At 34.5% G+C, this 50,794-nt stretch carries 66 protein-coding genes, 2 tRNA genes, 1 riboswitch and 1 other annotated feature; of the genes, 67 read left to right on the top strand and 1 reads right to left on the bottom strand.

The window, feature by feature from the left end; all coding sequences use genetic code 11:
* The first annotated feature begins 68 nt into the window (after window positions 1-68).
* From J5G60_RS01315 to J5G60_RS00985, 67 genes are all read left to right on the top strand, one after another.
* Window positions 69-1,172, top strand: a complete 1,104-nt coding sequence (locus J5G60_RS01315; protein WP_150358928.1) for a PIN/TRAM domain-containing protein — start codon at window positions 69-71, stop codon at window positions 1,170-1,172.
* A gap of 3 nt (window positions 1,173-1,175) precedes the next feature.
* The gene (gene ispD, locus J5G60_RS01310) at window positions 1,176-1,874 is read left to right on the top strand and encodes a 2-C-methyl-D-erythritol 4-phosphate cytidylyltransferase (RefSeq protein WP_150358927.1); all 699 of its coding nucleotides are present in this window, start codon (window positions 1,176-1,178) and stop codon (window positions 1,872-1,874) included.
* Window positions 1,875-1,981: 107 nt separating this feature from the next.
* Window positions 1,982-2,407 (top strand): Mini-ribonuclease 3, encoded by a 426-nt coding sequence (locus tag J5G60_RS01305; protein ID WP_150358926.1) that lies wholly within the window; start codon window positions 1,982-1,984, stop codon window positions 2,405-2,407.
* 70 nt (window positions 2,408-2,477) lie between these two features.
* Window positions 2,478-3,305 (top strand): 23S rRNA (guanosine(2251)-2'-O)-methyltransferase RlmB, encoded by an 828-nt coding sequence (gene rlmB / locus J5G60_RS01300; protein ID WP_179978369.1) that lies wholly within the window; start codon window positions 2,478-2,480, stop codon window positions 3,303-3,305.
* On the top strand, window positions 3,302-3,814 hold the full coding sequence (locus J5G60_RS01295) for an NYN domain-containing protein (RefSeq protein ID WP_150358924.1): 513 nt from the start codon (window positions 3,302-3,304) through the stop codon (window positions 3,812-3,814). The genes rlmB and J5G60_RS01295 overlap by 4 nt, the downstream gene beginning before the upstream one ends.
* Before the next feature lie 75 nt (window positions 3,815-3,889).
* Window positions 3,890-4,531 carry an RNA polymerase sporulation sigma factor SigH gene (gene sigH, locus J5G60_RS01290; RefSeq protein WP_150358923.1) on the top strand — a complete coding sequence of 214 codons (642 nt, stop codon included), beginning with the start codon at window positions 3,890-3,892 and terminating at the stop codon, window positions 4,529-4,531.
* An 84-nt stretch (window positions 4,532-4,615) separates the two neighbouring features.
* Window positions 4,616-4,690, top strand: a tRNA-Gly gene (locus J5G60_RS01285).
* Between the two features lie 9 nt (window positions 4,691-4,699).
* Window positions 4,700-4,775 (top strand) — tRNA-Thr (locus tag J5G60_RS01280).
* A 77-nt stretch (window positions 4,776-4,852) separates the two neighbouring features.
* On the top strand, window positions 4,853-6,046 hold the full coding sequence (gene tuf / locus J5G60_RS01275; RefSeq protein ID WP_150355427.1) for an elongation factor Tu: 1,194 nt from the start codon (window positions 4,853-4,855) through the stop codon (window positions 6,044-6,046).
* Between the two features lie 214 nt (window positions 6,047-6,260).
* Window positions 6,261-6,410, top strand: a complete 150-nt coding sequence (gene rpmG, locus J5G60_RS01270) for a 50S ribosomal protein L33 (protein WP_150355438.1) — start codon at window positions 6,261-6,263, stop codon at window positions 6,408-6,410.
* Window positions 6,411-6,451: 41 nt separating this feature from the next.
* Window positions 6,452-6,682 carry a preprotein translocase subunit SecE gene (secE, locus tag J5G60_RS01265; protein WP_150355440.1) on the top strand — a complete coding sequence of 77 codons (231 nt, stop codon included), beginning with the start codon at window positions 6,452-6,454 and terminating at the stop codon, window positions 6,680-6,682.
* Window positions 6,683-6,725: 43 nt separating this feature from the next.
* Entirely contained in the window at window positions 6,726-7,247 is a 522-nt protein-coding gene (nusG, locus tag J5G60_RS01260; RefSeq protein ID WP_179978371.1) for a transcription termination/antitermination protein NusG, read from the top strand.
* Between the two features lie 72 nt (window positions 7,248-7,319).
* Entirely contained in the window at window positions 7,320-7,745 is a 426-nt protein-coding gene (gene rplK, locus J5G60_RS01255) for a 50S ribosomal protein L11 (RefSeq protein WP_150355436.1), read from the top strand.
* Between the two features lie 58 nt (window positions 7,746-7,803).
* A complete protein-coding gene (rplA, locus tag J5G60_RS01250) occupies window positions 7,804-8,493 on the top strand; it encodes a 50S ribosomal protein L1 (protein WP_150355435.1) in 690 nt (229 codons plus the stop codon).
* Window positions 8,494-8,534: 41 nt separating this feature from the next.
* Window positions 8,535-8,661, top strand: a sequence feature (ribosomal protein L10 leader region).
* 34 nt (window positions 8,662-8,695) lie between these two features.
* Window positions 8,696-9,196 carry a 50S ribosomal protein L10 gene (rplJ, locus tag J5G60_RS01245; protein ID WP_150355434.1) on the top strand — a complete coding sequence of 167 codons (501 nt, stop codon included), beginning with the start codon at window positions 8,696-8,698 and terminating at the stop codon, window positions 9,194-9,196.
* Window positions 9,197-9,224: 28 nt separating this feature from the next.
* On the top strand, window positions 9,225-9,599 hold the full coding sequence (gene rplL / locus J5G60_RS01240; protein WP_150355433.1) for a 50S ribosomal protein L7/L12: 375 nt from the start codon (window positions 9,225-9,227) through the stop codon (window positions 9,597-9,599).
* A gap of 301 nt (window positions 9,600-9,900) precedes the next feature.
* Window positions 9,901-13,665 carry a DNA-directed RNA polymerase subunit beta gene (gene rpoB, locus J5G60_RS01235; protein WP_150355432.1) on the top strand — a complete coding sequence of 1,255 codons (3,765 nt, stop codon included), beginning with the start codon at window positions 9,901-9,903 and terminating at the stop codon, window positions 13,663-13,665.
* Between the two features lie 17 nt (window positions 13,666-13,682).
* Window positions 13,683-17,219 (top strand): DNA-directed RNA polymerase subunit beta', encoded by a 3,537-nt coding sequence (rpoC, locus tag J5G60_RS01230; RefSeq protein ID WP_150355431.1) that lies wholly within the window; start codon window positions 13,683-13,685, stop codon window positions 17,217-17,219.
* Window positions 17,220-17,331: 112 nt separating this feature from the next.
* A complete protein-coding gene (locus J5G60_RS01225) occupies window positions 17,332-17,574 on the top strand; it encodes a ribosomal L7Ae/L30e/S12e/Gadd45 family protein (RefSeq protein ID WP_150355439.1) in 243 nt (80 codons plus the stop codon).
* Between the two features lie 88 nt (window positions 17,575-17,662).
* Entirely contained in the window at window positions 17,663-18,040 is a 378-nt protein-coding gene (gene rpsL, locus J5G60_RS01220; protein ID WP_150355430.1) for a 30S ribosomal protein S12, read from the top strand.
* 149 nt (window positions 18,041-18,189) lie between these two features.
* Window positions 18,190-18,660, top strand: a complete 471-nt coding sequence (gene rpsG, locus J5G60_RS01215; RefSeq protein WP_150355429.1) for a 30S ribosomal protein S7 — start codon at window positions 18,190-18,192, stop codon at window positions 18,658-18,660.
* A 78-nt stretch (window positions 18,661-18,738) separates the two neighbouring features.
* Window positions 18,739-20,808, top strand: coding sequence for an elongation factor G (fusA, locus tag J5G60_RS01210; RefSeq protein WP_150355428.1), 2,070 nt, complete (start codon window positions 18,739-18,741; stop codon window positions 20,806-20,808).
* 35 nt (window positions 20,809-20,843) lie between these two features.
* Window positions 20,844-22,037, top strand: coding sequence for an elongation factor Tu (tuf, locus tag J5G60_RS01205; protein ID WP_150355427.1), 1,194 nt, complete (start codon window positions 20,844-20,846; stop codon window positions 22,035-22,037).
* A 326-nt stretch (window positions 22,038-22,363) separates the two neighbouring features.
* The gene (gene rpsJ, locus J5G60_RS01200) at window positions 22,364-22,675 is read left to right on the top strand and encodes a 30S ribosomal protein S10 (RefSeq protein WP_434735232.1); all 312 of its coding nucleotides are present in this window, start codon (window positions 22,364-22,366) and stop codon (window positions 22,673-22,675) included.
* A gap of 69 nt (window positions 22,676-22,744) precedes the next feature.
* Entirely contained in the window at window positions 22,745-23,374 is a 630-nt protein-coding gene (rplC, locus tag J5G60_RS01195) for a 50S ribosomal protein L3 (RefSeq protein ID WP_150355426.1), read from the top strand.
* Window positions 23,375-23,398: 24 nt separating this feature from the next.
* Complete coding sequence (gene rplD, locus J5G60_RS01190) at window positions 23,399-24,019, top strand: 50S ribosomal protein L4 (RefSeq protein ID WP_150355425.1); 621 nt, start codon at window positions 23,399-23,401, stop codon at window positions 24,017-24,019.
* The gene (gene rplW / locus J5G60_RS01185; RefSeq protein WP_150355424.1) at window positions 24,019-24,318 is read left to right on the top strand and encodes a 50S ribosomal protein L23; all 300 of its coding nucleotides are present in this window, start codon (window positions 24,019-24,021) and stop codon (window positions 24,316-24,318) included. The genes rplD and rplW overlap by 1 nt, the downstream gene beginning before the upstream one ends.
* Window positions 24,319-24,385: 67 nt before the next feature.
* Window positions 24,386-25,219, top strand: a complete 834-nt coding sequence (rplB, locus tag J5G60_RS01180; RefSeq protein ID WP_150355423.1) for a 50S ribosomal protein L2 — start codon at window positions 24,386-24,388, stop codon at window positions 25,217-25,219.
* 104 nt (window positions 25,220-25,323) lie between these two features.
* Window positions 25,324-25,626: a 30S ribosomal protein S19 gene (gene rpsS, locus J5G60_RS01175; RefSeq protein ID WP_150355422.1), complete on the top strand. Its 303-nt coding sequence runs from the start codon at window positions 25,324-25,326 to the stop codon at window positions 25,624-25,626.
* A 26-nt stretch (window positions 25,627-25,652) separates the two neighbouring features.
* Window positions 25,653-25,988 carry a 50S ribosomal protein L22 gene (rplV, locus tag J5G60_RS01170; RefSeq protein ID WP_150355421.1) on the top strand — a complete coding sequence of 112 codons (336 nt, stop codon included), beginning with the start codon at window positions 25,653-25,655 and terminating at the stop codon, window positions 25,986-25,988.
* Between the two features lie 15 nt (window positions 25,989-26,003).
* The gene (rpsC, locus tag J5G60_RS01165) at window positions 26,004-26,675 is read left to right on the top strand and encodes a 30S ribosomal protein S3 (protein WP_150355420.1); all 672 of its coding nucleotides are present in this window, start codon (window positions 26,004-26,006) and stop codon (window positions 26,673-26,675) included.
* A 17-nt stretch (window positions 26,676-26,692) separates the two neighbouring features.
* Window positions 26,693-27,136, top strand: coding sequence for a 50S ribosomal protein L16 (gene rplP, locus J5G60_RS01160; RefSeq protein WP_150355419.1), 444 nt, complete (start codon window positions 26,693-26,695; stop codon window positions 27,134-27,136).
* Window positions 27,126-27,338, top strand: a complete 213-nt coding sequence (rpmC, locus tag J5G60_RS01155; protein ID WP_150355418.1) for a 50S ribosomal protein L29 — start codon at window positions 27,126-27,128, stop codon at window positions 27,336-27,338. The genes rplP and rpmC overlap by 11 nt, the downstream gene beginning before the upstream one ends.
* A 20-nt stretch (window positions 27,339-27,358) precedes the next feature.
* Window positions 27,359-27,613, top strand: a complete 255-nt coding sequence (gene rpsQ / locus J5G60_RS01150; protein ID WP_150355417.1) for a 30S ribosomal protein S17 — start codon at window positions 27,359-27,361, stop codon at window positions 27,611-27,613.
* 26 nt (window positions 27,614-27,639) lie between these two features.
* Entirely contained in the window at window positions 27,640-28,008 is a 369-nt protein-coding gene (gene rplN, locus J5G60_RS01145; RefSeq protein WP_150355416.1) for a 50S ribosomal protein L14, read from the top strand.
* A gap of 17 nt (window positions 28,009-28,025) precedes the next feature.
* Window positions 28,026-28,343 carry a 50S ribosomal protein L24 gene (gene rplX / locus J5G60_RS01140; RefSeq protein ID WP_150355415.1) on the top strand — a complete coding sequence of 106 codons (318 nt, stop codon included), beginning with the start codon at window positions 28,026-28,028 and terminating at the stop codon, window positions 28,341-28,343.
* Window positions 28,344-28,365: 22 nt separating this feature from the next.
* Complete coding sequence (gene rplE, locus J5G60_RS01135) at window positions 28,366-28,911, top strand: 50S ribosomal protein L5 (protein ID WP_150355414.1); 546 nt, start codon at window positions 28,366-28,368, stop codon at window positions 28,909-28,911.
* 12 nt (window positions 28,912-28,923) lie between these two features.
* A complete protein-coding gene (locus J5G60_RS01130; protein WP_150355413.1) occupies window positions 28,924-29,109 on the top strand; it encodes a type Z 30S ribosomal protein S14 in 186 nt (61 codons plus the stop codon).
* 33 nt (window positions 29,110-29,142) lie between these two features.
* Window positions 29,143-29,541 carry a 30S ribosomal protein S8 gene (rpsH, locus tag J5G60_RS01125; protein ID WP_150355412.1) on the top strand — a complete coding sequence of 133 codons (399 nt, stop codon included), beginning with the start codon at window positions 29,143-29,145 and terminating at the stop codon, window positions 29,539-29,541.
* Window positions 29,542-29,641: 100 nt separating this feature from the next.
* Window positions 29,642-30,184, top strand: a complete 543-nt coding sequence (rplF, locus tag J5G60_RS01120) for a 50S ribosomal protein L6 (RefSeq protein ID WP_150355411.1) — start codon at window positions 29,642-29,644, stop codon at window positions 30,182-30,184.
* 18 nt (window positions 30,185-30,202) lie between these two features.
* Window positions 30,203-30,562, top strand: coding sequence for a 50S ribosomal protein L18 (gene rplR, locus J5G60_RS01115; protein WP_150355410.1), 360 nt, complete (start codon window positions 30,203-30,205; stop codon window positions 30,560-30,562).
* Between the two features lie 16 nt (window positions 30,563-30,578).
* Window positions 30,579-31,076 carry a 30S ribosomal protein S5 gene (rpsE, locus tag J5G60_RS01110; protein WP_150355409.1) on the top strand — a complete coding sequence of 166 codons (498 nt, stop codon included), beginning with the start codon at window positions 30,579-30,581 and terminating at the stop codon, window positions 31,074-31,076.
* A gap of 12 nt (window positions 31,077-31,088) precedes the next feature.
* Window positions 31,089-31,268 (top strand): 50S ribosomal protein L30, encoded by a 180-nt coding sequence (gene rpmD / locus J5G60_RS01105; RefSeq protein ID WP_150355408.1) that lies wholly within the window; start codon window positions 31,089-31,091, stop codon window positions 31,266-31,268.
* A gap of 22 nt (window positions 31,269-31,290) precedes the next feature.
* A complete protein-coding gene (gene rplO / locus J5G60_RS01100) occupies window positions 31,291-31,731 on the top strand; it encodes a 50S ribosomal protein L15 (protein ID WP_150355407.1) in 441 nt (146 codons plus the stop codon).
* A 1-nt stretch (window position 31,732) separates the two neighbouring features.
* Window positions 31,733-33,013, top strand: a complete 1,281-nt coding sequence (secY, locus tag J5G60_RS01095) for a preprotein translocase subunit SecY (RefSeq protein WP_150355406.1) — start codon at window positions 31,733-31,735, stop codon at window positions 33,011-33,013.
* Window positions 33,014-33,038: 25 nt separating this feature from the next.
* Window positions 33,039-33,692, top strand: coding sequence for an adenylate kinase (locus J5G60_RS01090; protein ID WP_150355405.1), 654 nt, complete (start codon window positions 33,039-33,041; stop codon window positions 33,690-33,692).
* Between the two features lie 300 nt (window positions 33,693-33,992).
* Entirely contained in the window at window positions 33,993-34,211 is a 219-nt protein-coding gene (gene infA / locus J5G60_RS01085) for a translation initiation factor IF-1 (protein WP_011988826.1), read from the top strand.
* An 18-nt stretch (window positions 34,212-34,229) separates the two neighbouring features.
* Entirely contained in the window at window positions 34,230-34,343 is a 114-nt protein-coding gene (gene rpmJ / locus J5G60_RS01080; protein ID WP_007062395.1) for a 50S ribosomal protein L36, read from the top strand.
* 214 nt (window positions 34,344-34,557) lie between these two features.
* Window positions 34,558-34,932: a 30S ribosomal protein S13 gene (rpsM, locus tag J5G60_RS01075; RefSeq protein WP_150355404.1), complete on the top strand. Its 375-nt coding sequence runs from the start codon at window positions 34,558-34,560 to the stop codon at window positions 34,930-34,932.
* Window positions 34,933-34,951: 19 nt separating this feature from the next.
* On the top strand, window positions 34,952-35,350 hold the full coding sequence (rpsK, locus tag J5G60_RS01070) for a 30S ribosomal protein S11 (RefSeq protein ID WP_150355403.1): 399 nt from the start codon (window positions 34,952-34,954) through the stop codon (window positions 35,348-35,350).
* 21 nt (window positions 35,351-35,371) lie between these two features.
* Window positions 35,372-35,992 (top strand): 30S ribosomal protein S4, encoded by a 621-nt coding sequence (gene rpsD / locus J5G60_RS01065; protein ID WP_150355402.1) that lies wholly within the window; start codon window positions 35,372-35,374, stop codon window positions 35,990-35,992.
* 63 nt (window positions 35,993-36,055) lie between these two features.
* Window positions 36,056-37,003 (top strand): DNA-directed RNA polymerase subunit alpha, encoded by a 948-nt coding sequence (locus J5G60_RS01060; RefSeq protein ID WP_150355401.1) that lies wholly within the window; start codon window positions 36,056-36,058, stop codon window positions 37,001-37,003.
* A gap of 61 nt (window positions 37,004-37,064) precedes the next feature.
* On the top strand, window positions 37,065-37,406 hold the full coding sequence (gene rplQ, locus J5G60_RS01055) for a 50S ribosomal protein L17 (protein ID WP_150355400.1): 342 nt from the start codon (window positions 37,065-37,067) through the stop codon (window positions 37,404-37,406).
* 94 nt (window positions 37,407-37,500) lie between these two features.
* Window positions 37,501-38,346 carry an energy-coupling factor transporter ATPase gene (locus J5G60_RS01050; protein WP_150355399.1) on the top strand — a complete coding sequence of 282 codons (846 nt, stop codon included), beginning with the start codon at window positions 37,501-37,503 and terminating at the stop codon, window positions 38,344-38,346.
* Window positions 38,331-39,185: an energy-coupling factor transporter ATPase gene (locus J5G60_RS01045; RefSeq protein WP_150355398.1), complete on the top strand. Its 855-nt coding sequence runs from the start codon at window positions 38,331-38,333 to the stop codon at window positions 39,183-39,185. Before J5G60_RS01050 ends, J5G60_RS01045 begins: the two co-directional genes overlap by 16 nt.
* 12 nt (window positions 39,186-39,197) lie before the next feature.
* Window positions 39,198-40,007, top strand: coding sequence for an energy-coupling factor transporter transmembrane component T family protein (locus tag J5G60_RS01040; RefSeq protein WP_150355397.1), 810 nt, complete (start codon window positions 39,198-39,200; stop codon window positions 40,005-40,007).
* Entirely contained in the window at window positions 40,007-40,741 is a 735-nt protein-coding gene (gene truA, locus J5G60_RS01035; RefSeq protein ID WP_150355396.1) for a tRNA pseudouridine(38-40) synthase TruA, read from the top strand. The genes J5G60_RS01040 and truA overlap by 1 nt, the downstream gene beginning before the upstream one ends.
* Before the next feature lie 167 nt (window positions 40,742-40,908).
* The gene (rplM, locus tag J5G60_RS01030; protein ID WP_150355395.1) at window positions 40,909-41,343 is read left to right on the top strand and encodes a 50S ribosomal protein L13; all 435 of its coding nucleotides are present in this window, start codon (window positions 40,909-40,911) and stop codon (window positions 41,341-41,343) included.
* Between the two features lie 25 nt (window positions 41,344-41,368).
* The gene (gene rpsI, locus J5G60_RS01025; protein ID WP_150355394.1) at window positions 41,369-41,761 is read left to right on the top strand and encodes a 30S ribosomal protein S9; all 393 of its coding nucleotides are present in this window, start codon (window positions 41,369-41,371) and stop codon (window positions 41,759-41,761) included.
* Between the two features lie 157 nt (window positions 41,762-41,918).
* Window positions 41,919-42,626 (top strand): N-acetylmuramoyl-L-alanine amidase CwlD, encoded by a 708-nt coding sequence (cwlD, locus tag J5G60_RS01020; RefSeq protein WP_150355393.1) that lies wholly within the window; start codon window positions 41,919-41,921, stop codon window positions 42,624-42,626.
* Between the two features lie 216 nt (window positions 42,627-42,842).
* Window positions 42,843-43,817, top strand: a complete 975-nt coding sequence (locus J5G60_RS01015) for a GntR family transcriptional regulator (RefSeq protein ID WP_150355392.1) — start codon at window positions 42,843-42,845, stop codon at window positions 43,815-43,817.
* Between the two features lie 161 nt (window positions 43,818-43,978).
* Complete coding sequence (locus J5G60_RS01010; protein WP_150355391.1) at window positions 43,979-44,707, top strand: tetratricopeptide repeat protein; 729 nt, start codon at window positions 43,979-43,981, stop codon at window positions 44,705-44,707.
* A gap of 39 nt (window positions 44,708-44,746) precedes the next feature.
* Window positions 44,747-46,363 carry a phosphoenolpyruvate--protein phosphotransferase gene (gene ptsP / locus J5G60_RS01005; protein ID WP_150355390.1) on the top strand — a complete coding sequence of 539 codons (1,617 nt, stop codon included), beginning with the start codon at window positions 44,747-44,749 and terminating at the stop codon, window positions 46,361-46,363.
* 154 nt (window positions 46,364-46,517) lie between these two features.
* Window positions 46,518-47,285, top strand: a complete 768-nt coding sequence (locus J5G60_RS01000) for a DUF4652 domain-containing protein (protein ID WP_150355389.1) — start codon at window positions 46,518-46,520, stop codon at window positions 47,283-47,285.
* Window positions 47,278-48,489, top strand: coding sequence for a tetratricopeptide repeat protein (locus J5G60_RS00995; protein WP_150355388.1), 1,212 nt, complete (start codon window positions 47,278-47,280; stop codon window positions 48,487-48,489). The genes J5G60_RS01000 and J5G60_RS00995 overlap by 8 nt, the downstream gene beginning before the upstream one ends.
* A gap of 168 nt (window positions 48,490-48,657) precedes the next feature.
* On the top strand, window positions 48,658-48,975 hold the full coding sequence (gene trxA / locus J5G60_RS00990; RefSeq protein WP_150355387.1) for a thioredoxin: 318 nt from the start codon (window positions 48,658-48,660) through the stop codon (window positions 48,973-48,975).
* 103 nt (window positions 48,976-49,078) lie between these two features.
* Entirely contained in the window at window positions 49,079-49,945 is an 867-nt protein-coding gene (locus tag J5G60_RS00985) for an NAD(P)/FAD-dependent oxidoreductase (RefSeq protein ID WP_150355386.1), read from the top strand.
* A 99-nt stretch (window positions 49,946-50,044) separates the two neighbouring features.
* Here the strand turns inward: J5G60_RS00985 and J5G60_RS00980 are convergent, their stop codons facing one another.
* Complete coding sequence (locus J5G60_RS00980; protein WP_150355385.1) at window positions 50,045-50,569, bottom strand: cell wall hydrolase; 525 nt, start codon at window positions 50,567-50,569, stop codon at window positions 50,045-50,047.
* A gap of 3 nt (window positions 50,570-50,572) precedes the next feature.
* Window positions 50,573-50,702, bottom strand: a riboswitch (cyclic di-AMP (ydaO/yuaA leader).
* Window positions 50,703-50,794 lie beyond the last annotated feature (92 nt).

Raw genomic sequence — 50,794 nt, 5'->3', positions numbered from 1 at the left:
ATATATTAATTGTTAAAAGGATTGTTAAAAGAAAATATAATTTAATTAGTATAGAGGAGGTGAGTCTATTGTTAAAAAAAATACTTAGAGGACTTTTTACAATAATAGGCTTAATATTAGGATATCTTGTGGGAAAAAGTGCCATAGATTCCACTTATTTTTCCACAATAAATTATTTATATGACGGTCCTGTAAAAAAAATTTTGTTTTTAATTATATTGACGGCAATTTTTGGAATCATAATGTTTTTAATATCGCCATGGATTAATTCTGTTATTATGAAGGTAATGGACTATGTTGAGAAAAGTCTTCAAAAAATTCCTGCAACTGAGATACTATTTGGGGTTGTAGGGGCATTAATAGGACTTCTTGTGTCAGTGGTGTTTCTGGATCTGCTGTCTAAGGTTCCAATTGTAGGTGCTATATTGGCGGTAGTAGTAGCTATACTTATGGCTGCATTGGGTGCCAATATTGCCATACGAAAGAGAGAAGAATTTATGTCTTTGATTTCTAATATAAGTTCTCGAAGGTTTCAAAGTGGTAAAGAGAAGAAGAATAGAAATGAACATAAGGGATATCCTAAGGTTTTAGATACATCTGTCATAATAGATGGAAGAATATTTGATATATGTCAGACTGGGTTTGTAGAAGGACCCCTTGTCATACCTAATTTTGTATTGGCAGAACTGAGACATATAGCTGATTCTTCAGATGGATTAAAGAGAACTCGTGGTAGAAGGGGATTGGACATATTAAATAAAATTCAAAAGGAATTAAATATTGATGTAATAATATATGAAAAAGATTTCCCCGAGATAGAAGAAGTGGATAGTAAGCTTTTAAAGCTTTCTCAAGTTTTGAATGGAAAAGTTGTTACCAATGACTATAATTTAAATAAAGTTGCAGAATTCCAGGGCGTTCCAGTTCTTAATGTAAATGAATTGGCAAATGCAGTGAAGCCAGTGGTTCTTCCAGGAGAGGAAATGAAAGTGCAGATAATTAAAGATGGTAAAGAATCAGGACAGGGTATAGCTTATTTGGATGATGGGACAATGATAGTCATAGAGGGAGGTAAAAAATCAATAGGAGAAACAAAGGATGTGGTAGTTACATCTGTTTTACAGACAGCAGCGGGAAGGATGATATTTGCAAAGCAAAAAGGAGATATATGATCTATGAGCAAAAACTGTGCTGTTATTGTAGCAGCTGGCAGGGGAAAAAGAATGAAAGGTAATGTCAATAAACAGTTTATTTATATTAAAGGTAAGCCGCTGTTGTATTATTCTATAAATGCTTTCAATAAGAATTCTTTCATAGATAATATTGTAGTGGTTTGCGCAAAAAATGAAATTGAATACTGCAGAAAGAATGTAGTTGAAAAATATAATTTGAATAAAGTTAAAAAGATAGTTGAGGGGGGAAGAGAACGTCAAAATTCAGTGTTTAATGGATTAAAGGCTTTGGAGAATTGCGATATTGTTTTAATCCATGATGGAGCAAGACCTTTTGTAACTGAAAAGATTATTAAAGATGGAATAAGATATGCCAATATGTATGGAGCATGTGCCTGTGGAATGAAACCCAAGGATACGATAAAGAGTAAAGGCAAAAATGGATTTTCCAAAGGTACTTTGAGTAGAGAAGGACTTTTTTTAGTTCAAACCCCTCAATGTTTTAAATATGATTTGATTTATGATTGCCATAAAACAGTTATTGAAGAAAAAATTCAGGCTACTGATGATACCATGGTGGTGGAGTATTGTAGGAATAAGGTTTATTTATATGAAGGAAGCTATGATAATATAAAGATAACTACACCTGAGGATTTAAATGTGGCAGAGAGTATGTTGGAGAATATAGAAGAAGGTCATTAATGTGAATTGAGATATATAATTGTTTATGTAAAGGCTATTATCTATTATAGGGAAAGACTCCACCTAAACATAACAGATACTTGATAACTTGGAAATAGGAGATTGAAATGGAAGATAATTTATTTGATGTGAAATGGGATAGCAGCAGTGTAAAGCAAATAAGCCCTCTGACACTTGCTTTTGTGGGAGATGCAGTATATGAAACATTTGTGAGAATATATTTGGTGTATAAGTATAGAGATATGCAAGTGCATAATCTTCACGTGAAAGCCGTAAAATTTGTAAAAGCTCATTCTCAAAGTGAGATTATAAAGAAATTGGAAACACAGTTATCTGAAGAGGAGATGTATTTCTTTAAGAGAGGGAGAAATGCTAAGTCGGGAACGGTTCCTAAAAATGCAGATGTACAGGAATATAGATTTGCTACTGGATTTGAAACTCTAGTGGGTTTTTTATATTTAACAGGAAGATTGGGTAGATTGAATTTTTTATTTAGATCTATAATTATGTTAGAAAGCGAAGGGAAATTTTAAACGGCTTTGTTTACTGGGAAATGTTATCAGGAGGATAAAAGCTCAAAATAAAAATAGAAAAGGTATGGTTATGAAAAATAAATTTAATGTTAAAAAATACAAAGATATTAGTAAAAAGGCAAATTTAAATGATAAAAGTAATTTTAGAGAAGATTTAATAGAGGGAAGAAATGCAGTTATTGAGGCTTTGAAATCTGATAATGGCAAAACTATAGAACAAATATTTATTGCAGAGGGAAGTATATCAGGATCTTCAAAAGTCATAATTGCCATGGCAAAGGAAAAAAATATAGTAGTAAAGAGAGTGGATAGAAGAAAATTAGATAAGATTTCGGAAACGGGAGCTCACCAGGGGGTAATTGCTCAAGTAACCCCATATAAGTATTGTGAAGCTGAGGATATATTAGAATATGCTAAAAAAAAGGGAGAGCCTCCTTTTATAATTGTATTAGATGAAATAGAAGATCCTCATAATTTTGGTTCTATAATAAGAACTGCAGAAATATGTGGTGTACATGGAATTATAGTTTCCAAAAGAAGAAATGTGGGTATTACACCTGCTGTGTATAAGTCTTCTGCAGGAGCAGTAGAGTATATGAAAATATGCAAGGTTACAAATTTAAATAATATAATAGAAAAACTTAAAAAAAGAAATATATGGGTATATGGTGCGGATATGAATGGGCAGAGCTATTGTTTTGATGTTGATTTTAATGGAGCTGTTGCTTTGGTTATAGGAAGCGAGGGAAGGGGAATATCAAAATCAATCAAAGAAAAATGTGATATGTTAGTAAAAATACCTATGTATGGCAATATAGCTTCATTGAATGCTTCTGTGGCAGGTGGTATACTTATGTATGAGATATTAAAACAAAGAGTAAAAAGTGATAAAAATTGAGAAATATTTTCGTAGATGGATATAATGTAATAAATAGCTGGCCCCAATTAAATCATATAAAAAAGTATAGTTTTGAATCTGCAAGACATGAACTTATAGAAATGTTGAGCAATTATGCAGTTTACAAAGGATATAAGATTTTTATAGTTTTTGATGCCCATATGGTTATAGGAAGCTTGGGGAAAAAAGAAAAAATAAATAAGAATGTTATAGTAGTGTTCACCAAGGAAAGTGAAACTGCAGATTCTTTTATAGAAAAAACAGTGAATAATATAGGACGTAAAAATGAAGTTTTTGTAGTTACTTCTGATTCTTTAGAACAGCAAGTTACTTTTCAAAGGGGTGCGGTGAGAATGTCTTCTATTGAATTTTATCATGAAGTTAAGAATATAGAATCAAAAATAAAAAATAAAATTCAAAATAAATATTCGGAGAAAAAACATACTCTAGAAGACAGGATAGAAAAGGATATGCTGGAAAAACTTGAAAAGATTCGTAAAAGTCACTAAAAATCTATTGACTGTAAATTTATTTCTAATGTATAATTAAAATGTGTGGTTTATATTTGTTTTGGAGGGGATATCTTGGAGAGTGCAGGTCTTAATAGTAAACAAATTTCCCCCTTTGCAGAAAAATTAGATGAAGAAGTAATTGTTGAAGCTAAAAAAGGGGACGTAAGGGCTCAAGAATATTTAATAGGTAAATATGAGAATTTTGTTAAATCTAAGGCAAAATCATATTTTTTGATTGGAGCAGATAAGGAAGACATTTATCAAGAGGGCATGATAGGCTTATATAAGGCTATAAGAGACTTTAAATCGGATAAACTGTCATCGTTTAAAGCTTTTGCTGAGCTTTGTGTAACCCGACAGATAATAACAGCTATAAAGACTGCTACTAGGCAGAAGCATATTCCGTTAAATACATATGTTTCTTTAAATAAGCCTATATATGATGAAGAATCTGATAGGACATTGCTGGATGTACTATCAGAAGCTAAAGTAGCAGATCCAGAGGAACTTATAATTAGCAGGGAGGAATTAAATCACATACAAAATGAGATAGGTGAGGTATTATCGAGTTTAGAAATGGAAGTGCTTATGTCATATCTAGATGGTAAGTCCTATCAGGAGATTGCATGTGATTTAGACAGGCACGCTAAATCTATAGATAACGCACTGCAGAGAGTTAAAAGAAAGTTAGAAAAGTGTTTAATTAATAAATAGAAATTACATATTGACAAAAAAATATACTTGTATTAAAATTGATAATCGGTATGTGACTTTTGATATATAATAGAGGTTTTATGGGCGGAAGTAGTTCAGTGGTAGAACACCAGCTTCCCAAGCTGGACGTCGCGGGTTCGAGTCCCGTTTTCCGCTCCAAGTTAAATTGCCCATGTAGCTCAGTAGGCAGAGCGTCACCTTGGTAAGGTGGAGGTCACCAGTTCAATCCTGGTCATGGGCTCCAATAATACATGAGTTTTTTACAACACACCAGGGTAAGTTTACTTTAATAAAATGTGTTATAAACAAGGAGGAAGAATAATGTCAAAAGAGAAGTTTGAAAGGACGAAACCGCACGTAAATATAGGAACGATAGGGCATGTAGATCATGGTAAGACAACATTGACAGCAGCAATAACCATGGTATTAGCGAAAGAGGGGAAGGCATCGGCAACAAAGTATGATGAGATAGATAAAGCTCCAGAGGAGAAAGAGAGAGGAATAACGATAAATACAGCGCATGTGGAATATGAGACAGATAAGAGACACTATGCACATGTAGACTGTCCAGGGCATGCAGATTATGTAAAGAACATGATAACAGGTGCAGCACAGATGGATGGAGCAATATTGGTAGTGAGTGCTGCAGATGGTCCAATGCCGCAGACAAGGGAACATATACTACTGGCAAGCAGGGTAGGAGTACAGCATATAGTAGTATTTTTAAATAAGGCAGATCAGGTGGATGATCCTGAGTTACTGGAATTAGTAGAGATGGAAGTAAGGGATCTTTTAAGTGAATATGGATTTCCGGGAGATGAAGTACCAATAATAGTAGGCAGTGCACTTAAGGCACTGGAGAATCCGGATGATGCAGAAGCGACGAAATGTATATATGAGCTGATGGATGCAGTTGACAATTATATACCGACACCTGATAGACCGACAGACAAACCATTCTTGATGCCAATAGAGGATATATTCACAATTACAGGAAGAGGGACAGTAGCGACAGGAAGAGTAGAGAGTGGAGTATTAAAAATAGGAGACGAACTGGAGATAGTAGGACTTCAAGAGGAGAAGAAGAAGACAGTATGTACAGGAGTAGAGATGTTCAGGAAGCTGCTTGACCAGGCAATGGCAGGAGACAACATAGGTGTACTTCTGAGAGGTATACAGAGGAATGAAGTAGAGAGAGGTCAGGTACTTGCGAAACCAGGTACAGTACACCCGCACAAGAAATTTGTAGGTCAGGTATATGTACTTAAGAAAGAAGAGGGTGGGAGGCACACACCGTTTTTCAATGGATACAGGCCGCAGTTTTATTTTAGGACCACAGATGTAACGGGGACCATTGCACTTCCGGAAGGAGTAGAGATGGTAATGCCTGGAGACCATATAGATATGAATGTAGAACTCATAACACCGGTAGCAATGCATGAAGGGTTGAGGTTTGCAATAAGAGAAGGCGGAAGAACAGTTGGTTCTGGTGTCGTAACTAAAATAGTTGAGTAATTTTTAAGGACTGGGTATCTCGACCTAGTCCTTTTGGAAATAATGAATTTTTACCTTTTATCTACGATGTTATTAAAGGTTTTGTTTAATGGGTTTTTAATATAATTGACATAAAAATTAAGTTGTGATAAAGTAAATAAGTAATGCATAATTTAAGAGTGTAAGTTTTTAAATGATTATATACTTGAATTATATACCAGGAGGTGTGAAAGTAGTGAGAGTAAAAGTAACACTGGCATGTACGGATTGTAAACAGAGGAATTATAATACAACTAAAAATAAAAAAAATGATCCAGATAGGCTAGAGATGAAAAAGTATTGTCCATTTTGTCGTAAACATACAGTTCACAAGGAAACTAGGTAGATAGAGAGGCATATATTAAAATATTTGAGGATGTGAATAAAATGGCTGCGCACGATGATGCAAAAAAAGTTAAAAAACAGGTCACACCTGAAGGCGGATTCTTTAATTTTTTTAAGGGATTGGTAGCTGAATTTAAAAGAATAACATGGCCCTCTAAAGAAGATTTAAAAAAGGTTACAATATCGGTTATAGTATTTTGTAGTATTTATGTAATAATTGTCGGGATAATAGATTTCGGATTTAATTCCTTAGCTAAAAACATTTTGAAATAAGAATAAAAAAAGGAGGCAGGGACTAAGTATTGTCCCTAGAATTATGGCAGATAAAGCTAAATGGTATGTGGTTCATACATATTCTGGTTATGAAAATAAAGTTAAAGCTAATCTTGAGAAAACTATAGAAAATAGAGAACTATATGATTGGATAGATGATGTTCAAGTACCTATGGAAGAACAAGTTGAGATCAAAGATGGCAAAAAGAAAATAACATTAAAAAAAGTATTCCCGGGATATGTTTTAATACATATGGTAATGACTGATGATTCTTGGTATATAGTTAGAAATACTAGAGGAGTCACAGGTTTTGTTGGCCCTGGTTCTAAGCCTGTTCCACTTACTGATGAAGAGGTAAAGGATATGGGAATCAATGAAAAACCCGTAAATATAGATGTATCAATAGGTGAAAATGTAAAGGTAAAATCCGGACCGCTTGAGAATTTTTTAGCTGTTATCCAAGAAATAAATACTGAAAAGAAAAAAATTAAAGCTTTAGTCAATATGTTTGGCAGGGAGACCCCTGTTGAGCTTGATTTTAATCAAATAGAAAAAATAGAATAAAGTTATAAAGGTAAAAGTTTTAAATAGGCGGAAATATTATTTTCGTATAATCATAATAGGAGGTGTATATTTATGGCTAAAAAAGTGGTAGGAATGATAAAACTTCAGCTTCCTGCAGGTAAAGCAACACCAGCCCCACCAGTTGGACCAGCACTTGGACAGCATGGTGTAAATATTATGGGCTTCTGCAAGGAATTTAATGCCAAGACTGCAAGTCAAGCAGGATTGATAATTCCAGTGGTAATTACTGTATATCAGGATAGATCTTTCAGCTTTATACTAAAGACTCCACCAGCAGCAGTATTACTTAAGAAAGCAGTAGGAATAGAAAGTGGTTCTGGAGTTCCTAATAAGACTAAAGTTGCAAAGGTAACTAAAGAACAGCTTAAGCAGATTGCTGAAACAAAAATGCCGGATTTGAATGCTGGTTCCATTGAGACTGCTATGAAAATGATAGCAGGTACTGCAAGAAGTATGGGAATAACTGTAGAAGAATAGGCGACTTAAATATGTGGGAGGCAAGATATGCCGTTAATACCACTAAGGAGGATTTGAAATGGGAAAAAAATATAAAGAAAGCGTTAAACTTATTGACAAAAGTGCATTGTATGCGCCATCAGAAGCTATTGAACTTGCTGTAAAGACATCTAAGGCGAAATTTGATGAAACTATAGAATTGGCCTTAAAGCTTGGGGTAGATCCGAGACATGCAGATCAGCAGGTTAGAGGAGCAGTAGTTTTACCTCATGGAACTGGTAAAAAAGTTCGAGTATTGGTATTTGCTAAAGGCGCCAAAGTTGAAGAAGCTCAAAATGCGGGAGCTGATTATGTTGGATCAAATGAGTATGTTCAGAAGATCCAAAATGAAAATTGGTTTGATTTTGATGTAGTTGTAGCTACACCTGATATGATGGGAATTGTAGGTAGATTAGGTAGAATACTTGGACCTAAAGGATTAATGCCAAATCCAAAATCCGGTACGGTTACATTCGATGTTGTGAAAGCAATAGAGGAAATTAAAGCAGGTAAGGTTGAGTATAGAGTTGATAAAACTTCTATAATTCATGTTCCTATAGGAAAGAGTTCTTTTGAACCGCAAAAATTATTGGAAAATTTTCATACGTTAATGGAAGCTGTAGTAAAAGCAAAACCTGCAGCAGCTAAAGGACAATATTTAAAGTCTGTAGTATTATCAAGTACCATGGGTCCCGGAATAAAAATAAATTCTGCAAAGGTCCTTGAATAAAAATATTGACTTAAATAATCAATTCGTATATAATACTAACAGTTTAATAAGTAAATACTCCGTAGACGATAGGTGCAAAAGCATAACGGGAAGCCCGACCTATTCAGGATTCCAATATAGAGTTATTTGGTCTCTCTGTGTCTAAGGGGAGGCTTTTATTTATGCGTTATGAAGTTAAACTGTGAGGAGGTGTGGATACACAGTGGGAAAAAATAGAGAATTAAAGGAAGCTAAAGTTAAAGAAATTGAAGAAAAGATGAGGAAAGCTCAGAGTATAATATTTGCTAAATACCAGGGGCTCACTGTAGAAGAAGATACAAAACTCAGAAAAAATTTGAGAGAAGCAGGTGTGGAATATAAAGTTTTTAAAAACACACTGGCTAAGTTAGCTGCGAAAGAATTGGGATTTGATGAAGTAGAAAATATTTTTTCAGGGCCAGTATCGACAGCATTTGGATATGATGATCCGGCTGCACCGGCAAGAATTCTCAACGATTTTTCAAAAGATCATAAGATGTTGGAGCTAAAAGGTGGAGTTGTTCAAGGAGAAATATTTGATATAGATAAAGTTAAACAACTTGCTACGATACCACCTAAAGATGTTCTTATTGCAAAATTACTTGGAAGTTTCAAGGCTCCATTATCAAATTTTGTATATTTATTAAATGCAATTTCAGAAAAACAGAAATCACAGGAAGATTAATTTAAAGAAATTTTGGAGGTGTTCATTAATGAGTAAAGAAGAGATCATTCAAGCTATAAAAGAGATGAGTGTTTTAGAATTAAATGAATTAGTAAAAGCATGTGAAGAGGAGTTTGGAGTAAGTGCAGCAGCTCCAGTGGCGGTAGCAGGTGCAGGTGGTGCAGCAGGTGCTGCAGATTCGGCAGAGGAAAAAACTGAATTTGATGTGATACTTAAAGCAGTAGGACAAGAAAAAATAAAAGTTATAAAGGCAGTTAGAGAAGTAACAGGATTGGGATTAAAGGATGCAAAAGGTTTAGTTGATAGTGCTCCTAAACCAATAAAAGAAGGAGTAAGTAAAGAGGATGCTGATGCTTTAAAAGCTAAGTTTGAAGAAATCGGAGCTGAGATAGAGTTAAAGTAGAAATTCAAGATACTCACATAAAGAGGTACTTTAGTTTAAAGTGCCTCTTTATTGTTTCAAGAATATTTTTGTGAAATTATGAAAATTTATTATTGACAAATTATATGTATTATGGTAACATGATAAATTGCATTGATTAGTTGCAGAATTAATGTAAAATGTATTATATATAGAATAATTTGAATTAATTACAAAAAAAAGGTTATAATAGTTTGATGGCAATAATAAGTCCATAAACATACATATACGAATTAAATGAATGTTTTTGGTTATTTTTAGTTTATACAAGGGGTGAAAATCAATGGTACATCCTGTCCAGGTTGGTAAAAGAACAAGAATGAGCTTTTCCAGACTTAAAGAAATAGGGCATATGCCTAATTTAATTGAGGTACAGTTAGATTCTTACAATTGGTTTTTGAAAGAAGGCTTACAAGAAGTATTCGATGATATTAATCCTATTCAAGACTATACTGCAAACCTTAATTTAGAGTTTGTGGGATATAAATTAGATATGGATAATATCAAATATTCTGTAGAAGAGTGCAAAGAGAGAGATGCAACTTATGCAGCACCTTTAAAGGTGAAAGTAAGATTACTTAATAAGGAAACCGGTGAAGTTAAAGAACAGGAAGTTTTTATGGGAGACTTCCCTCTGATGACAGAACAAGGAACTTTTATAATTAATGGAGCGGAGAGAGTTATAGTCAGTCAGCTTGTAAGATCTCCAGGTGTATATTATGATGTATCTGTTGATAAAACGGGTAAAAATCTTTTTTCTTCAACGGTAATACCCAATAGAGGAGCTTGGTTAGAATATGAAACTGATTCTAATAACATAATATATGTGAGGATAGATAAAACCAGAAAATTACCTATAACTATTCTTGTGAGAGCTATGGGATATAGTACGGATGCAGAAATCACTAATTTCTTTGGAGAGGATGAAAGATTAAAAGCTACAATCGAAAAGGATAATACTAAGACACATGAAGAAGCATTGCTTGAAATATATAAGAGACTTAGGCCAGGAGAACCACCTACAGTGGATAGTGCTCAGTCACTTATTGAATCCTTATTTTTTGATCCTAAAAGATATGATCTTTCCAGAGTGGGAAGATATAAATTTAATAAAAAATTAGCACTTTATATTAGAATAACTAATCAAATATCAGCGCAAGATGTGGTAAACCCACAGACTGGTGAGATACTTGTACAAAAAGGCGAAAGAATAAGTAGAGAAAAAGCTATAGAGATTCAACAATGCGGAGTAAATATAGTAGATATTCAAGTTGAGGATATAATTCTTAGAGTGATAGGCAATCATTTTGTAGACATACGTAATTTTGTTAATTTTAACATAGATGATTTAAACATAAAAGAAAGTGTACATTATCCTACATTAAAGGAAATTTTGGATAATTACAGTGATGAAGATAGCGTAAAGGAACAGATATCAAAGCATATTCATGATTTAATTCCCAAACATATAATTAAAGATGACATTTATGCTACGGTCAGTTATGAGTTAGGATTGACTTATGGCATTGGCAATGTCGATGATATAGATCATCTTGGGAATAGGAGACTTAGATCAGTAGGAGAATTACTTCAAAATCAATTTAGAATAGGTCTTTCAAGAATGGAGAGAGTAGTTAAAGAAAGAATGACCATACAGGATCAGGAGGTTATAACACCTCAGGCTTTAATAAATATAAGGCCTGTATCGGCAGCTATAAAAGAATTTTTTGGAAGCTCTCAGCTTTCTCAATTCATGGATCAGACTAATCCACTTTCAGAACTTACTCATAAAAGAAGATTATCAGCATTGGGACCCGGGGGACTTTCCAGAGAGAGAGCTGGCTTTGAGGTGAGGGATGTTCACCATTCACATTATGGAAGAATGTGTCCAATAGAGACACCAGAAGGCCCAAATATAGGACTTATTAATTCTCTTGCATCTTATGCAAAAGTTAATGAATATGGTTTTATAGAAACTCCTTATAGGAAAGTAGACAAAAAAAATAAAAGAGTTACCAATGAAATTGTATATATGACAGCAGATGAAGAAGATCAGTATTTGATAGGACGGGCGAATGAACCTATAGAAGAGGACGGCAGTTTTATAGATAACAGAATTACGGTTAGGGATAAGGAAGATGTTATTGTAGTACCAGCGGAAGATGTTGATTATATGGATGTATCTCCAAGACAGTTGGTTTCAGTTGCAACTGCTATGATACCATTTCTTGAAAATGATGATGCAAGCCGTGCACTTATGGGATCCAACATGCAAAGACAGGCGGTACCTCTTTTGAAACCTCAGGCACCCATTGTGGGAACAGGTATTGAATATAAAGCAGCTGTGGATTCAGGAGTACTTCCAAAAGCAAAAAATTCAGGTGTAGTTTCTTATGTATGTGCCAATGAAATAAGGGTAAAAAGGGATTCTGATGGAGGAACAGACATTTATAGACTTCTCAAATTCCAAAGATCTAATCAGGGCACATGTATAAATCAGAGACCTATAGTTGAAAATGGTGAAATTGTTCAAAAGGGAACAGTTCTAGCGGATGGACCATCCACGGATCTAGGCGAAATAGCTCTTGGTAAAAATATCAGAATGGGTTTTACTACCTGGGAAGGATATAATTACGAAGATGCCATGCTTATATCTGAAGAACTGGTAAAAAAGGATGTATTTACTTCAATCCATATTGAAGAATATGAATCTGAAGCCAGGGATACAAAACTTGGGCCTGAAGAAATTACCAGAGATATACCAAATGTAGGAGAAGATGCATTAAAAGACATAGATGAAAGAGGAATTATAAGAATAGGTGCTGAAGTGAGAGCCGGAGATATACTAGTGGGGAAAGTAACTCCTAAGGGTGAAACCGAACTTACGGCAGAAGAAAGGCTTTTGAGAGCTATATTTGGAGAGAAAGCCAGAGAAGTAAGAGATACTTCTCTTAGAGTACCTCATGGTGAATCAGGTATAATTGTAGATGTGAAAGTATTTACAAGAGAAAATGGAGATGAGCTTTCACCGGGGGTCAATAAGCTTGTTAGATGTTATATAGCTCAGAAACGTAAAATATCTGTTGGAGATAAAATGGCAGGTAGACATGGTAATAAAGGTGTTATATCCAGGGTGCTGCCGGAGGAAGATATGCCTTTTTTACCAGATGGTAGACCTTTGCAGATATGCTTAAATCCACTTGGAGTACCTTCTCGTATGAATATAGGTCAGGTGCTTGAAGTCCATCTTGGGTTGGCTGCCAGTGAGTTAGGGTGGCATATAGCAACACCAGTTTTTGATGGGGCAAGAGAAGAAGATATAATAGCCTGCCTCAAGAAAGCAGGTTATAGAGAAGATGGGAAGACAATATTATATGACGGTAGAACAGGGGAACCATTTAATCGGCCTATAACCATAGGATATATGTACATTCTAAAATTGGCACATTTAGTTGATGACAAGATTCATGCAAGATCCACAGGACCATATTCTCTTGTAACTCAGCAGCCTTTAGGCGGTAAAGCGCAATTTGGAGGACAGAGATTTGGAGAAATGGAAGTATGGGCTTTGGAAGCATACGGTGCAGCACATACTCTTCAGGAAATACTGACAGTTAAGTCTGATGATGTAGTTGGAAGAGTTAAAACTTATGAAGCTATTGTAAAGGGTGAAAATATACCAGAACCTGGTGTACCAGAATCCTTTAAAGTACTTATAAAAGAATTACAGGCTCTATGCTTGGATGTGAAAGTATTAAATGATGACAATGAGGAAATCAAACTTAAAGAATCTGTAGATGATGAAATGGAAAGTTTGGATGTTAATATAGAGGGAAATGAAGATTTTGCAGCATCGTCTCAAGATAATTACAACAGAAAGAGTCAAGAGGATCACGGTAATGAGAACGACGGTAATGAGAACGATGATAATGATGAGAAGAACAACGATGAGGATGCCAATAATGACACTGACGAAGGCTTGGATTTGAATTATGAGGATTTGAATTTAGATGATCTGGGAATAGATGATTTTAATGATGAACATTAGGAAGGGAGGATGTACCCTTGTTTGAATTAAATAATTTTGATGCACTACAGATAGGTTTAGCTTCACCGGAGAAAATAAGAGAGTGGTCAAGAGGTGAAGTAAAAAAGCCTGAGACAATAAATTACAGGACATTAAAGCCTGAGAGGGATGGTTTGTTTTGTGAAAGAATTTTTGGACCAACTAAGGACTGGGAATGTCATTGTGGTAAATATAAGAGAATCAGATACAAAGGCATAGTTTGTGACAGATGTGGTGTTGAGGTAACTAAGGCAAAAGTTAGACGTGAAAGAATGGGTCATATAGAACTTGCGGCTCCAGTATCGCATATATGGTATTTTAAGGGAATACCATCCCGTATGGGACTCATTTTGGATATGTCACCGAGAGCATTGGAAAAAGTATTGTATTTTGCATCATATGTAGTTTTAGAGCCAAAAGCAACTCAGCTTTTAAAAAAACAGCTCCTTACAGAAAAAGAATACAGGGAAGCCGTAGATAAGTATGGAGAACAAAATTTTGTTGCAGGTATGGGAGCAGAATCTATCAAAAAGCTTCTGGAAGAAATAAACCTTGATGAACTATCTGCAGGATTAAAGGAAGATTTGAAAAACAGCACAGGTCAAAAAAAGGTAAGGATAATAAGAAGGCTTGAGGTAGTTGAATCTTTTAAGAAATCAGGCAATAAGCCAGATTGGATGATTATAGATGTTATACCTGTAATACCACCGGATTTGAGACCTATGGTACAGTTAGATGGAGGAAGATTTGCCACATCGGATTTAAATGATCTTTATAGAAGAGTTATAAATAGAAATAATAGGCTCAAAAAATTATTGGATTTAGGAGCACCGGATATAATAGTAAGAAATGAAAAGAGAATGCTTCAGGAAGCAGTGGATGCTCTTATAGATAATGGAAGAAGAGGAAGGCCGGTGACAGGACCGGGTAACAGACCATTAAAATCATTGTCTGATATGCTTAAAGGAAAACAGGGAAGATTTAGACAGAATTTACTTGGCAAACGTGTGGATTATTCTGGACGTTCTGTTATAGTAGTTGGACCTGAGCTCAAAATGTATCAATGTGGGTTGCCTAAGGAAATGGCTTTAGAACTATTTAAACCATTTGTGATGAAAAAGTTAGTTGCAAGTGGTTTAGCCCATAATATTAAAAGTGCTAAGAGGATGGTGGAAAGAGTTCAGACTCAAGTATGGGATGTATTAGAAGAGGTAATATCAGATCATCCAGTACTTTTAAATCGTGCTCCAACCCTCCATAGATTAGGAATTCAGGCCTTTCAACCTGTACTTGTAGAAGGTAGAGCTATAAAACTTCATCCACTTGCTTGTACAGCATACAATGCGGATTTTGATGGTGATCAAATGGCAGTACATGTCCCACTTTCAGTTGAAGCCCAAGCCGAAGCCAGATTTTTAATGTTGGCTGCCCATAATATATTAAAACCTTCAGATGGGAAACCAGTAGTAGTTCCTACACAGGATATGGTACTTGGATCCTACTATCTAACAGCGGAAAAAGATGGCGCTGTGGGAGAAGGCAGGATGTTCTGCTCACCTGAAGAAGCGATAATGGCGTATGAGTTAAGGCAAATAGACATTAATGCCAAGATAAAGGTAAAGATGAAAAAAGTTAAAGATGGAAAATACTTTAGTGGGATAATTGATACTACTCCTGGAAAAATAATATTTAATGAATCTATACCGCAGGATTTAGGATTTGTAGATAGAAGTATACCTGGAAATGAATTTAAATTAGAAATTGATTTTCTTGTAGCTAAGAAAAACCTAGGTAAAATAATAAATAAATGTTATATGAAACATGGAGCTACTCAGACATCTATAATGCTCGATAAGATAAAAGCCAGAGGGTACCATTATTCAACTATAAGTGGTATTACTGTTTCCACTTCAGATATGGTGGTTCCTGATGCTAAAAAGAGACTTCTGGATGAATCGGATCAGGCTGTTGATAAGATAGAAAAAATGTACAGAAGAGGATTTATATCTGAAGAAGAGAGATATCAGAGAGTAATAGAGAAATGGACTAAAACCACGGAAGATGTAGCTGATGCGCTGATGGATAATCTGGATAAATTTAACCCGATATTTATGATGGCTGATTCAGGGGCAAGAGGATCTAAGAGTCAGATTAAGCAGCTTGCAGGTATGAGAGGACTTATGGCAAATCCTTCGGGGAAGATAATAGAACTTCCAATAAGATCCTCTTTCAGGGAAGGATTGGATGTACTTGAATATTTTATATCCACCCATGGTGCAAGAAAAGGTAATGCAGATACTGCTCTAAAGACGGCAGATTCAGGATATCTTACTAGAAGGCTCGTAGATGTGAGTCAGGATGTTATAGTAAGAGAGGAAGATTGTGGTACTCATGAAGGCTATGATATAACAGAAATAAAAGAGGGAAATGAAGTCATAGAGAGTTTGTCAGAAAGGCTTACAGGAAGGTATTCTGCAGAAGATATTAAGGATCCAAAAACAGGCGATGTGTTGGTATCAAGAAACACTTACATGGATTCCGAAATGGCACATAAAATAGAAGATGCGGGTATAAAGAGAGTAAAAATCAGATCCGTATTTACTTGCAGATCTCGACATGGAGTATGTGCTAAGTGTTATGGTATGAATATGGCTACAGCCAAGAAAATTGATATTGGAGAATCAGTGGGGATAATAGCGGCACAGAGTATAGGAGAACCTGGTACACAGCTTACAATGAGAACTTTCCACACTGGTGGAGTTGCTGGATCTGATATAACTCAAGGTCTTCCAAGGGTTGAAGAATTATTTGAAGCTAGGAAACCAAAAGGTTTGGCAATAGTAAGCGAGGTTTCAGGAACTGTAAAGATGGAAGAAACGAAAAAGAAGAGAAGTGTATCTGTAATTACGAGTACAGGAGAAGAAGTAGTCTATGATATACCATTTGGATCGAGACTTAAAGTGTCAAATGGCGATGTAATAAGTGCTGGCGATGAAATAACAGAAGGGTCTGTGAATCCTCATGATATATTGAGAATAAAAGGAGTTCAGGGCGTTAAAAATTATCTTCTGTCAGAAGTCCAAAAAGTTTATAGACTACAGGGCGTTGACATAAATGATAAACATCTTGAAGTGGTGATAAGGCAAATGACAAGAAAGATTAAGATAGAAGATTCGGGAGATACAGAATTATTGCCTGGAACTATGATTGATATGTTTGATTTTGAAGATGAAAATGCTAAAGTTGAAGCAAATGGTGGAAAGCCTGCTCAGGGAAGGGTAGCACTTTTGGGTATAACCAAAGCGGCTTTGGCAACAGAATCATTTCTTTCGGCGGCTTCATTCCAGGAAACTACAAGAGTCCTTACAGATGCAGCTATAAAAGGTAAGACGGATCCGCTTTTAGGATTGAAGGAAAATGTAATTATAGGTAAACTTATACCTGCGGGAACTGGAATGACTAGGTATAGATCTATAAAAATCAATACTGAAAATGAATCTGCGGATCAAAAATTAGAGAATCAACAAGAAGCTTGATAATTATTGACATAATAATACTAAAATGATAAAATACATCTGTATGTTTTTAAAGAGACAAGGTTTTAACATACCTTGTCCCTCAAATTATTATTAGGAGGGAATGGAAATAATGATTTACAGGCTTGCAGGAAATAAAGTTGTTGGTGTAAAGCAGACAGTTAAAGCTATAAAAAATAATAAAGCTAAAACTGTATATATAGCTAAAGATGCTGATGATAAACTTATACAGTCAGTAAAAGTATTAATTGATGATAATTCCCAGGAAGTAATTTATGTAGACACCATGAAAAAATTAGGAAAAATGTGTGGAATAGATGTAGGTGCCGCTACAGCAGCTATATTAAAGGATTAATTTTATAGTATAAAAAAGCTTTCAATAGTAATTAATATAAATTGTGACTTTATTAATAATTTATCTATTTTTAGAAGGAGGTGTAAACATGCCAACAATAAGCCAATTAGTTAGAAAAGGCAGAAAGACAATAAGCACAAAATCAACAGCACCAGCATTAAAAGAATGTCCACAGAAAAGAGGAGTTTGTACAGTAGTAAAAACTACCACTCCTAAGAAGCCAAATTCTGCACTTAGAAAAGTTGCAAGGGTTAGACTGGTAAATGGTTATGAGGTAAGTGCATATATACCAGGTATAGGACATAACTTACAAGAACACAGTGTTGTACTCATAAGAGGAGGAAGAGTTAAAGATCTTCCAGGTGTTAGATATCACATAGTTAGAGGAACACTGGATTCAGCAGGAGTTACTGACAGATTGCAGGCAAGATCAAAATACGGTGCTAAAAAACCAAAACAAAAATAATTTCAATAAATTAGGTTGATGGAGTTAGTGCAATGTCTTCAGCGTTTATATATATTTTATGAAATTTTGCAGAAGTACAAAGCACTTTACGGCTATTTATAGTCGAGTACCGATGAACTTAAATTTTAATTGTTAAGGAGGGAAGAAAAGTGGCAAGAAAAGGACATATAGGAAAAAGGGATGTATTACCAGATCCAGTATACAATAGTAAGGTTATTACAAAGTTAATAAATAATATAATGGAAAATGGTAAAAAAGGGGTAGCTCAAAAGATATGCTATAGTGCCTTTGACATAATTGCTAAAAAAACCAATAAGGAACCTATGGAAGTTTTTGAGGCAGCCATGAACAATATAATGCCTCTTCTAGAGGTAAAAGCAAGAAGAATTGGTGGTGCAACATATCAGGTCCCAATAGAAGTTAGACCGGAGAGAAGGCAGACTTTGGGGATAAGATGGCTGCTTATAGCATCAAGAAAACGAGGAGAAAAATATATGAGAGAAAGACTTGCTTCAGAATTGATGGATGCAGCGAACAATACAGGTGCAGCCGTTAAGAAGAGGGAAGATACTCATAAAATGGCTGAAGCCAATAAGGCTTTTGCACATTATAGATATTAATATAAAAAACTGTTTTGGTATTTTTACTAAAGCAGTTTTATAGAATTTTAAATTTACACTTGCGAGGAGGAAAATTAAGTGGGAAGAGAATATCCGCTAGAGAAATTCCGTAACATAGGAATAATGGCACACATAGATGCTGGAAAAACTACTACTACGGAGCGTATACTTTTCTATACAGGAAGAACTCATAAAATAGGCGAAGTACATGATGGCGAAGCGACTATGGATTGGATGGCACAAGAGCAAGAAAGAGGAATAACTATAACTTCAGCGGCTACTTTTTGTAAATGGAAAGGATATGCAATAAATATAATAGATACACCAGGGCACGTGGATTTTACTGTAGAAGTTGAGAGATCACTTAGAGTACTTGACGGTGCAGTTACTGTTTTAGACGCTAAGAGCGGAGTTGAACCACAGACAGAAACTGTCTGGAGACAGGCAGATAATTATGGAGTACCAAGATTAGTTTACGTAAATAAGATGGATTCAATAGGTGCAGATTTTTATATGTGTATAAACACTTTGAGGGATAGACTCCATTGTAATGCAGTACCTGTTCAAATTCCAATAGGTGCAGAAGATGAATTTAAAGGTATAGTAGATCTTATAAAAAATGAGGCAATAATATATGAAGATGATTTGGGAACAGTAATGGATGAAGTTGCTATACCTGATGAATTGAAAGATAAGGCAGAAGAGTATAGGACCCAATTGATTGAAGCAGTGGCTGAGCTCGACGAAGATCTGATGATGAAATATTTAGATGGAGAGGAATTGACAAATGAAGAGTTGATAGCTGGGATTAGAAAAGGTGTTATTGCAAATGAACTGGTACCAGTTTTATGTGGATCATCATATAAAAATAAAGGTGTACAGCCAATGATAGATGCAGTAGTTGATTTTATGCCATCACCTCTTGATATACCACCTGTAAAAGGAAATGATCCTGAAAGCGGTGAGGAAATTGAGAGAAAAGCTGATGACAATGAGCCGTTGTCTGCACTTGCATTTAAAATTGCTACAGATCCATTTGTAGGAAGATTGGCCTTTACGAGAGTTTATTCAGGAATTATGAAAAGTGGTACTTATGTATATAATTCTACAAAAGGTAAAAAAGAAAGAATTGCGAGACTTGTAAAGATGCATTCTAATCATAGACAGGAAGTTGATGAACTCCGGGCAGGAGATCTTGGAGCTATAGTAGGACTGAAGGATACTACTACAGGTAATACTCTCTGTGATGAAGATAATCCAATTGTACTTGAAAGTATGGAGTTTCCTGATCCAGTTATAGATGTGGCAATAGAACCTAAGACCAAAGCTGGTCAGGAAAAAATGGGAATAGCTCTTGCAAAACTTGCAGAAGAGGATCCGACATTTAAGACTTATACAGATCAAGAAACGGGTCAGACCATTATAGCAGGTATGGGAGAACTTCACTTGGAGATAATTGTGGATAGGCTGCAGAGAGAATTTAAAGTGGATTGTAATGTAGGTAAACCTCAGGTTGCATATAAGGAAACTATTAAAAAAACAGTTAAGGCAGAAGGTAAATTCATAAGACAATCAGGGGGACATGGTCAATATGGTCATTGCTGGATAGAGATGTCGCCTTCAGAGGAAGGATATGCATTTGAAAATGCCATTGTGGGAGGAACTATTCCAAAGGAATATATTGCGCCAATTGACAACGGAATTCAAGAGGCTGCAGAAAGTGGTGTAATTGCAGGATATCCTGTTATAAACTTTAAAGTTAAGTTGTATGATGGTTCATATCATGATGTGGATTCCTCAGAAATGGCCTTTAAGATTGCTGCATCTATGGCCTTTAAGAATGCTATGAATAAAGCAGATCCGGTTTTGCTTGAACCAATGATGAGAGTTGAAGTTACAGTTCCAGAAGAATATATGGGAGATGTAATGGGTGATATAAATTCCAGAAGGGGAAGAATTGAAGGTATGACTCCTAGAGCAGGAGCTGAAATTATAAAATCTTTTGTTCCGCTTTCTGAAATGTTTGGATATGCTACTTCACTTAGATCAAGAACACAGGGTAGAGGTGTCTATACTATGACATTTGATCATTATGAAGAAGTACCAAAGAGTATTCAAGAGAAAATTACAGGAGAGAGAAATAGTTAATTTAATTAATATGTTATTTGTTAGGAGGAAGAATAATGTCAAAAGAGAAGTTTGAAAGGACGAAACCGCACGTAAATATAGGAACGATAGGGCATGTAGATCATGGTAAGACAACATTGACAGCAGCAATAACCATGGTATTAGCGAAAGAGGGGAAGGCATCGGCAACAAAGTATGATGAGATAGATAAAGCTCCAGAGGAGAAAGAGAGAGGAATAACGATAAATACAGCGCATGTGGAATATGAGACAGATAAGAGACACTATGCACATGTAGACTGTCCAGGGCATGCAGATTATGTAAAGAACATGATAACAGGTGCAGCACAGATGGATGGAGCAATATTGGTAGTGAGTGCTGCAGATGGTCCAATGCCGCAGACAAGGGAACATATACTACTGGCAAGCAGGGTAGGAGTACAGCATATAGTAGTATTTTTAAATAAGGCAGATCAGGTGGATGATCCTGAGTTACTGGAATTAGTAGAGATGGAAGTAAGGGATCTTTTAAGTGAATATGGATTTCCGGGAGATGAAGTACCAATAATAGTAGGCAGTGCACTTAAGGCACTGGAGAATCCGGATGATGCAGAAGCGACGAAATGTATATATGAGCTGATGGATGCAGTTGACAATTATATACCGACACCTGATAGACCGACAGACAAACCATTCTTGATGCCAATAGAGGATATATTCACAATTACAGGAAGAGGGACAGTAGCGACAGGAAGAGTAGAGAGTGGAGTATTAAAAATAGGAGACGAACTGGAGATAGTAGGACTTCAAGAGGAGAAGAAGAAGACAGTATGTACAGGAGTAGAGATGTTCAGGAAGCTGCTTGACCAGGCAATGGCAGGAGACAACATAGGTGTACTTCTGAGAGGTATACAGAGGAATGAAGTAGAGAGAGGTCAGGTACTTGCGAAACCAGGTACAGTACACCCGCACAAGAAATTTGTAGGTCAGGTATATGTACTTAAGAAAGAAGAGGGTGGGAGGCACACACCGTTTTTCAATGGATACAGGCCGCAGTTTTATTTTAGGACCACAGATGTAACGGGGACCATTGCACTTCCGGAAGGAGTAGAGATGGTAATGCCTGGAGACCATATAGATATGAATGTAGAACTCATAACACCGGTAGCAATGCATGAAGGGTTGAGGTTTGCAATAAGAGAAGGCGGAAGAACAGTTGGTTCTGGTGTCGTAACTAAAATAGTTGAGTAATAGGTGTAAATTACTGTAGTTTTTTAACAAAGAAGGAAAGGGTATATAAATGCCCTTCCCTTCTTTATAAATTTTATATTTGTCACTTGTCAGAAATAGAAATTTATTGTATAATTAAGTGGTTGTGATGTTATAACAGCGATGAAGCAAGAGGTTGCCGGACTTCCGGGTAATTCTTGATTGAGTATGCCATGGTCTTGAACCAGGTGACGGTGCTTTTGTAAAAGGTCACTTTGCGTAAATTAAATGAAACGCCTGGTACAGTTTACAGAATGTGTCCGCTGTTGTACGTAAGGAGCATAGCGTGCATGAAAAGGAGGGAAATAATAATGGCAAAACAGAAAATAAGAATAAGATTGAAGGCTTTTGATCATACCATATTGGATCAATCATCTGAGAGAATAGTGGAAACTGCTAAATCCACGGGAGCAAAGGTAGCGGGACCAGTACCACTGCCGACTGAAAAAGATGTAGTTACAATCTTAAGGGCTCCACATAAATATAAGGATTCAAGAGAACAGTTTGAGATAAGGACTCACAAAAGGCTTATAGATATAATAAGTCCATCACCTAAAACTGTTGATGCTTTGATGAGATTGGACTTACCGGCGGGCGTAGATATAGAGATTAAATTATAAATTAAGAATTATTACTGACTATTATGACCGTTTATGCGATCCGCTAATACGTTTAGGAGGTGTATTTAAATGAAGAAGGCTATACTGGGTAAAAAACTCGGAATGACCCAGATATTTGATGAAAGTGGGAAGGTAATTCCTGTTACAGTTATTGAAGCAGGTCCTTGTGTAGTTGTTCAGAAAAAAACAGTAGAAAAAGATGGATATAATGCTATACAGGTGGGATTTAATGATATAAGAGAAAAGCTTGTTAACAAACCGTTAAGGGGTCATTTTGCTAAAGCAGGTGTTCCGCTAAAAAGATTTATAAAAGAGTTTAAAGTTGATGATGCAGACAAATATGAAACCGGACAGGAAATAAAGGTAGATGTATTTGTTGAAGGTGATAAGGTAGATGTGTCAGGAGTTTCAAAAGGTAAGGGATTTCAGGGTACTATAAGAAGATGGAATGCTCAAAGGGGGCCAATGTCACATGGTTCAAAATTTCATAGGGCTGTTGGTTCGATGGGAGCTTCGTCTGATCCATCTAGAACTTTTAAAAATATGAAAATGCCGGGACATATGGGCAATAAAAATGTCACGGTATTAAATTTACAAGTTGCGAAAGTTATTCCTGAAAAAAATGTTATTTTAATAAAAGGTGGAATACCAGGGCCTAATAAAAGTTTTGTAATGATAAGAAATACTGTTAAGGCTTGATTTTAATAGAAAGGAGGATGCAGAATGCCTAATGTAGGATTATTTAATAAAGAAGGACAAAAAATTGGAGAATTTGAATTATCAGATAATGTATTTGGAACTAGAGTGAATCAATATGCTCTCCATCAAGTAGTGGTAGCACAACTTGCAAATAAGAGACAGGGAACACAGTCAGCGAAAACTAGAGCTGAAGTTTCTGGCGGTGGAATTAAACCTTGGAGACAAAAAGGAACTGGTAGAGCAAGGCAGGGATCTATAAGAGCTCCTCAGTGGATTCACGGTGGTATAGTTTTTGCAGTGAAGCCAAGGGATTATAGAATTTCAGTTCCAAAATCAGTTAGAAAAGTAGCTATGAAATCAGCTTTATCCAGTAAGGTTGAAGAGAACGAAATGGTAGTCCTGGATAATTTGGAGATAGATGTTCCAAAAACAAAGGAAATAGTAAAATTGTTGAATGTATTTGACGCAAAAAAAACATTGATTGTTACAGTTGAATCAAATCAAAATGTATACAGATCAGCGAGAAATATACCAGGAGTATCAGTTATTCCTGTTAATAATTTAAACGTGTATGATATATTAAAATTTGACAAACTTATGATAACTAAGGATGCTGTATCAAAGATTGAGGAGGTGTATGCATAATGAAATATACTAATTATGATATCATAAAAAGACCTGTTATAACAGAAAAAAGCATGGGCTGCATGAATGATAAAAAATATACCTTTATAGTTGATATACATGCCAATAAATTAATGATAAAAAAGGCTGTAGAAGATGTATTTGATGTGACTGTTGAAACTGTAAATACAGCAAGATATGTGGGAAAGAAAAAAAGAGTTGGTGTTCATATTGGAAAACGACCTGATTATAAGAAGGCCATTGTTAAACTTACAGAAGACAGTAAGACTATAGAATTTTTTGAAGGAATGCAGCAGTAAATAAAGCAATGAATGAAGCAGTTATTGGAGAAATCCAGATAAGCGAAAAAAGGGAGGGAATACCGTTATGGCAATTAAAGGATTTAAGCCTACCACACCTTCAAGAAGACATATGACAGTAAATGCATTTGAGGAGATAACTACAGATATGCCAGAGAAATCACTTCTAGTGGCTTTAAAGAGAAGCGGTGGTAGAAATGCTCACGGTAAAATAACAGTTCGCCATATAGGTGGCGGTACAAAACAAAAATATAGAGTAATAGATTTTAAAAGGAATAAGGATGGAATACCAGCGAAGGTAGCTACAATAGAATATGATCCTAATAGATCAGCATTTATAGCTCTTGTAGCCTATGTGGACGGAGAAAAAAGATACATAATAGCTCCAGTGGGTTTAAAGGTTGGAGATATAATAGTATCTGGATCGGATGCGGATATAAAGATTGGAAATTGTCTTCCACTCTCAAATATACCTGTTGGTACGATAATTCACAACGTAGAATTACAAGTTGGGAAAGGAGCACAGCTTGTAAGATCTGCAGGTGCCTCTGCACAACTTATGGCTAAGGAAGGCAAGTATGCTACATTGAGACTTCCAAGCGGTGAGATGAGACATGTAAGAATAGAATGTAGAGCGACTATAGGAACAGTTTCCAATTTAACTCATGAGATAGTCAACATAGGTAAGGCAGGAAGAAAAAGACATATGGGAATAAGGCCAACAGTCAGAGGTTCTGTAATGAATCCTAATGACCATCCACATGGTGGTGGTGAAGGTAAAGCACCAGTAGGACACCCAGGACCACTTACTCCTTGGGGGAAACCTGCTCTTGGATTTAAAACCAGAAAGCATAATAAATATTCAGATAAACTTATGGTAAAAGGGAGAAATAGTAAATAGTTTGAAGAGAATGTACATTCTCTTCACTGGTTTAATTTATTGCTTATTTTAATATAAAAATAGTTTCATAATTAGTTATATATTTTATGAAGGGAGGCTAAAAAGTGAGTAGATCAGTTAAAAAGGGACCTTATGTACAGGAATCACTTTTAAAGAAGATAAATGAGTTAAATAAAAATGGTGAAAAAAAGGTTATAAAGACATGGTCGAGAAGTTCAACGATATTTCCTCAGATGATAGGCCATACTATAGCAGTGCATGATGGAAGGAAACATGTCCCAGTGTATATATCAGAAGATATGGTTGGACATAAATTAGGGGAATTTGCATTAACCAGAACATACAGAGGACACTCTGCTGAAAAAGTTGATAAGACTGAAAAGACAACTAGTGTTGCTCAACAATAGGGGACTAGGAAGGAGGTAGTGTACAAATGGAAGCTAAGGCTATAGCTAGATACGTAAGAATGTCCTCAATGAAAGTAGGAATTGTACTTGATTTAATTAGAGGAAAAAATGTAAATGAGGCTTTTGCCATATTGAAATATACTCCAAAAGATGGAGCGGTAGTGGTCAATAAGCTTTTGAAATCGGCAGTTGCAAATGCAGAGAATAATTTGGATTTAGATAAGGATAATTTGTATATTTCAGAAGCGTATGCCTGCGAGGGTCCAACGTTAAAGAGATTTCAAGCACATGCTCAGGGAAGAGCATTTAGAATAAATAAAAGAAGCAGTCACATAACTTTAATAGTTAAGGAAAGAGAGTAAAAAGGAGGGAACTAGATGGGACAGAAAGTACATCCACATGGCTTAAGAGTTGGTGTAATTAAAGACTGGGATGCTAAATGGTATGCAGATAAAAAAAATTTTGCAGATAATCTGATTGAAGATAATAAAATTAGGACATTTGTAAAGAAAAAAACTGCTGTAGCTGGAGTTTCAAAAATTCAGATTGAAAGAGCAGCTAAAAGAGTTAAATTAAATATATTTACAGCTAAACCTGGAATGATAATAGGTAAAGGCGGTCAAGGGATTGAAGCTTTAAAATCTCAGCTTCAGAAAATAGTTGAAGGTAAAACTATATTGATAAATATAGTTGAAGTAAAAGTTGCAGAAGCTGATGCCCAGCTTATGGCAGAAAATGTAGCACTACAGCTGGAAAAGAGAATATCTTTTAGAAGAGCTATGAAGCAAACTATACAGAGATCAATGAAATCTGGTGTTAAGGGAGTCAAAATTACATGTTCCGGTAGGCTTGGGGGAGCTGAAATTGCAAGAGCTGAATCCTACCATGATGGAACAATTCCGCTTCAGACATTAAGAGCTGATATAGATTATGGATTTGCAGAGGCAGATACAACATATGGGAAAATTGGTGTAAAAGTATGGGTATATAAAGGAGAGATACTTCCAACTAAAAAATCTGTTGAGGATAAGAAAAAAGCTAATGCATAGGAAGGAGGAATAGGATTATGTTAATGCCTAAAAGGGTTAAGCATCGTAAAGTGCAGCGTGGTAGAATGAAAGGCAAAGCTACAAGGGGCAACTTTATAGCATATGGTGATTATGCTATACAGGCTACAGAATGTGCGTGGATAACTGCTAGCCAAATAGAAGCAGCCAGAGTAGCTATAAATAGATATATAAAAAGAGGAGGAAAACTTTGGATAAAGATTTTCCCAGATAAGCCAATTACTCAAAAACCTGCTGAGACACGTATGGGTTCTGGTAAAGGAGCACCGGAATATTGGGTGGCAGTTGTTAAGCCAGGCAGAGTATTGTTTGAATTGTCAGGTGTATCTGAAGAAATAGCAAGAGAAGCAATGAGACTTGCATCACATAAATTGCCTATAAAAACTAAGTTCGTCACAAGAAAAGATTTTGAAGAAGTGGGTGGTGAAAGCAATGAAGGCTAGAGAATTGAAAGAATTGAGAGAAAACAGTCCTCAAGATTTACAAGCTAAGGTACTGGATCTTAAATCTGAATTGTTTAATTTGAGATTTCAATTAGCTACAGGCCAGCTGGAAAATCCCATGAGGATAAAGGAAGTTAAAAAGTCTATAGCCCAAATTAAAACCATTCTCAGAGAAGAAGAACTAAGATCGTTAGAACAGTAGGCTGAAAGGAGGTTTATTCTGTGGAAAGAGGATATAGAAAGACAAGAGTAGGAAGAGTTATTTCCGATAAAATGGATAAGACTATAGTAGTTGCAGTTGAGACAAAAGTTCGTCATCCGTTATATGGTAAAACAGTCAACAGAACTACTAAATTTAAGGCTCATGATGAAAAAAATGAAGCTAAAAATAATGATAGAGTATTGATAATGGAAACAAGACCTTTATCTAAAGATAAAAGATGGAGACTTGTAGAAATAGTGGAAAAGGCTAAATAGTAGAATAGCTGAAAGGAGGGTTTTCAATGATTCAACAACAGACATTATTGAAAGTTGCAGATAATTCCGGTGCTAAGGAAATTATGTGTGTAAGAGTTTTAGGCGGCTCCAATAGAAAATGGGGAAATATCGGCGATATAATAGTTGCCAGTGTTAAAAATGCAACACCAGGCGGTGTTGTTAAAAAAGGAGAAATTGTGAGGGCTGTTATTGTGAGATCTGTGAGAGGACTTAGAAGAACAGACGGTTCATATATAAAATTTGATGAAAATGCTGCTGTTATAATAAAAGATGATAAGCAGCCAAGAGGGACTCGTATATTCGGACCAGTTGCAAGAGAGCTAAGGGATAAAGATTTTACGAAAATATTATCGTTAGCGCCTGAAGTTTTATAGATGAGGAGGTGGCTATAATGGCAAAAGTGCATGTTAGAAAAAAGGATACGGTTATGGTAATATCAGGTAAAGACAAAGGAAAGACAGGAGAAGTTCTGTCAGTGATGCCTAAAGTGGGAAAAGTTATTGTCAAGGGTGTCAATATAGTTTCAAAACATCAAAAACCAAATAAGCAGAATATGGAAGGTGGTATAATTCATAAAGAAGCTCCCATATACAGCTCTAAGGTTATGTTGTACTGTGACAAGTGTAAAAATGTGACTAGAATAAGTCATAAAATATTGGAAGATGGAACAAAGGTAAGAGTATGTAAAAAGTGCGGAGAAACATTCTAATCTTTGAAAGGAGGGCAAAAATATGAGTTCGAGATTACAGGAAAAATATAAAAAAGAAGTAGCTCCTGCTTTAATGGAGAAGTTTAAATATACCAATGTTATGCAAGTACCAAGACTTGAAAAAGTGGTTATTAATATGGGTGTAGGAGAAGCCAAAGACAATCCGAAAGTCTTAGAATCAGCAGTAAATGATCTTGCTATAATTACGGGTCAAAAGCCAGTATTGACTAGAGCGAAGAAATCCATAGCAAATTTTAAGATAAGAGAAAATATGCCTATAGGATGTAAAGTTACTTTGAGGAAGCAGTATATGTATGAGTTTGCAGATAAATTAATAAATGTTGCACTGCCTAGAGTTAGAGATTTTTCGGGAGTTTCGGATAAATCTTTTGATGGCAGAGGAAATTATTCATTGGGAATTAAAGAACAGTTAATATTTCCTGAGATAGAGTATGATAAAATAGATAAAGTAAGGGGCATGGATGTAGTCTTTGTTACTACGGCTAATACTGATGAAGAAGCAAGGGAATTACTTAAATTCCTCGGGATGCCATTTGCTCAAAGATAAGGAGGGAAAAATATGGCACGTAAAGCTTTAATAGAGAAATGGAAGAAACAACCTAAGTATGCAACTAGAGCCTATACAAGATGCAGAATATGTGGTAGGCCCCATGCAGTACTTAAGAAATATGGTATATGTCGTATATGTTTTAGAGAATTGGCATATAAGGGTGAAATACCTGGATGTAGAAAAGCAAGTTGGTAAAATGTTAGTTATTGATGAAAGGAGGCACAATAAATGGTAATGACTGATCCTATAGCAGATTTACTTACACGTATAAGAAATGCAAATGTTGTTAGGCATGAGGTGGTAGAAGTACCTTCTTCAGTTATTAAGAAGGAAATATTGAATATAATGCTTCAAGAAGGATATATAAAGGATATAGAGGAATATGCGGATGGTTCTGTTAATATGATAAGATTTTCCATGAAATATGGTAAAAATAAAGAGAGAGTTATAACTGGACTCAAGAGGATATCTAAACCAGGGTTAAGAGTTTATTGCAGAAAGGAAGAAATCCCTAAAGTGTTAAATGGTCTTGGAATTGCAGTGATATCCACTTCCCGAGGGATTGTTACTGATAAAGAAGCAAGAAAATTAGGTGTGGGCGGAGAAGTACTATGCTACATATGGTAGTTCATTTTAATGTGAGATAAGATTTATGTGGAATATAAAAAGAGTAGCAACGATCGACGATAGTTGTTACCAACCTATGAGTAATACAGGAGGTGTAATGATGTCAAGAATAGGAAGGCTTCCAATAGCTGTTCCAAGTGGTGTCACCGTTACAGTAACGCCAGATAACGTTGTTACTGTAAAAGGGCCTAAGGGCCAGCTTGTTAAAGCTATGAGAAAAGACATAAATATAACTTTGGAAGACAATACAGTAATATGTAAGAGAAATGATGATGAAAAACAAACTAAAGCTCTGCATGGACTTACAAGAGCATTGATAAATAATATGATTATTGGCGTAACTGAGGGATATTCAAAAACGCTGGAATTAGTAGGTGTTGGATATAGAGCTCAATTACAGGGTAAAAAATTAGTTCTACATTTAGGATATTCCCATCCAGTTGAAATAGAATCAATTGAAGGCATAACTTTTGAGACACCGGCTGCTACAAAAATTGTAGTTAAAGGTATTGACAAGGAATTAGTAGGGTATGTTTCGGCAAATATAAGATCATGGAGAAAACCTGAGCCTTATAAAGGAAAAGGTATTAAATATGAAGATGAAGTTATAAGGCGTAAAGAAGGGAAAACTGGTAAGAAGTAGTAGAAAGGAGTGAACCTTATGTTTAAAAAAGATGATAGAAAAAAGTTGAGGGAAAAACGTCATCTTAAAGTTCGTAAAAAGATTTTTGGAACAACTGAAAGACCAAGACTTTCGGTATACAGAAGTGATAAGAATATATATGCTCAAATAATAGATGATATAAAGGGAGCAACTCTAGTTTCTGCTTCAAGTTTGGATAAGGATTTTCAAGGTATAGGGAGTAATAAAGAAGCAGCAAAAGTTGTTGGAGAAGCTATAGCAAAAAAGGCTATGGAAAAAGGAATTAAAAGAGTTGTTTTTGACAGAGGTGGATATGTATACCATGGAAGAGTACAAAATTTAGCTGATGGAGCAAGAGAAGCTGGATTGGAATTTTAAAAGAGGAGGGAAGTAAATGAGAATTGATCCTAGCACTTTAAATCTTAAAGAAAAAGTTGTATTTATAAATAGAGTTGCTAAAGTTGTTAAAGGTGGTAGAAACTTTAGATTTAGTGCTCTAGTTGTAGTGGGCGACGAAAATGGCCATGTAGGAGTGGGAACGGGAAAATCTATAGAAATACCCGAAGCAATTAGAAAAGGAATAGAAGATGCAAAAAAGAATTTAATTGATGTACCAATTTTCGGTACAACAGTGCCACACGACATAACAGGTCAATTTGGAACAGGAAAAGTATTTATAATGACAGCACCTGAAGGTACTGGAATTATAGCAGGTGGACCTTCTAGAGCGGTGCTTGAACTTGCGGGATTAAAGGATGTTAGAGCAAAATCAGTGGGTTCTAATAATCCACGAAATATGGTAAATGCTACTATTGATGGTTTATCAAAACTAAAGACAGCAGAACATATAGCTAGTCTTAGAGGTAAAACTGTCGAAGAGATTTTAGGTTAGGAGGGAATGACCTTGGCTAAACTTAAAATAACTTTAAAGAAAAGTTTAATAGGCAGAAAAAAAGATCACATTGCTACTGTTAATGCTCTTGGATTAAAGAAAATAGGGAAGATTGTAGAGCAAGAGGATACTCCTCAGATAAGAGGCATGATCAAAAAAGTTAGCTATCTTTTAGATGTGGAAGAAGCATAGTACAGAGGAGGTGTAAGTATAAATGAAACTTCATGAGTTAAAACCAGCAGAAGGCTCAAGAAAATCACGTAAAAGAATTGGAAGAGGTACTGGTTCAGGTTTTGGAAGAAATGCCGGAAAAGGTGAAAAAGGTCAAAAAGCCAGATCTGGCGGTGGAGTGAGAATAGGATTTGAAGGCGGACAAATGCCACTTTATAGAAGACTTCCTAAAAGGGGCTTCACTAATATATTTGCAAAAGAGTATTTTGAATTGAATGTTGAACGATTGAATATATTTGAAGATGGGACAGAAGTTACACCGGAATTACTTTTAGAAAAGAGAATTATAAGAGGATCAAAAGATGGATTGAAGGTACTTGGAAATGGCGAGCTTAAAAAGAAGCTCACGGTAAAAGCAGCTAAATTTACAAAAACTGCAGCAGAAAAGATAGAAGCGGCTGGAGGAAAAGTAGAGGTGATATAAGGTGCTATCGACCTTACGTAATGCTTGGAAGGTTCCTGAACTTAGAAAGAGATTGATATTTACTATACTTATGGTAGTAGTATTTAGGTTGGGTAATTTTATTCCTGTTCCAGGGATTGATACCACTAAATTGACTAATTTAACTCAAAATGGATCGTTATTTGGATTCTATGATCTTTTAGCAGGAGGTGCATTTAGCAGATTTAGTATATTTGCTATGGGAGTTATCCCTTTTATCAATTCCTCCATTATATTTCAATTGCTTACAGTTGCTATACCTCGTTTAGAACAATTGTCTAAAGAGGGAGAGGAAGGAAGAAAGAAAATACAGGAATATACAAGATATGCATCAATACCACTTGGAGTAATTCAAGGCTTTAGCATATATGCTATAATAAGTAGAGCTGGTGCGCTGGTAGATCCATCTAATAAAATAAATATAATTATGATAATATTTACTGTAACTGTGGCATCGACTTTTCTCATGTGGCTTGGTGATAGAATCACGGAGCATGGCATTGGAAACGGAATTTCTCTTATAATATTTGTAAATATTATTTCGAGGTTTCCGTCTGCTGTATCCAGTATATTTAATCTTCAGCAAGTTGGAACGGTTAATTTTGTGGAATTAATAGGATTTGGAGCGGCAATAATTATACTGTTTATAGCAGTTGTACTCATGAGTTTGGCTGAAAGAAGAATCCCAATACAATATGCTGGCAAAACCAATGGTGGTAGAATGTATAAGGGACAGTCAACGCATATCCCCATTAATGTAAATGGAGCAGCTGTTATTGGAATTATATTTGCCATATCGGTTATGCAGTTTCCAGCTACTATAGGTCAGTTTTGGCCTGATTCTGCTTTTAATAACTTTATAACAGTAAGCTCATTTAGTCCATTTAAAGAGAGCAATTGGCAATATTCGGTGCTGTATTTCTTATTGACAATTTTTTTCACTTGGTTTTATACCGAAGTTACTCTTAAGCCGGAGGAAATGGCTGAGAATATGAATAAATCATCTGGGTTTATACCGGGAATAAGACCAGGAGAACCAACAACCATATTCATAGAAAGGGTTTTGGCTAGAGTATCATTTTTAGGAGGAGCTTTTGCCGGCATAGTGGCTATATCACCTATAATAGCAGAAACCTATACTAATTTTAAAGGTATATATTTTGGTGGAACAGGATTGCTTATCATAGTGAATGTTGCTATTGAGACTGTAAGGCAGATAGAATCCCAGCTGTTAGTGCGTCATTATCGTGGATTTTTGAATTAATAAATTATTTTGGAGATGATGCTATTTGAAGATAATCTTATTAGGACCTCCGGGAGCAGGAAAGGGAACTCAGGCTAAATTTATCAGCGAGAGGTATTTTATACCACATATATCTACTGGTGATATATTTAGAAAGAATATTTCAGAAAAAACTTCCCTTGGGGTTGAGGCTAAAAAATATTTAGATGAAGGAAAATTAGTACCTGATGAAATTACTATAAGTATGATGAAAAATAGATTGGCTGTGGATGACTGTAAAAAAGGGTTTTTGCTAGATGGATTTCCAAGGACAGTAACTCAAGCCAAAGCTTTAGATTTATTTCTGAGTAATACAGGGGGAAGGATAGATGTAGCTCTTCTTATTGATGTTCCTAAAGACTTGATTCTTAATAGGATAACGGGAAGAAGGGTTTGCCCATCTTGTGGTGCAAGCTATCATATAAAATTTAATCCACCTAAAGTAGAGGGAAAATGTGATGTGTGTCATAATGACATTGTACAGAGGAAAGATGATACCGAAGCCACTGTTAAAAGTAGGTTGGATGTGTATGACAAGCAGACTGAACCCTTGATTGACTATTATGAAGCCCAGGATGTACTTTCTACAGTGAATGGGACTGGTGAAATAGATCAAGTTTTTCAGAATATAAAAGATGTTTTGAAAGATATTCACAAATAAAAATGTTCTAGAAGGTTATATTGTCTAGTTATGAGGCATTATATGATAAGTTGGTGAAATGTAGAATAAACTATTGAAGGGTTGGATAGAATTTCAAAGAGGCTGTAGACAGAAATATTGTTGAAGTTGAGTGATTATTGTTGCTACAGGTGTAGTGTAAAAATTCATTTTTGAAGTATTCAATAATGGAGTATTGACTAATGTAAATTAAAAGAGTATAATATTATCTTTATAATATACTAGAAGTGATATTAAAGAATGGTTTCGCAGTCAGCAATAACAAGGAGGTTTGATTACCTTATGTCAAAAGATGATGTTATTGAAATGCAGGGTACTGTCTTGGAGGCTTTGCCCAATGCAATGTTTGAAGTAGAATTAGAGAGCGGACATAAAATATTGGCACATATATCGGGTAAATTGAGAATGAATTTTATAAGAATACTTCCAGGTGACAAGGTTACAGTAGAACTTTCCCCATATGATCTAACTAGGGGAAGAATAACCTGGAGGGCAAAGTGATTGAGGGGAGGGTTAGCGATGAAAGTAAGGCCATCAGTTAAGCCTATGTGTGAAAAATGTAAGATCATAAAGCGAAAGGGAAGAGTAATGGTTATATGTGAAAACCCTAAGCATAAACAAAAACAGGGATAAATTAGTTAAAAATGAGGCTAAGTATAAAATGTATATTATATAGATAGAACAAATAATGTGCTAAATTGATATTTTATAATGTAAATTTTACGCTAATCATGTTTTAAAGTGCGGCTGCAGCAAAATATTTTATATATTCTGCTGACTTTAAAACTTTATATAATAAATATAAATAAATCTTTATCCATTAGATACTCAGGAGGTGTAAATTTTAATGGCAAGAATAGCAGGTATTGACCTACCAAAGGAAAAAAGAGTTGAGATAGGTCTCACTTATATATATGGTATAGGGTTACCTACTTCTCAAAAAATCCTAAAAGAAGCTAATGTCAATCCAGATACCCGAGTTAAGGATTTAACAGAAGAGGAAATTAACTCGCTGAGAAATTATATAAAAAATTTAAGGATTGAGGGGGATTTAAGAAGAGAAGTTGCTCTCAATATAAAGAGATTAGTAGAAATAGGTTCATATAGAGGAATAAGACATAGGAAGGGTCTGCCAGTTAGAGGGCAAAAAACTAAGACAAATGCGAGAACTAGAAAAGGACCTAAGAAAATAGTAGGAGCTAAAAAGAGGTTAGTAAAATAATAAGGAGGCAAGGGAAAAGATGGCAGCTGGAAAAGTTAAAAAGACTACCAGAAGAAAAAAAGAGAAAAAAAATGTTGAACATGGCTGTGCACATATAAGATCAACTTTTAATAACTCAATAGTTACTATTACAGATGCTGCTGGAAATACTTTATCTTGGGCCAGTGCAGGCGGTTTAGGATTTAAAGGTTCTAGAAAAAGTACGCCATTTGCTGCACAAATGGCAGCTGAAACATCAGCTAAGGCAGCTATGGAACATGGATTGAGGAGTATTGAAGTATATGTAAAAGGGCCAGGTGCGGGCAGAGAAGCGGCAATAAGATCACTCCAAGCAGCAGGACTTGAAGTTACTTTAATTAAAGATGTAACTCCAATACCGCATAATGGATGTAGACCACCAAAGAGAAGAAGAGTTTAGTAATAGGAGGTGTAAATTTTAATGGCAAGATATACTGGGTCAGTATGTAGACTTTGCAGGAGAGAGGGTTTAAAACTATTCCTCAAAGGCGATAGATGTTATACAGATAAATGTGCATTTTCAAGAAGAGGGTATGCACCGGGACAGCATGGGCAGGGAAGAAAGAAAATATCAAACTATGGCCTGCAATTAAGAGAGAAACAGAAAGCTAAGAGAATATATGGAATATTAGAAGGACAGTTTAGAAGATACTATGAAAAAGCTGATATGAAAAAGGGTATAACAGGTGAAAACTTATTGGTTTTGCTTGAAACAAGACTCGATAATATAGTTTACAAACTTGGCTATGGTCAGTCAAGATCAGAGGCTAGACAATTAGTAACTCATGGTCATTTCTTAGTTAATGGTAAGAAGGTAAATATTCCTTCTTTTAAAGTGTCAATTAATGATGTAATAACTGTGAATGATAAGAGCAAAACATCAGAAAAATTTAAAACTTTTGCAGAAAATCCTAAAACTTTACCAGCTTGGTTAGAAGGAGATATAGAGAACTTTCAGGGAAAGGTTATTAGAGAACCATCAAGAGATGAAATAGATGTCCCTGTTAATGAAACATTAATAGTAGAGTTGTACAGTAAGTAATTAATATAGAATCAGTTGCCCTCGAGGATACATTATTAGATAAATAGAAGGAGGGTTATATTCATGTTAGAAATAGAAAAACCCAAAATTGAATGTGTTGAAACTAGCGAAGATGGTAGCTACGGAAAATTTGTAGTAGAACCGCTGGAGAGAGGTTATGGTATTACTCTTGGAAATGCACTTAGAAGGATTCTTCTCTCTTCACTTCCAGGAGTGGCTGCTAACTATATAAAAATAGATGGTGTGCTTCATGAGTTTTCAACTGTACGTGGGGTAAAGGAAGATGTAGCAGAGCTAATCTTAAATATAAAGGAATTAGCTTTAAAAATGAATGGAGAAGGTCCTAAAACAATATATATAGATGCTCAGGGCCCAGGAGAAGTTATAGCGGGAGATATAAGGACAGATGGCGATGTCGAAATAATCAATAAAGATTTACATATAGCTACTCTGGATGAAGATGCTAAGCTCTATATAGAAATTACCGTAAATAGCGGTAGGGGATATGTTTCTCAGGCAAGAAATAAATCTGAAAATATGCCAATAGGTACAATCCCTGTAGATTCAATATATACACCTATTAGAAGAGTTAATTTTGCTGTAGAAAATACGAGAGTTGGCCAGATAACTGATTACGATAAATTGTCCTTGGAAGTGTGGACAAATGGAACTATATTGCCGGATGAGGCTGTAAGTTTATCTGCTAAAATTCTTATAGAGCATTTTAAGTTATTCATGACTTTAACTGATCATGCTAATAATGTAGAGATAATGGTTGAAAAAGAAGAAGATAAGAAAGAAAAAGTCCTTGAGATGGCAATAGAGGAGTTAGAGCTTTCTGTAAGAAGCTATAATTGTTTAAAAAGAGCTGGCATAAATACAGTACAGGAATTAACTGAGCGAACTATGGATGATATGATGAAAGTTAGAAACTTAGGTAAAAAGTCCTTAGAAGAAGTTGAACAAAAACTTGATGCTCTGGGATTATCGCTAAAGCAAAACGAAGATTAAAAATTTGGAGATAAATTCTGATAGGATTATTTAATAACAACAGTAGTAAGGAGGGATATAAATGGCACAGTACCGTAAGTTAGGGCGACCATCTGATCAAAGAAGAGCTATGCTTAGAAATCTTGTTACTAGTTTTCTTAAACATGGAAAGATACAGACAACGGGAACAAGGGCGAAGGAAACGAGAAATATAGCAGAAAAAATGATAACTCTTGCCAAAAGAGGAGATCTTCATGCTAGGAGACAAGTACTTTCTTTCGTAACTGAAGAAGAAGTTGTAAAAAATTTATTTACTGATATAGCTCCTAAGTATGCTGAAAGAAATGGCGGTTACACCAGAATGTATAAAATAGGTCCAAGAAGAGGCGATGGAGCTGAGTTAGTTATACTAGAGTTAGTATAATATGGAGGGAATATGGAGGGATTAAGTAAGTTAGCTTAATCCCTGTTTTTCTATTATGATATTAAAGCGCTTATCCAATTAGCGAGGTGTTTCTATGGAAAAAAAGATGATATTATGTGAAAAAGTAAAATATAGGTATGAGGACAGTGATAAGGGGAATTCTAAATTTGCCATAGATGACGTTAGTCTTCAAGTAGAAAAGGGAGAATTTCTTGTGATTTTGGGAAGAAATGGTTCGGGAAAGTCTACCATAGCAAAGCATATGAATGCGTTGTTAAATCCAACTAGCGGTAAAGTGTATGTAGAGGGGTTGGATACGTCAGATGAGAAAAATACCTGGAGTATTAGAAATAAAGCAGGAATGGTTTTTCAAAATCCCGATAATCAGATAGTTGCAACTATTGTGGAAGAAGATGTTGCTTTTGGACCGGAAAATTTAGGTGTGCCACCTGAGGAAATAAGATTGAGAGTTAATGAATGTTTAAAAAGAGTACATATGTATGAATATAGAAAACATGCACCTCATTTGCTTTCAGGAGGGCAGAAACAAAGAGTAGCTATTGCTGGGGTACTTGCTATGAGACCGGATTGTATAATATTTGATGAATCTACTGCAATGTTGGATCCTTCAGGTAGGAAGGAAGTACTGAATACAATAAAAGAGATAAACAGTAAGTATGGTATGACTGTGATTCTTATTACTCATTATATGGAGGAAGCAGTTGATGCTGATAGGATAATTGTCATGGATAAAGGTAAAATTATAATGGAGGGTTCTCCGAGAAATATATTTAGTCAAGTAGCTAAAATGAAAGATATTGGACTTGATGTGCCTCAGATAACTGAATTAGCTTATGAACTCAGAAATAGTGGAGTCAATATTAGAACCGATATATTAACTATAGATGAGATGGTGAGTGAATTATGTCAATTAAAATAGAAAATTTAACTCATGTATATATGAAAGGTTCGCCTTTTGAAAAAAAGGCATTGGATAATATAGATATTGAAATTAAAGATGGAGAATTTGTTGCTCTTATAGGACACACCGGCTCAGGAAAATCTACACTTATTCAGCACATAAATGGTCTTTTAAAACCAACTTCAGGAAAGATCATAATAGATGGTGTGGATATTACCGAAAAAAAGATCAATTTGAATTTTATCAGAAAAAAAGTTGGACTTGTATTTCAATATCCAGAATACCAATTGTTTGAAGAAACCATAGAAAAAGATATTGCTTTTGGGCCTAAGAATTTGGGATTAACCAATGATGATATAGTTAAAAGAGTAAAAAGAGCTATGAATATGGTTGGGCTAGAATATGAAGAGTATAAGGACAAATCTCCTTTTGAATTAAGTGGCGGACAGAAAAGAAGAGTTGCCATAGCTGGAGTAGTTGCTATGGAACCTAAAGTACTTATACTAGATGAACCTACTGCAGGCCTTGATCCCAAGGGAAGAGATGATATCCTAGGAGAAATAAGGAGTTTACATGATGAATACAATATGACTATAATACTTGTGTCACATAGTATGGAAGATGTAGCTAAACTTGCAGATAGAATAATAGTAATGAATAAGGGAAAGTGTATATTGGATGGATCACCAGCAAAAGTTTTTAATAGAGTTGATGTTTTAGAAAATGTGGGGCTTGCAGTACCGCAAGTAACTTATATGGTAAAAAAGCTTAGGGAAAAGGGAATTAATATATCAAAAGATGTGTTTACTGTAGAGCAAGCAAAAGAAGAACTGCTTAAAATACTGAATAAAAGTTAGGAGAGCTGGCAAATGATTAAAGATATTACGATAGGACAGTATATACCTGGAGATTCTTTTGTTCATAAATTGGATCCGAGAGTTAAGATATTGATATCTTTAATATATATTGTGGATTTGTTTATAGTGAACAGCTTTAAAGGGTATATATTTATAGTAGCATTTACTGTAATTTCAATACTTGTATCTAGGGTACAATTTGTATATATATATAGAGGGCTTAAGCCCATATTTATTTTGGTACTTATAACTGCAATATTAAATATGTTTATGACCGGCGGAGTCAATCCACCAATATTTAAATGGAAGTTTTTAGTTGTATATAGAGAAGGATTGATTATGGCTGCATTTATGACTATCAGACTTATATTTTTAATTGTGGGAACATCGCTTCTAACATTGACTACATCTCCAATTGAATTGACTGATGGCATAGAAAAACTTTTAAATCCGATGAAAAAAATAGGTGTACCTGCTCATGAGCTAGCTATGATGATGACTATTGCTCTCAGATTTATACCTACTTTAATGGATGAAACGGATAAAATAATGAAAGCACAGATGGCAAGAGGAGCAGATTTTCAGTCAGGAAGTATTATTCAGAGAGCTAAAAGTCTTGTACCAATTTTAGTTCCACTTTTTATAAGCTCTTTTAGGCGGGCAGATGAATTGGCCATGGCTATGGAGGCCAGATGTTATAGAGGTGGAGAAGGCAGGACCAGAATGAAACAGCTTAAATTGACCAATAGAGATTTTATAGCATCAGCATGCACTGCAGTATTAGTATTTATTTCTGTACTAGGTAGAATGTGGTGGCATTGATGAAAAATATTAAATTGACAATACAATACGATGGTACCAATTATTCTGGTTGGCAGAGACAAAAAAATGCTGTTACTGTTCAGGAAAAGCTGGAAGATGCAATTAGAGAAACTACAGGTAGTTTCTCAGAAACCATAGGTTCCAGTAGAACTGATGCGGGAGTTCATGCTAAAGAATTTGTGTGTAATTTTTTTACGGACAGTAAAATACCTGCAACTAACTTTAAAATGGTATTGAATGGAGTACTTCCAGAAGACATAGTTGTACTAAAATCCGAAAGAATGGATGATAATTTCCATGCCAGATTTCACAGTATAGGCAAAAAATATGTCTATACTATAATAACAGGGAACAACAGGCCTGTTATAGGAAGACAATATGTCTACTATTTTAGAAGAAAATTGGATATAGAAAAGATTAAAATAGCATGTAAATATTTTTTGGGAATGCATGATTTTTCTGCTTTTAAGAAAAAAGGAGGTTCAGTGAGATCTTCTGTTAGAACTATAAGTGAAATGACAGTTGTACAAGAGGGAAAATTGATTAAATTCAATGTAATAGGAAATGGATTTTTGTATAATATGGTAAGGATAATGGTGGGAACTCTTTTGGAAGTAGGAGTGGGAAGATTTAAACCCGAGGATGTGAAATATATTTTGGAATCAAAGGACAGATCAAGGGCAGGTAAACCTGTTCCAGCAAGGGGTCTTTGTCTTGAGAAGGTGTTTTATTAATTGACACGCCAGGATCATTGTATTATAATATAAATGTTTGTAATTTTGATTATAAAGGATCCACTAGCCCCGGATCTTTCTATAGAGAAGCGTGTATTAAAATTATTAAATTAAAAGAGAAGTTAATTAAGAGAGGAGTTGAGAACCGTTATTTTTTAACGGGAAAGATGAAATCATATATAGCAAAACCCAATGAGATTGAAAGAAAATGGTACATTGTCGATGCTGCGGGAAAACCACTTGGAAGAGTAGCGAGTCAAGTTGCATCCATATTGAGAGGTAAAAATAAGCCTATATTTACACCACATGTGGATACGGGAGATTTTGTAATAATAATAAATGCTGAGAAAGTAGTTCTGACTGGGAAAAAACTGGATCAAAAAATGCTGAGACATCACACATTATATCCAGGTGGACTAAAAGAAATTCCCTATAGAGATGCATTGGCAAAAAAACCTGAATTTGTATTTCAAGAAGCTGTCAGAAGAATGCTTCCAAAAGGAGTACTTGGAAGACAGATGTTGAAAAAGTTGAAGGTATACAGAGGCAGTGAGCACAATCATGAGGCTCAGAAGCCAGAAGTATTGGAATTAAGATATTAATTGGAGACTGAAGGGAGGATAAAAAATGGCTAAAGTTCAATATTGCGGAACAGGAAGAAGAAAAGAATCAATAGCAAGAGTTAGACTTGTACCTGGAGAGGGTAAAGTAATTATAAATAAAAGAAGTATAGAAGATTATTTTGGATTGGAAACTTTAAGAGTTATAGTTAATCAACCATTTGAATTAACTTCAACTGCCGGTAAGTTTGATGTTCTGGTGAATGTTCATGGTGGAGGCTTTACTGGCCAGGCTGGAGCTATACGACATGGCATATCAAGAGCGCTGTTGAAAGCAGATGAAAATTTAAGATTAGAACTTAAAAAAGCAGGCTTTTTAACTAGAGATCCTAGAATGAAAGAGAGAAAGAAATATGGTCTTAAAAAGGCCAGAAGAGCTCCACAATTTTCAAAGAGATAATGGAATTATGTCTAAGCTTCTAGAGGTAAAAGGTATTCTTACTTTTATCTCTAGAAGCTTTTTAATTTAGTGTAAATTTTATTAATATTTCTTAAAGATGTAGGTAAAGATATATAGTAAAGCTTTCAGACTATTATAAGGAGTTGATATAAGTGGTATGAAGGAGAAAAAAACCAATTTTACTATATTGTTAATATTATTACTTACATTTAGTATTGATATTTTCAGTTCTGCCAGGGTTTTAGGAAGCTATGACACTGCTGCTGGATGCGATAATAAAAATATAATTCTTATAGATCCTGGACATGGAGGTATTGACAGCGGTGCGGTATCAAAAGATGGAGTGATGGAAAAGGAAATAAATTTAAAAATAAGTAATAAACTTAAGAATAAGTTAACAAAAAGAGGTTATAAAATATTTATGACTAGAGAAGGGGACAATGGTCTTTATACTGAAGAAGGTAGAGTTAGAAAGAAAAAAATTGAGGATTTAAATAACAGATGTAAATTGAAAGAAAGTACAAAATGTGATATGTTTATAAGCATACACTTGAATATGTTTCCTCAATCTAAATATTATGGGGCACAGGTATGGTATTCAAAAAATGAAAATAGTAAAAAACTAGCTGCTATCCTTCAGAACAATTTAATTAATGATTTAGATAAAAACAATAACAGAAAAGAAAAAGCCGCATTGAATTCATATAAGGTACTTAGATGCAAATACGATATACCTTCTGTATTGATAGAATGTGGTTTTTTATCTAATGCTGAAGAAAAGAATAAATTGATTAAGGATGAATATCAAGATAAAATAGCAGAATCTATAGCTAAATCTATTGATAAATATTATATTTCTAATTGAGATTTCGTCAAATTAAAAAGAGCAGGTTTTAAATCTGCTCTTTTTAATAAGCTTAATTTCTAATTGTGGAATTAATGAGTTCCAAGTAAGGTCATTATAGTGATTTTTCTGAAGATTGTAAATTAATGCAAAACAGCTAATTGATTTTTACCCTGCATTATGGTATTCTGTAGGTAAAGCAATGTTTTAAGCTATTAATTTAGTGATTTTGGGGTGATGATTATAGAGATTAAAATAGATAAAGACAGTGAAATACCACTATATTTGCAGGTAAAAAAGACAATAATGAATTTGATAAACCGGGGTAAATTGAAAGTAGGAGAGAAAATGCCTACAGAAAGGGAACTGTCCGAAAAGCTTAAAGTGAGTAGAAATACTGTGAGTACAGCTTATGATGAATTAGAACAAGAGGGGGTCTTAAAGTCCTATCAGGGAAGAGGAACTTTTGTGGCGGAGGAAGCTAATCCCTGGAAAGCTCAGGATATAAGGCAGAAAATAATGAAATTTATTGATCTTGGATTTGAAGAGGCAATAGAATCTGGGATGGATGCTAATGAGTTTTTGGAAATTGTGATTCAAAGAGTAAGAGAAAAGAAAGAACTTATGAGTAAAATAACTGCTGTATATGTGGAATGTAATATTGAACAATCCAGAATGTTCAGCAAACAGATCATGGAAAGTACAAATATGAATGTAATTCCATTTACTCTTGATGATATAAGAAATATAAGTGATTCTACTAAAAAAATTATAGAAAAGAGTCAAGTTATAATAGCAACCTTTAATCATGTCAATGAAGTTGTTAAATTGACTAAAAGATTTCAAAAGGAAATAATAGGAGTGGCAATAAATGTAGATTTGGAAACCATAGTTAAGATTGCCAGGTATTCTGAAGGTACTAAGTTTGCATTTATATGTATCTCGAATGAATTTATGTTTAAAGCCAGGGGTGCATTAGAAAAAGCCGGGCTTGGAAATATAGACATTCAATTTACTAATTCTGCAAATGAACAGGAAATTATAAAGATTATAAATGATGCAGATGTTCTTATAGTATCACCAGGAAGGTATAGAGATGTTCAGCGGCACAATGTGGACAATAAATGTATAATGAAGTTTTTATATAGTCTTGATGACAATTCAGTTAAAGCATTAAAGTCAAAGATAATTGATCTTAAATATCAAAAGTGAAACTAATACAATTAGAAGAATGTATTGGTATAATTTGAACTTGTAAACTTCTCATAGAGAAAGTATAATATAAATAACCATATAGTCAATGCATAAATGATAAGTGTTCCAGATGATAATTGTTCTGAAATACTTATTTGCGTTTTTTAGGAGGAAAGTACATGGCTTATAAAAATAGGAAGGGCATAGGTACAAAATTATTTGGAAGATTTTCTCTAAAGACTAAGGTGATAATATTTTGTATCTTATGTATTTTTGCTGTGGTTTTGGTTATGAAGACTTCATATTGGAATAATAAAAATAAAGCTGCATTGGAAAATACACGTAAAGATGTCACTCAGGACACTGTGATAAAAGATAGCAATAATAACACTGGTGCAGCTGAGAATAAAGAGAACGAACACAACAAATTGGAAGAAGAGTGTAAAACTGCAGAGGAGTTTTTTAGAAATAAAGAATATTCTAAAGCTATAGGTAAAGCAAATGAGATTATAAGTCAAAATAATGAATTCTACAAGGCTTATAATATAAAAGGAATTGCACTTTGTTACAGCGGTAACTATGAAGAAGGAATGAAAAATATAGATAAAGCTCTTGAACTTAATCCTGATTTTGGCTATGCGCGATTTAATAAGGCGCTTGCCTATGAACTTTACGGCAAATATGATGATGCGCTTAACTGGTATGATAAAGATCTGGAAATAGAGAAATATATTTGGAGTTATTATGGAAAAGCCAGTATATATGGGAGGCGAGGAGATGTTCAAAATACGGTTAAATTTCTTAAGATAGCTATAGATATGTCTTCAGATGTTAAGGATATAGCGAAAGATGAAAAAGATTTTGAACCAGTGAAAAATTCAAAAGAATTTCAAGACTTGCTTAAATAGTATAATTTAATAAAATAAAAGATCTTAGGAGAGAAACTTATGAAAAAAGGTATACCTGCTTCTAAAGGTTATGCAATAGGTAGTGTACTCATAAAAAAGGAAAGCAAGATAAATGTAAAAAAAAGGTATGTAAAGGACGTCGATAAGGAAGAAAAAAGATTTCAGAAAGCTCTGGATTTATCCAGAAAGCAGCTTGAGAAAATAAAAATAAAATCTGAAAGGGAAATGGGAAGGGATAAAGCAGAAGTATTTGAAAGTCATATCATGCTTTTAAAGGATGAAGAATTTACAGGTGCTGTGAAAGTGAGAATAAAAACAGATCATATAAATGCAGAAGTAGCCCTTTATGAGGTAGTAAACTCTTATATGAAAATTTTTAATTCCATGAAAGACGAATACATTAAGGAAAGAGGTGCTGATGTAAAAGATGTTGGAGATAGAATATTTGCCAACCTTACAGGACGTGGATCTTTTTTGAATAAAATTAAAAATGACAAAGTGGTAATAGTGGCTCATGATTTGACACCTTCGGATACTGCACAGCTGGATAAGAACAAGATATCAGCATTTGTTACAGATATTGGAGGCAGGACTTCACATAGTGCTATTATGGCCAGGACTCTTGAAATACCGGCGGTAGTAGGTACTATGAATATAACGGATTTAGTTAAGGATGGAGATATTGTGATTGTAGATGGCGTTGAAGGCAATGTTATAATTAATCCTGATGAGAATACAATAAAAGAGTACAAATCTAAAATAAAAGTTTATAATATGGAAATAGAAAAGCTTAGGCCTCTAAGAGATGTGGAGACCATTACGAAGTCAGGTAGAAAAGTAAAAGTTCTTGCCAATATAGGTAAACCTCAAGATGTGGAACAGGTATTGAAAAATGGAGGTGAAGGTATAGGACTTTTTAGAACAGAATTCTTATATATGAATAGAGGAGATATGCCGCCAGAAGAAGAACAATTTGAAGCTTATAAATATGTAGTGGAAAAAATGGGAAACAAACCTGTGGTTATAAGAACTTTAGATATAGGTGGAGATAAGAAACTTTCTTATCTGCTGCTTCCTGAAGAAATGAATCCTTTTTTGGGATACAGGGCCATAAGACTTTGTCTCGACAGAGAGGATATATTTAAACCTCAATTGAGGGCAATGCTCAGGGCATCGGCTTTTGGAAATTTAAAAATAATGTTTCCCATGATAAGCTCTGTAAAAGAATTTTTACAGGCTAAGAATGTATTAAGGCAATGTATGGAGGAACTTGAAGAGGAAAAACTGGAGTTTAATAGAAATTTGGGAACTGGAATAATGATAGAAGTACCATCTGCTGCCTTAGAGGCAGCAGAATTGTCTAAATATGTGGATTTTTTTAGTATTGGAACTAATGATTTGATACAGTATACTTTAGCAGCAGACAGAATGAATGAAAAAGTATCTTATCTGTATGATCCAATGCATCCTGCCGTATTAAAGCTCATAAAAAATACTATAGATGCTGCCCATAGGAGAGGAAAACCATGTGCAATGTGTGGCGAAATGGCGGGAGATGAAAATTCCATACCCATTTTAGTAAAGTATGGCTTAGATGAATTTTCCATGAGTGCCTCCTCCATGTTGAAAGCCAAACAGATTATAATGGAAAATTAATTTTAAAAACTACTGATATATTTATGAATATCGGTAGTTTTTAGTATATATTTATTATGGTATAATTTAATTAAATATCCAATTGAGCTGTGGTTTTCCATATGTCTATAATATAATGCACGATTGTGTTACTTTGTATTGGGAGGAATATTATATGAAAATTAAAAAATTTGGTTATTTAATATGTATACTATCAGTCATTTTAGCCATGGGGTTTACTGGATGCTCTGACAGCAAAAACAACTCTGATTCTACAAAAAATGTATCTAAAAATAATTCCACCGGTTCTGAGAAAACTAACTCAAATAGTACAAGCAATGAGAATAGAGAAGTTGAAAAGCCCAAAAACAGTATAGAATCAAATACTGTTGCTAAGAATTCAGAAGGAATAAAATTTTCAAAAAAGGAATTGAGCAGTGATACTAAAATAAATTTTAATACTCCCTGGAAAAGCTCTGAAGATGGAAGTTATAGTGCTTGCATAGAGGGAAAAGGTAGCAGTGCATTGGAAGAGGGACAGGGAAGAATAATAGTAAAAAATGGACAAAAAATTTACAGTTTTCAAATTGAAGGGAACACTGCAATATCTCCTAAATATTTGGAATGGGCTGACAGTGAAAATATTTTTGTCATTATAGGATCTTCTCATGGCACGATGTCAAAAGGAGGAGATTTGTATATGTTAAATGTAGGTAGGAATGAAGTTGTACTGTTGATAAAAACACCTAGTAAAAAACAGCAGATAATATCCGTACAAAAAAGTGGAAGTAATGTAAATCTAAAAGTAAATGTATATGATGATGATGCATACAATAAATCTCATGTAGAAGATTGGGTCATCAATTCTTTTAATACAGAATTAAATGGCGAAATGGAAGTAAAAAATTCTGATGGGAAAGTGGTATATAAAATAAATGAATAAGTCTCAAAAAATATATAATAAGGCTCTGGATAAATATAATAAGGGATGTATAAAACGCTCATTAGAATTATGTGATAAAAGTATATCTATAAATATAAAAAATAAAGCAGCTATTAACTTAAAGGGACTTTTACTATATTTGAAAGGTGACTTATTGAATGCAAGAAAAATTTGGAACATGAATTATAAAGTCAACAATGATGAAGTGGCTCAAAAATATATTGAAGGCTCGAAAGATGATGATACAAGATTTGATCTATATAAAAGAGCTCTAATGTTAATCAAAGAATTGAGAATAAATGAAGCATTGATGCTGCTTGAAAAATGTGCTGAAAGTGATTTTAATTATATCGAAGTAAATAATTGCAGTGCACTGTGCCACATAAAAAGAGGCAGCTACAATAAGGCACTGGAGAAGATAAATAATGTTTTTAAAGTGGATGTGGATAACCCTCAGGCAAAAAAAAGTATGAAATTGCTTAAAGACATGGATGTTATAAAAAAAGGATTAAATATAAAAAAAGTAGTATGTATTTTTGTAGTTGTTTTATTTGCAGCATCTCTATGGTGGGTGTGTATTTACAGTGGTAGATTGAATTTTAGAAATAATTCTGAAAGCAAAGATAATGTGGTCAAAGTGGAAAAAGTGAAAAATAGTTTAAAAAACAATCAAAACGTAGGCAATGTGGATGTTTTTCCGAAGAAAAATATGGAGAATTATATACAGAATAAAGATTATAATTCTATGTACTTGCAATTTGTTAAATGGAAAGACAAGAAGCTAAATCCGAATGATAAGAAAATTCTATTAACAGCTTATAAGATCCTAAGTGAAGATGGATGTTTGTATTTTTATAATTTAGGTAGTAAATATTTGGACAGTGGAGATCATAATAATGCTGTTTCTTATTTTAAGAAAGCCTATGTAGTTGGAACTAAAAGTTATTTATACCCTCATATAACATATTTCCTTGCAAGGTCTATTGATTTATCAGGAGATTCTAGCAGTGCATTAAAGTATTATTCTCAGTATGATAAGAGCTTTTCTGAGGGAAGCTATGAAGATACAGTTTTGTATAGGCTTGCTGTTCTATATAAAGGTATGAATATGAATATATCCAAAAATTATGCCCAAAAATTAGTAAATAAATATCCAACATCCATTTACAATAATTCTGTAATAGACGATATTTTAAATGGTTAAATAAAGACTAAAAATTAGTTACTAGACAAATAATAAAATTGTTATCTAAATTTGATGAAGCACTGCTATTTTCAACCTTAAAGAAAAAATGAGAAATTACAGTGGCTAATCATTCAGGTAAAATATAATTAGGGGAAATATCCCTATAATTTGTAAGGAGGAAGAATAATGGTAGAAGAAATAAAGGATTCAGATTTTTCCAGCTCAATTAAAAATTCATCTACTCCTGTAGTTGTTGATTTCTGGGCTTCTTGGTGTGGACCTTGTAAAATGCTGTCACCTGTAATAGAGGAGGTTTCAGATGAAATGCAGGGAAAAGCAAAGTTTTTTAAGCTGAATGTAGATGAAAACCCAGTTACTGCAGCCCAATTCAAAATTGCCAGTATTCCAACTGTCATGGTATTTAAAGATGGAAATATAGTAGATAAGTTTATTGGATTTAGACCAAAGGATACTATAAAAGATGTTTTGAAAAAACATGTTTAATTGTGGATAGTTGTCAAAAATCTAAACATGCTAAAATGACAAATTGACACTGTTGATTTGTCATTTTAATTATAGCGGTAAATGGATCAGGAGGTGTATACAAGTGGATTCTAGATATGATATTGCCATAGTGGGCAGTGGGCCAGCAGGACTTTCTGCAGCAATCAATGCTAAGATAAGGAATAAAAATATTATTCTCTTTGGAAATGCGGAACTTAGTGAAAAGCTGGTGAAAGCTGCCCAAATCAAAAATTATCTTGGACTTCCAGATATAACGGGACTGCAGCTAAAAGATAAGTTTGAGAAACATATAAAATCTATGAATATAAATATAATTTTAGAGAGAATAAATGAAATATATGCCATGGGTGAATATTTCGGCCTTATGGTCAACAAAAAAATGTATGAGGCAAAAACTATTGTATTGGCTACTGGTATTGAATATACTAAACCTTTAAGGGGAGAGGAGAAGTTTTTGGGAAGAGGGGTAGGGTATTGTGCTACTTGTGATGCTCCTCTATATAAGGGAAAGATTGTGACTATTATAGGATATAACAAAGAAGCTGAGAAAGAGGCTAACTATGTAAATGAACTGGTTAAAAAGGTCTATTATGTACCTATGTATAGAGATAAATTAAAATTGGATGGGGATATAGAAGTAGTAAGAGGCAAAGAACTAGAAATATATGGAAAAGAAAAAGTGGAAAAGGTACTTTTGAAGGATAGAGAAATAATTACAGATGGAGTATTTGTATTAAAGGACAGTATTTCACCGGCACAGCTTGTTCCAGGAATTGCTATGCAAGATAATCATGTGAAAATAGACGTAAATATGAATACGAATATACCAGGGTGTTTTGCAGCCGGAGATTGTGCCGGAAAACCCTATCAATACATGAAAGCTGTGGGCCAGGGGCAGATAGCGGCGTTAAATGCCGTTTCGTATTTAGATAATTTAAGTGATTCATAATTTCAAATTACAATGAAAAGTTAATGGTGAATTGAATAAATAAGTTTTATAAAAAAGTGTACTTCTGCAAGTTTATTTTGCAAAAGTACACCTCTTTATTTAATTTACTACAAAAAATACGTGATTTCCTATAGATTTGACATTTTTTTTGCGTATATTTTTCATCCATTGAGATGTAGCTATTTTAGGATTATAGAAAAAAATAGACTTATTAGTTGGATCTACTCCTTTTAATGCCTGTAAGACTGCATTATAACTATCTTTGTTTGCTACTACATCTATAGTTCCATTTCTGACACAGGAAAAAGCTCCTTTTTGTGTTACTACTCCCTTTACTGTTTTTGGGAATTCCGGATATTGTAATCTGTTGAGTATTACAGAAGCCACTGCCACCTTACCTTCAAAGGGTTCACAATTACTTTCGGCATAAACTACCTTAGCCATTAAATTTACATCATCTTGTGTTATAGGTATCTTTTGGTCAGAGTAGTTAAATACCTGTACAACCTCCTCCTGTTCATTAAATAAAGTGGAGTTTGCATTGTTGAGAGTACATGAGCTTACATTCTGTAATGGCATAAATAGCATCAAAAAGAGAATAATAAAATAAAAAAATTTTTTCAAATCAAATCATCTCCTTATTACCGGCGGGGTTAGCTGACGGGTTCGGTAAAGGCATAACCTACGTATAATACGATTCACCCCAATATTACTGGTTTCCCCGTGTTTTTTATTTAAACTTAGGTCAATGATATTGTACCCATTTATTAAAATAAAATACATTTTATTAAAATTTTTTTAAAATACTTTAAAGTATTGATATAAACAATATTAAATAGTGTATAATTA

It is taken from the genome of Clostridium sp. HV4-5-A1G, from assembly GCF_900184915.1.
Lineage (GTDB): Bacteria > Bacillota > Clostridia > Clostridiales > Clostridiaceae > Clostridium_B > Clostridium_B aromativorans.
Note: the sequence above shows the minus strand (reverse complement) of the source record. Positions and strands in the feature narration are given on the sequence as shown.

Coding starts and splice junctions, on each gene's coding strand:
- rplA (WP_150355435.1), top strand. CDS start 7,804: ATGGGAAAAAAATATAAAGAAAGCGTTAAACTTATTGACAAAAGTGCA.
- truA (WP_150355396.1), top strand. CDS start 40,007: ATGAAAAATATTAAATTGACAATACAATACGATGGTACCAATTATTCT.
- J5G60_RS01015 (WP_150355392.1), top strand. CDS start 42,843: ATGATTATAGAGATTAAAATAGATAAAGACAGTGAAATACCACTATAT.
- rpsE (WP_150355409.1), top strand. CDS start 30,579: ATGAGAATTGATCCTAGCACTTTAAATCTTAAAGAAAAAGTTGTATTT.
- J5G60_RS01050 (WP_150355399.1), top strand. CDS start 37,501: ATGGAAAAAAAGATGATATTATGTGAAAAAGTAAAATATAGGTATGAG.
- J5G60_RS01060 (WP_150355401.1), top strand. CDS start 36,056: ATGTTAGAAATAGAAAAACCCAAAATTGAATGTGTTGAAACTAGCGAA.
- secE (WP_150355440.1), top strand. CDS start 6,452: ATGGCTGCGCACGATGATGCAAAAAAAGTTAAAAAACAGGTCACACCT.
- rlmB (WP_179978369.1), top strand. CDS start 2,478: ATGAAAAATAAATTTAATGTTAAAAAATACAAAGATATTAGTAAAAAG.
- infA (WP_011988826.1), top strand. CDS start 33,993: ATGTCAAAAGATGATGTTATTGAAATGCAGGGTACTGTCTTGGAGGCT.
- rpsM (WP_150355404.1), top strand. CDS start 34,558: ATGGCAAGAATAGCAGGTATTGACCTACCAAAGGAAAAAAGAGTTGAG.
- rplB (WP_150355423.1), top strand. CDS start 24,386: ATGGCAATTAAAGGATTTAAGCCTACCACACCTTCAAGAAGACATATG.
- rpsH (WP_150355412.1), top strand. CDS start 29,143: ATGGTAATGACTGATCCTATAGCAGATTTACTTACACGTATAAGAAAT.
- rpmC (WP_150355418.1), top strand. CDS start 27,126: ATGAAGGCTAGAGAATTGAAAGAATTGAGAGAAAACAGTCCTCAAGAT.
- rplW (WP_150355424.1), top strand. CDS start 24,019: ATGAAATATACTAATTATGATATCATAAAAAGACCTGTTATAACAGAA.
- rpsC (WP_150355420.1), top strand. CDS start 26,004: ATGGGACAGAAAGTACATCCACATGGCTTAAGAGTTGGTGTAATTAAA.
- J5G60_RS01305 (WP_150358926.1), top strand. CDS start 1,982: ATGGAAGATAATTTATTTGATGTGAAATGGGATAGCAGCAGTGTAAAG.
- ptsP (WP_150355390.1), top strand. CDS start 44,747: ATGAAAAAAGGTATACCTGCTTCTAAAGGTTATGCAATAGGTAGTGTA.
- rpsK (WP_150355403.1), top strand. CDS start 34,952: ATGGCAGCTGGAAAAGTTAAAAAGACTACCAGAAGAAAAAAAGAGAAA.
- J5G60_RS01130 (WP_150355413.1), top strand. CDS start 28,924: ATGGCACGTAAAGCTTTAATAGAGAAATGGAAGAAACAACCTAAGTAT.
- rplC (WP_150355426.1), top strand. CDS start 22,745: ATGAAGAAGGCTATACTGGGTAAAAAACTCGGAATGACCCAGATATTT.
- rplQ (WP_150355400.1), top strand. CDS start 37,065: ATGGCACAGTACCGTAAGTTAGGGCGACCATCTGATCAAAGAAGAGCT.
- rplF (WP_150355411.1), top strand. CDS start 29,642: ATGTCAAGAATAGGAAGGCTTCCAATAGCTGTTCCAAGTGGTGTCACC.
- cwlD (WP_150355393.1), top strand. CDS start 41,919: ATGAAGGAGAAAAAAACCAATTTTACTATATTGTTAATATTATTACTT.
- J5G60_RS00995 (WP_150355388.1), top strand. CDS start 47,278: ATGAATAAGTCTCAAAAAATATATAATAAGGCTCTGGATAAATATAAT.
- J5G60_RS01010 (WP_150355391.1), top strand. CDS start 43,979: ATGGCTTATAAAAATAGGAAGGGCATAGGTACAAAATTATTTGGAAGA.
- J5G60_RS01040 (WP_150355397.1), top strand. CDS start 39,198: ATGATTAAAGATATTACGATAGGACAGTATATACCTGGAGATTCTTTT.
- rpsL (WP_150355430.1), top strand. CDS start 17,663: ATGCCAACAATAAGCCAATTAGTTAGAAAAGGCAGAAAGACAATAAGC.
- rplE (WP_150355414.1), top strand. CDS start 28,366: ATGAGTTCGAGATTACAGGAAAAATATAAAAAAGAAGTAGCTCCTGCT.
- J5G60_RS01000 (WP_150355389.1), top strand. CDS start 46,518: ATGAAAATTAAAAAATTTGGTTATTTAATATGTATACTATCAGTCATT.
- rplP (WP_150355419.1), top strand. CDS start 26,693: ATGTTAATGCCTAAAAGGGTTAAGCATCGTAAAGTGCAGCGTGGTAGA.
- tuf (WP_150355427.1), top strand. CDS start 4,853: ATGTCAAAAGAGAAGTTTGAAAGGACGAAACCGCACGTAAATATAGGA.
- nusG (WP_179978371.1), top strand. CDS start 6,726: ATGGCAGATAAAGCTAAATGGTATGTGGTTCATACATATTCTGGTTAT.
- rpoB (WP_150355432.1), top strand. CDS start 9,901: ATGGTACATCCTGTCCAGGTTGGTAAAAGAACAAGAATGAGCTTTTCC.
- tuf (WP_150355427.1), top strand. CDS start 20,844: ATGTCAAAAGAGAAGTTTGAAAGGACGAAACCGCACGTAAATATAGGA.
- rplD (WP_150355425.1), top strand. CDS start 23,399: ATGCCTAATGTAGGATTATTTAATAAAGAAGGACAAAAAATTGGAGAA.
- rplX (WP_150355415.1), top strand. CDS start 28,026: ATGGCAAAAGTGCATGTTAGAAAAAAGGATACGGTTATGGTAATATCA.
- rpsI (WP_150355394.1), top strand. CDS start 41,369: ATGGCTAAAGTTCAATATTGCGGAACAGGAAGAAGAAAAGAATCAATA.
- rplN (WP_150355416.1), top strand. CDS start 27,640: ATGATTCAACAACAGACATTATTGAAAGTTGCAGATAATTCCGGTGCT.
- rplK (WP_150355436.1), top strand. CDS start 7,320: ATGGCTAAAAAAGTGGTAGGAATGATAAAACTTCAGCTTCCTGCAGGT.
- rplV (WP_150355421.1), top strand. CDS start 25,653: ATGGAAGCTAAGGCTATAGCTAGATACGTAAGAATGTCCTCAATGAAA.
- rplM (WP_150355395.1), top strand. CDS start 40,909: ATGAAATCATATATAGCAAAACCCAATGAGATTGAAAGAAAATGGTAC.
- rpsD (WP_150355402.1), top strand. CDS start 35,372: ATGGCAAGATATACTGGGTCAGTATGTAGACTTTGCAGGAGAGAGGGT.
- trxA (WP_150355387.1), top strand. CDS start 48,658: ATGGTAGAAGAAATAAAGGATTCAGATTTTTCCAGCTCAATTAAAAAT.
- ispD (WP_150358927.1), top strand. CDS start 1,176: ATGAGCAAAAACTGTGCTGTTATTGTAGCAGCTGGCAGGGGAAAAAGA.
- rpmJ (WP_007062395.1), top strand. CDS start 34,230: ATGAAAGTAAGGCCATCAGTTAAGCCTATGTGTGAAAAATGTAAGATC.
- J5G60_RS01045 (WP_150355398.1), top strand. CDS start 38,331: ATGTCAATTAAAATAGAAAATTTAACTCATGTATATATGAAAGGTTCG.
- rplR (WP_150355410.1), top strand. CDS start 30,203: ATGTTTAAAAAAGATGATAGAAAAAAGTTGAGGGAAAAACGTCATCTT.
- J5G60_RS01225 (WP_150355439.1), top strand. CDS start 17,332: ATGATTTACAGGCTTGCAGGAAATAAAGTTGTTGGTGTAAAGCAGACA.
- rplO (WP_150355407.1), top strand. CDS start 31,291: ATGAAACTTCATGAGTTAAAACCAGCAGAAGGCTCAAGAAAATCACGT.
- rplL (WP_150355433.1), top strand. CDS start 9,225: ATGAGTAAAGAAGAGATCATTCAAGCTATAAAAGAGATGAGTGTTTTA.